Source organism: Micromonospora sediminimaris, from assembly GCF_016863575.1.
GTDB lineage: Bacteria > Actinomycetota > Actinomycetes > Mycobacteriales > Micromonosporaceae > Micromonospora > Micromonospora sediminimaris.
In genome coordinates, this window is sequence record NZ_BOPD01000039.1 from 1 (window position 1) to 55,313 (window position 55,313).

Annotated in this window: 54 protein-coding genes and 1 riboswitch; of the genes, 37 read left to right on the plus strand and 17 right to left on the minus strand. The window is 71.9% G+C overall.

Annotated elements, in window-relative coordinates:
• Positions 1 to 84 precede the first annotated feature (84 nt).
• Together Vse01_RS25390 and Vse01_RS25395 are read right to left on the minus strand one after the other, a co-directional pair.
• A complete protein-coding gene (locus Vse01_RS25390; protein WP_093404300.1) occupies positions 85 to 969 on the minus strand; it encodes a septum formation family protein in 885 nt (294 codons plus the stop codon).
• Between the two features lie 87 nt (positions 970 to 1,056).
• The gene (locus Vse01_RS25395; protein WP_093404297.1) at positions 1,057 to 1,944 is read right to left on the minus strand and encodes a septum formation family protein; all 888 of its coding nucleotides are present in this window, start codon (positions 1,942 to 1,944) and stop codon (positions 1,057 to 1,059) included.
• Between the two features lie 245 nt (positions 1,945 to 2,189).
• Here Vse01_RS25395 and rpe point away from each other — a divergent pair, with 245 nt between their 5' ends.
• The 6 genes from rpe (at position 2,190) to ribH (ending at position 7,686) form a co-directional block, all read left to right on the plus strand.
• Entirely contained in the window at positions 2,190 to 2,870 is a 681-nt protein-coding gene (gene rpe / locus Vse01_RS25400) for a ribulose-phosphate 3-epimerase (RefSeq protein ID WP_093404294.1), read from the plus strand.
• The gene (locus Vse01_RS25405; RefSeq protein ID WP_093404291.1) at positions 2,764 to 3,855 is read left to right on the plus strand and encodes a GGDEF domain-containing response regulator; all 1,092 of its coding nucleotides are present in this window, start codon (positions 2,764 to 2,766) and stop codon (positions 3,853 to 3,855) included. The genes rpe and Vse01_RS25405 overlap by 107 nt, the downstream gene beginning before the upstream one ends.
• A gap of 57 nt (positions 3,856 to 3,912) precedes the next feature.
• Positions 3,913 to 4,085, plus strand: a riboswitch (FMN riboswitch).
• Between the two features lie 151 nt (positions 4,086 to 4,236).
• Positions 4,237 to 5,298, plus strand: coding sequence for a bifunctional diaminohydroxyphosphoribosylaminopyrimidine deaminase/5-amino-6-(5-phosphoribosylamino)uracil reductase RibD (ribD, locus tag Vse01_RS25410; RefSeq protein WP_093404288.1), 1,062 nt, complete (start codon positions 4,237 to 4,239; stop codon positions 5,296 to 5,298).
• A gap of 2 nt (positions 5,299 to 5,300) precedes the next feature.
• A complete protein-coding gene (locus Vse01_RS25415; RefSeq protein ID WP_093404286.1) occupies positions 5,301 to 5,921 on the plus strand; it encodes a riboflavin synthase in 621 nt (206 codons plus the stop codon).
• Complete coding sequence (locus Vse01_RS25420; RefSeq protein ID WP_093404285.1) at positions 5,918 to 7,180, plus strand: bifunctional 3,4-dihydroxy-2-butanone-4-phosphate synthase/GTP cyclohydrolase II; 1,263 nt, start codon at positions 5,918 to 5,920, stop codon at positions 7,178 to 7,180. Before Vse01_RS25415 ends, Vse01_RS25420 begins: the two co-directional genes overlap by 4 nt.
• Positions 7,181 to 7,185: 5 nt before the next feature.
• Positions 7,186 to 7,686: a 6,7-dimethyl-8-ribityllumazine synthase gene (ribH, locus tag Vse01_RS25425; RefSeq protein ID WP_093404283.1), complete on the plus strand. Its 501-nt coding sequence runs from the start codon at positions 7,186 to 7,188 to the stop codon at positions 7,684 to 7,686.
• Positions 7,687 to 7,705: 19 nt separating this feature from the next.
• On the opposite strand, the gene Vse01_RS25430 is transcribed toward ribH, so the two are convergent.
• Both Vse01_RS25430 and Vse01_RS25435 read right to left on the minus strand, forming a co-directional pair.
• Positions 7,706 to 8,359: a hypothetical protein gene (locus Vse01_RS25430; RefSeq protein WP_093404282.1), complete on the minus strand. Its 654-nt coding sequence runs from the start codon at positions 8,357 to 8,359 to the stop codon at positions 7,706 to 7,708.
• 107 nt (positions 8,360 to 8,466) lie between these two features.
• The gene (locus Vse01_RS25435) at positions 8,467 to 9,327 is read right to left on the minus strand and encodes an ABC transporter substrate-binding protein (RefSeq protein WP_093404280.1); all 861 of its coding nucleotides are present in this window, start codon (positions 9,325 to 9,327) and stop codon (positions 8,467 to 8,469) included.
• 136 nt (positions 9,328 to 9,463) lie between these two features.
• On the opposite strand from Vse01_RS25435, the gene Vse01_RS25440 reads away from it, so the two are divergent.
• The 12 genes from Vse01_RS25440 to Vse01_RS25495 all read left to right on the plus strand — a co-directional run bounded on the left by Vse01_RS25440 (position 9,464) and on the right by Vse01_RS25495 (position 20,892).
• Positions 9,464 to 9,727 (plus strand): phosphoribosyl-ATP diphosphatase, encoded by a 264-nt coding sequence (locus Vse01_RS25440; protein ID WP_093404279.1) that lies wholly within the window; start codon positions 9,464 to 9,466, stop codon positions 9,725 to 9,727.
• Between the two features lie 45 nt (positions 9,728 to 9,772).
• On the plus strand, positions 9,773 to 10,618 hold the full coding sequence (gene hisG, locus Vse01_RS25445; RefSeq protein WP_093404277.1) for an ATP phosphoribosyltransferase: 846 nt from the start codon (positions 9,773 to 9,775) through the stop codon (positions 10,616 to 10,618).
• A 152-nt stretch (positions 10,619 to 10,770) separates the two neighbouring features.
• Positions 10,771 to 11,238: a PH domain-containing protein gene (locus Vse01_RS25450; protein ID WP_093404787.1), complete on the plus strand. Its 468-nt coding sequence runs from the start codon at positions 10,771 to 10,773 to the stop codon at positions 11,236 to 11,238.
• 301 nt (positions 11,239 to 11,539) lie between these two features.
• Positions 11,540 to 12,184: a translation initiation factor IF-3 gene (gene infC / locus Vse01_RS25455; RefSeq protein ID WP_093404276.1), complete on the plus strand. Its 645-nt coding sequence runs from the start codon at positions 11,540 to 11,542 to the stop codon at positions 12,182 to 12,184.
• Between the two features lie 20 nt (positions 12,185 to 12,204).
• Positions 12,205 to 12,399: a 50S ribosomal protein L35 gene (gene rpmI, locus Vse01_RS25460; protein WP_093404274.1), complete on the plus strand. Its 195-nt coding sequence runs from the start codon at positions 12,205 to 12,207 to the stop codon at positions 12,397 to 12,399.
• Between the two features lie 32 nt (positions 12,400 to 12,431).
• Entirely contained in the window at positions 12,432 to 12,824 is a 393-nt protein-coding gene (gene rplT, locus Vse01_RS25465) for a 50S ribosomal protein L20 (RefSeq protein ID WP_093404272.1), read from the plus strand.
• Positions 12,825 to 12,889: 65 nt separating this feature from the next.
• Positions 12,890 to 13,687, plus strand: coding sequence for a TrmH family RNA methyltransferase (locus tag Vse01_RS25470; protein ID WP_093404784.1), 798 nt, complete (start codon positions 12,890 to 12,892; stop codon positions 13,685 to 13,687).
• Positions 13,688 to 13,946: 259 nt separating this feature from the next.
• Entirely contained in the window at positions 13,947 to 15,014 is a 1,068-nt protein-coding gene (gene pheS / locus Vse01_RS25475; protein WP_093404270.1) for a phenylalanine--tRNA ligase subunit alpha, read from the plus strand.
• Positions 15,015 to 15,050: 36 nt separating this feature from the next.
• A complete protein-coding gene (pheT, locus tag Vse01_RS25480; protein WP_093404268.1) occupies positions 15,051 to 17,627 on the plus strand; it encodes a phenylalanine--tRNA ligase subunit beta in 2,577 nt (858 codons plus the stop codon).
• Positions 17,628 to 17,876: 249 nt separating this feature from the next.
• Positions 17,877 to 19,079, plus strand: coding sequence for a nucleotide sugar dehydrogenase (locus Vse01_RS25485; protein WP_093404266.1), 1,203 nt, complete (start codon positions 17,877 to 17,879; stop codon positions 19,077 to 19,079).
• On the plus strand, positions 19,079 to 19,858 hold the full coding sequence (locus tag Vse01_RS25490) for a glycosyltransferase family 2 protein (protein WP_093404782.1): 780 nt from the start codon (positions 19,079 to 19,081) through the stop codon (positions 19,856 to 19,858). The genes Vse01_RS25485 and Vse01_RS25490 overlap by 1 nt, the downstream gene beginning before the upstream one ends.
• Positions 19,859 to 19,866: 8 nt before the next feature.
• The gene (locus Vse01_RS25495; RefSeq protein WP_093404264.1) at positions 19,867 to 20,892 is read left to right on the plus strand and encodes an NAD-dependent epimerase/dehydratase family protein; all 1,026 of its coding nucleotides are present in this window, start codon (positions 19,867 to 19,869) and stop codon (positions 20,890 to 20,892) included.
• A 47-nt stretch (positions 20,893 to 20,939) separates the two neighbouring features.
• On the opposite strand, the gene Vse01_RS25500 is transcribed toward Vse01_RS25495, so the two are convergent.
• Complete coding sequence (locus tag Vse01_RS25500) at positions 20,940 to 21,824, minus strand: Crp/Fnr family transcriptional regulator (protein WP_232511237.1); 885 nt, start codon at positions 21,822 to 21,824, stop codon at positions 20,940 to 20,942.
• A gap of 169 nt (positions 21,825 to 21,993) precedes the next feature.
• Between Vse01_RS25500 and Vse01_RS25505 the strand changes: the two genes are divergently transcribed.
• From Vse01_RS25505 to argH, 10 genes are all read left to right on the plus strand, one after another.
• Positions 21,994 to 22,803 (plus strand): hypothetical protein, encoded by an 810-nt coding sequence (locus Vse01_RS25505; protein WP_093404262.1) that lies wholly within the window; start codon positions 21,994 to 21,996, stop codon positions 22,801 to 22,803.
• The gene (locus Vse01_RS25510) at positions 22,800 to 25,103 is read left to right on the plus strand and encodes a hypothetical protein (protein ID WP_139233139.1); all 2,304 of its coding nucleotides are present in this window, start codon (positions 22,800 to 22,802) and stop codon (positions 25,101 to 25,103) included. The genes Vse01_RS25505 and Vse01_RS25510 overlap by 4 nt, the downstream gene beginning before the upstream one ends.
• A complete protein-coding gene (locus tag Vse01_RS25515) occupies positions 25,100 to 25,909 on the plus strand; it encodes a hypothetical protein (RefSeq protein WP_232511236.1) in 810 nt (269 codons plus the stop codon). Before Vse01_RS25510 ends, Vse01_RS25515 begins: the two co-directional genes overlap by 4 nt.
• 131 nt (positions 25,910 to 26,040) lie before the next feature.
• Entirely contained in the window at positions 26,041 to 27,042 is a 1,002-nt protein-coding gene (gene argC / locus Vse01_RS25520; RefSeq protein WP_093404258.1) for an N-acetyl-gamma-glutamyl-phosphate reductase, read from the plus strand.
• Positions 27,039 to 28,205 carry a bifunctional glutamate N-acetyltransferase/amino-acid acetyltransferase ArgJ gene (argJ, locus tag Vse01_RS25525; protein WP_093404256.1) on the plus strand — a complete coding sequence of 389 codons (1,167 nt, stop codon included), beginning with the start codon at positions 27,039 to 27,041 and terminating at the stop codon, positions 28,203 to 28,205. The genes argC and argJ overlap by 4 nt, the downstream gene beginning before the upstream one ends.
• A 114-nt stretch (positions 28,206 to 28,319) precedes the next feature.
• Positions 28,320 to 29,207 carry an acetylglutamate kinase gene (argB, locus tag Vse01_RS25530; RefSeq protein ID WP_093404255.1) on the plus strand — a complete coding sequence of 296 codons (888 nt, stop codon included), beginning with the start codon at positions 28,320 to 28,322 and terminating at the stop codon, positions 29,205 to 29,207.
• Positions 29,204 to 30,529, plus strand: a complete 1,326-nt coding sequence (locus Vse01_RS25535) for an acetylornithine transaminase (RefSeq protein WP_232511235.1) — start codon at positions 29,204 to 29,206, stop codon at positions 30,527 to 30,529. The genes argB and Vse01_RS25535 overlap by 4 nt, the downstream gene beginning before the upstream one ends.
• Positions 30,526 to 31,455, plus strand: a complete 930-nt coding sequence (argF, locus tag Vse01_RS25540) for an ornithine carbamoyltransferase (protein WP_093404253.1) — start codon at positions 30,526 to 30,528, stop codon at positions 31,453 to 31,455. The genes Vse01_RS25535 and argF overlap by 4 nt, the downstream gene beginning before the upstream one ends.
• Positions 31,452 to 31,967 (plus strand): arginine repressor, encoded by a 516-nt coding sequence (locus Vse01_RS25545; RefSeq protein ID WP_093404252.1) that lies wholly within the window; start codon positions 31,452 to 31,454, stop codon positions 31,965 to 31,967. The genes argF and Vse01_RS25545 overlap by 4 nt, the downstream gene beginning before the upstream one ends.
• A 58-nt stretch (positions 31,968 to 32,025) precedes the next feature.
• Complete coding sequence (gene argH / locus Vse01_RS25550) at positions 32,026 to 33,489, plus strand: argininosuccinate lyase (protein WP_093404776.1); 1,464 nt, start codon at positions 32,026 to 32,028, stop codon at positions 33,487 to 33,489.
• Between the two features lie 143 nt (positions 33,490 to 33,632).
• Here the strand turns inward: argH and Vse01_RS25555 are convergent, their stop codons facing one another.
• The 3 genes from Vse01_RS25555 to Vse01_RS25565 are packed head-to-tail and all read right to left on the minus strand — an operon-like array spanning position 33,633 to position 35,853.
• Positions 33,633 to 34,355, minus strand: a complete 723-nt coding sequence (locus Vse01_RS25555; protein ID WP_093404250.1) for a hypothetical protein — start codon at positions 34,353 to 34,355, stop codon at positions 33,633 to 33,635.
• Positions 34,352 to 35,137: an ABC transporter permease gene (locus Vse01_RS25560; protein ID WP_093404249.1), complete on the minus strand. Its 786-nt coding sequence runs from the start codon at positions 35,135 to 35,137 to the stop codon at positions 34,352 to 34,354. Before Vse01_RS25560 ends, Vse01_RS25555 begins: the two co-directional genes overlap by 4 nt.
• Positions 35,134 to 35,853: an ABC transporter ATP-binding protein gene (locus tag Vse01_RS25565; RefSeq protein WP_232511234.1), complete on the minus strand. Its 720-nt coding sequence runs from the start codon at positions 35,851 to 35,853 to the stop codon at positions 35,134 to 35,136. The genes Vse01_RS25560 and Vse01_RS25565 overlap by 4 nt, the downstream gene beginning before the upstream one ends.
• Positions 35,854 to 35,977: 124 nt before the next feature.
• On the opposite strand from Vse01_RS25565, the gene Vse01_RS25570 reads away from it, so the two are divergent.
• The 5 genes from Vse01_RS25570 (at position 35,978) to Vse01_RS25590 (ending at position 40,156) form a co-directional block, all read left to right on the plus strand.
• The gene (locus Vse01_RS25570) at positions 35,978 to 36,838 is read left to right on the plus strand and encodes a sensor histidine kinase (protein ID WP_093404247.1); all 861 of its coding nucleotides are present in this window, start codon (positions 35,978 to 35,980) and stop codon (positions 36,836 to 36,838) included.
• Positions 36,835 to 37,527 carry a response regulator gene (locus Vse01_RS25575; RefSeq protein ID WP_093404245.1) on the plus strand — a complete coding sequence of 231 codons (693 nt, stop codon included), beginning with the start codon at positions 36,835 to 36,837 and terminating at the stop codon, positions 37,525 to 37,527. Before Vse01_RS25570 ends, Vse01_RS25575 begins: the two co-directional genes overlap by 4 nt.
• Positions 37,528 to 37,623: 96 nt before the next feature.
• Positions 37,624 to 38,229 carry a DNA-3-methyladenine glycosylase gene (locus Vse01_RS25580; protein ID WP_093404243.1) on the plus strand — a complete coding sequence of 202 codons (606 nt, stop codon included), beginning with the start codon at positions 37,624 to 37,626 and terminating at the stop codon, positions 38,227 to 38,229.
• Positions 38,230 to 38,396: 167 nt separating this feature from the next.
• Positions 38,397 to 39,536: an LLM class flavin-dependent oxidoreductase gene (locus tag Vse01_RS25585; protein WP_093404241.1), complete on the plus strand. Its 1,140-nt coding sequence runs from the start codon at positions 38,397 to 38,399 to the stop codon at positions 39,534 to 39,536.
• Positions 39,533 to 40,156, plus strand: a complete 624-nt coding sequence (locus Vse01_RS25590) for an FMN reductase (RefSeq protein WP_093404240.1) — start codon at positions 39,533 to 39,535, stop codon at positions 40,154 to 40,156. The genes Vse01_RS25585 and Vse01_RS25590 overlap by 4 nt, the downstream gene beginning before the upstream one ends.
• Before the next feature lie 48 nt (positions 40,157 to 40,204).
• On the opposite strand, the gene Vse01_RS25595 is transcribed toward Vse01_RS25590, so the two are convergent.
• The 5 genes from Vse01_RS25595 to ppdK form a co-directional block, all read right to left on the minus strand.
• A complete protein-coding gene (locus Vse01_RS25595) occupies positions 40,205 to 41,050 on the minus strand; it encodes a universal stress protein (protein ID WP_093404238.1) in 846 nt (281 codons plus the stop codon).
• A gap of 66 nt (positions 41,051 to 41,116) precedes the next feature.
• Entirely contained in the window at positions 41,117 to 42,013 is an 897-nt protein-coding gene (locus Vse01_RS25600) for a universal stress protein (protein WP_093404237.1), read from the minus strand.
• 23 nt (positions 42,014 to 42,036) lie between these two features.
• Positions 42,037 to 44,652: a cation-translocating P-type ATPase gene (locus tag Vse01_RS25605; protein WP_232511233.1), complete on the minus strand. Its 2,616-nt coding sequence runs from the start codon at positions 44,650 to 44,652 to the stop codon at positions 42,037 to 42,039.
• A 303-nt stretch (positions 44,653 to 44,955) separates the two neighbouring features.
• A complete protein-coding gene (locus Vse01_RS25610) occupies positions 44,956 to 45,396 on the minus strand; it encodes a hypothetical protein (protein ID WP_093404234.1) in 441 nt (146 codons plus the stop codon).
• 12 nt (positions 45,397 to 45,408) lie between these two features.
• On the minus strand, positions 45,409 to 48,069 hold the full coding sequence (gene ppdK, locus Vse01_RS25615; protein WP_093404232.1) for a pyruvate, phosphate dikinase: 2,661 nt from the start codon (positions 48,067 to 48,069) through the stop codon (positions 45,409 to 45,411).
• Positions 48,070 to 48,198: 129 nt separating this feature from the next.
• Between ppdK and Vse01_RS25620 the strand changes: the two genes are divergently transcribed.
• The 3 genes from Vse01_RS25620 (at position 48,199) to Vse01_RS25630 (ending at position 50,940) form a co-directional block, all read left to right on the plus strand.
• Positions 48,199 to 48,699: a GNAT family N-acetyltransferase gene (locus Vse01_RS25620; RefSeq protein ID WP_093404230.1), complete on the plus strand. Its 501-nt coding sequence runs from the start codon at positions 48,199 to 48,201 to the stop codon at positions 48,697 to 48,699.
• A 49-nt stretch (positions 48,700 to 48,748) separates the two neighbouring features.
• Positions 48,749 to 49,411, plus strand: coding sequence for a hypothetical protein (locus tag Vse01_RS25625; protein WP_093404229.1), 663 nt, complete (start codon positions 48,749 to 48,751; stop codon positions 49,409 to 49,411).
• Positions 49,412 to 49,506: 95 nt separating this feature from the next.
• Complete coding sequence (locus Vse01_RS25630) at positions 49,507 to 50,940, plus strand: hemolysin family protein (RefSeq protein WP_093404227.1); 1,434 nt, start codon at positions 49,507 to 49,509, stop codon at positions 50,938 to 50,940.
• Positions 50,941 to 50,995: 55 nt separating this feature from the next.
• Here the strand turns inward: Vse01_RS25630 and Vse01_RS25635 are convergent, their stop codons facing one another.
• The 4 genes from Vse01_RS25635 to Vse01_RS25650 form a co-directional block, all read right to left on the minus strand.
• Positions 50,996 to 51,325: a PRC-barrel domain-containing protein gene (locus Vse01_RS25635; RefSeq protein WP_093404226.1), complete on the minus strand. Its 330-nt coding sequence runs from the start codon at positions 51,323 to 51,325 to the stop codon at positions 50,996 to 50,998.
• On the minus strand, positions 51,312 to 51,692 hold the full coding sequence (locus Vse01_RS25640) for a hypothetical protein (protein ID WP_093404225.1): 381 nt from the start codon (positions 51,690 to 51,692) through the stop codon (positions 51,312 to 51,314). The genes Vse01_RS25635 and Vse01_RS25640 overlap by 14 nt, the downstream gene beginning before the upstream one ends.
• Complete coding sequence (locus tag Vse01_RS25645; protein WP_093404223.1) at positions 51,689 to 52,915, minus strand: NRAMP family divalent metal transporter; 1,227 nt, start codon at positions 52,913 to 52,915, stop codon at positions 51,689 to 51,691. The genes Vse01_RS25640 and Vse01_RS25645 overlap by 4 nt, the downstream gene beginning before the upstream one ends.
• A gap of 218 nt (positions 52,916 to 53,133) precedes the next feature.
• Positions 53,134 to 53,514 (minus strand): PaaI family thioesterase, encoded by a 381-nt coding sequence (locus Vse01_RS25650; RefSeq protein WP_170863436.1) that lies wholly within the window; start codon positions 53,512 to 53,514, stop codon positions 53,134 to 53,136.
• A gap of 107 nt (positions 53,515 to 53,621) precedes the next feature.
• On the opposite strand from Vse01_RS25650, the gene tyrS reads away from it, so the two are divergent.
• On the plus strand, positions 53,622 to 54,914 hold the full coding sequence (gene tyrS / locus Vse01_RS25655) for a tyrosine--tRNA ligase (protein WP_373870719.1): 1,293 nt from the start codon (positions 53,622 to 53,624) through the stop codon (positions 54,912 to 54,914).
• Positions 54,915 to 55,313 lie beyond the last annotated feature (399 nt).

Below are 55,313 nucleotides of genomic sequence, written 5' to 3' on the forward strand. Positions count from 1 at the left end.
CTGGGGCTGGGGCTGGGGCTGGGGCTGGGGCTGGGGCTGGGGCTGGGGCTGGGGCTGGGGCTGGGGCTGGGGCTGGGGCTGGGGTCAGTTGATGGGCAGGACCCGGGTGCCGGCGCCCTTCACCGATCGGGTCAGGGTGCGGTCGCTCATCCAGAGGAAGCATTGCACCGACCGGTTGCCGCTGCGCCACTCGCCCTCGGACGGGTGGTAGAAGATGGTGCCGACCCGGTACTGGAGGTTGCCGTCGTCCGGCAGCTTGGCGAAGCGGGCGACGGCGCTGCGGCATCCTCGATGGCTCCGCCCCGGGTTTTCCAGGAACTCCGACCAGCTGCTCTCCGGTGCCTGCCACAGACCCACGAACTCGGCCCGATGCTTCGCGGTGCACTTGACGGCGACCATCTCGGTCACCTCGTCGCCCTCGGTGCGGGCGTTGAAGCAGCTGTGCCGCAGCGACGACGAGCCGTCCAGCGCACCGGCCAGGCTGGCGGTACGTCGTACCGGTATCGGGGTGTCGAGCCCGCGCAGCTCGTGAACGTCGCAGCGGAACCACCGGGCGCCGCCGGTCCACGCCTGCGGCGAGGGTAGGACGACGGTGAGCCCGATCCGGGCGCCGCGCCAGTCGCCGCCCAGTGTCTCGCGGACCTCACGGTCGCATTCGCCGAACGCGGCGCGCATTCCCTTGCTGCCGGCCGTCGGCAGTCGGGCCCCGGTCGCTTCGGTGAGCGCTCCGACGTGCAGGGTTTCGGCCCGGTGCGGCTGCGCGCAGTCCACCGGTGCGTACGCGCTGAGGTAGCCGACCTCCTGCGGCTGCCCGTGGCAGGTGCCGGAGCCGGGCGTGAACACCGCCGGTGCGCTCATCGACGTCCAGTCGTCGACCAGGTCACCATCGGTGCCGGCCGGCCGGGTGCAGCCGGTCGCCGCCAGCGCCACCACGGTCGCCAGGGCGACTCCGGTCAGCCATCGTCGCATCCCCGTGGACCTCCCGCTCCCCGCTGTCGAAGCGGCAGCATACGGCACCGGGCTTCGGCGACCGTTCGAGCCGTTTCCGCACCGTACTCAGGTGACAGGCAGTCCCTGCGGGCCCACGCCGCGCATCGAGCCGGTGAGCTTGCGGTCGTCGCTCCACAGGATGCACCGCACCCCCCGGTCGCCCTCCTCCCATTCCCGCTGTGACGGCGGGTAGAAGATGGATCCGGCGCGGTAGGGTAGGTCGGCGTTGTTGGGCACGTCCGCGAAGGCGGCGATCAGCTCCATGCACCGCTTGTGGGCCTGGCCGGCCGAACGGACGAACTGCTCCCAGCTCATGTCCTGCTCGACGTAGACACCGACGAACTCGGCGCCGTGCGGCTCGGTGCACAGCACCGGGGCCATGTAGTTGAGGCTGTCGCCGATGAGCTTCGGGTCGAAGCAACGGTGCACCAGCGGTGAGTCGCCGATCAGTGCGCCGCGCAGGCTGCCGGTGCGGTTGACCGGCCGGGTGTTGTCGATGCTGTCGGTCTCGCTGAGGTCGCAGCGGAACCAGCGGGCGCCGCCGCGCCAGGCCGGTGCCGACGGCAGCGAGATGTTGAGCGTCAACCGGGCGGTGTGCCAGTCACCGCCGAGCACCAGGCGCGCCCGCTGGTCGCACTCCGCGCGGGCGGTACGCAGGGCTGCCGACCCCGGTTCCGGGCGTTCACCCTCGGCGGCTGCGTCGGTGAACGTGCCGACGTGGATTGCCTCGGCGAGATGGTTGCGAGCGCAGTCCACGGTCTCGTAGGTGCTCGCCTGGACCACCGCGGTGATCCGGGGCAGGCAGGCGTCGGTGGCCGGCACGAACATGGTCGGCGCCCGCAGTGTCTGCCAGTCGTCGGTGAGATCGCCGTCGGTTCCACCCGGCCGCACGCAGCCGCTGAGCACCATCGCAGCCACACTGGCCAGCGCCAGTGCCGCGAGCCACCGTCGCATCGTCCGCCCTTTCCGGGAGCTGCCGCCCGGCTGCCGGCTCCCGCGCCCACCGGCCTGCACGATACGTCACCGTCCCCGATGGAGTGTTGCCGCGAATCGGTCGTCTGGCCAGTGGAAGCTGAGCTTCATTCCGTTTCATCGGTTCGAAGGGGGTCATTCTGCACCATTGGTCACCTCCGGGTCACGGGGTGTCCCGGTTGCTGGCACGCTGCCGCGGCTGCTGGCCGCGTTCGTACACTGGCCCTGTGACCGTACCGCCGCCGATCGTCGCGCCCAGCATCCTCGCCGCCGATTTCTCCCGTCTCGCCGAGGAGGTCCGTGCCGTCGAGGACGCCGCGGACTGGTTGCACGTTGACGTCATGGACAACCACTTCGTGCCGAACCTGACCATCGGGCTACCCGTGGTGCAGAGCCTGCGGGCCGCCACCAAGCTGCCCTTCGACGTGCACCTGATGATCACCGACCCGAAGCGTTGGGCGCCCGGCTACGCCGACGCGGGGGCGTACAACGTCACGTTCCACGCCGAGGCCTGCGACGACCCGGTGGCGTTGGCCCGGGACCTGCGGGCGGCCGGTGCCAAGGCGGGGCTGGCGATCGACCGGGACACCCCGATCGAGCCGTACCTCGACCTGCTGCCCAGCTTCGACACGCTGCTGGTCATGACCATCAAGGCCGGGTTCGGCGGGCAGCGCTTCCTCCCGCAGTTGTTGGACAAGGTCCGCACCGCGCGTCGCCATGTCGACGCCGGCCACCTGGAGCTGCGCATCGAGGTCGACGGCGGGATCGCCGCCGACACCATCGAGCAGGCGGCTGCGGCGGGTGCCGACGCCTTCGTGGCCGGCACCGCCGTCTACGGCGCCGACGACCCGGCCGAGGCGGTACGCCGGCTGCGCGGGCTGGCCGAACGCGCGGCGGCCGGGGCCTGACGTGGACACCCCCGACGACGATCGCAAGGACGTGATCCTCGTCGTCGACGACGACGAGGACATCGCCCGCTTCGTCGAGTTCAACCTGCGTCTCCAGGGCTTCGACGTGATCCTCGCCGCCGACGGTCAGGAGGCGTTGGAGCTGATCGAACGCCAGCGGCCCGACCTGGCCGTGGTCGACCTGATGATGCCGCGGGTGGACGGGCTGGAACTGACCCGGCGACTGCGCGCCGACCCGATGACCGCCGCCCTGCCGGTGATCATGCTGACGGCCAAGGGGATGACCCAGGACAAGGTCCACGGGCTCAACGCCGGGGCCGACGACTATCTGGTCAAGCCCTTCGACAATGCCGAGCTGGTCGCCCGGGTCAGCTCGACGCTGCGGCGCAACAAGGAGTTCCGGGAGGTCTCCCCGCTGACCGGCCTGCCGGGCAACAGCCGGATCCGCCGGGAGATCGCCGACCGGGTCCGTGGCGGCGCGGACTACGCCGTCGGCTACATCGACATCGACCGGTTCAAGAGCGTCAACGACAGGTACGGGTTCGTCCGGGGCGACGGCTTCATCTCCGCGCTGGCCCGCAGCCTGCACCGGGCGGTCGTCGCGGTGGCCCTGCCGCCGGCCTTCCTCGGCCACGTCGGCGGTGACGACTTCGTCTTCGTGTGCACGCCCGAGCAGGTACGGCCACTGACCCTGCGGGTGTCGTCGGACTTCGAGAAGGCCGCGGACGCCCTCTACGATCCCACCGACCGGGAACGCGGCTACGTGGAGTTGAAGGACCGGCGGGGCAACATCCGTCGGGCGGCGCTGGTCACCCTCTCCATCGGGGTCGCCATCTCCGACGCCGACAAGCGCATCACCAACCCGCTGGAGGCGATGACCGTCGCCTCCGAGATGAAGACCGTGGCCAAGAGCCAACCCGGCTCGTACGTGGCGGTGGATCGCCGTCGCGGCGTCGCCGACCCCGGTAACCGTCATGTGAAGTAGCTCGCCCGGGTGGCCCGGTGCCCCGCCGGACGTGTAAGACTTTGCTCAGTACCCACCACGCGCTGGCGGGACTCGGTGTAATTCCGAACCGGCGGTGATCCACGGTCCGACCGTGGTAAGCCCGCGACCCGGGAGCGGTTCGTCCGCCCGGTGGACCTGGTGAGAATCCGGGGCCGACGGTTGGGGGCGGCTCGTCCGCGCCCAGACAGTCCGGATGGGAGACAGCGCGCGGGACGGAAGGGAGCCGTGTGGCTCGCCGGGCTCCGGCGTGCGCGCGTCCCGGCCGGGGCGGCTGTGCCGTACCCGGATTCCGCTGCCTGCCCGTGGCCACCCGGCCGACCTCCCCGCCCGCGCGTACGAGCGAGAGGGCAGCGGCAGGCGATGGCAAGCGTCTCCGTGGACGAGGCGATGCGTCGCGCGATCGAACTCGCGGCGCGCGGGCTCGGCACCACCAGTCCCAACCCGGTCGTCGGCTGCGTGCTGCTCGACGCCGACGGTGAGGTGGTGGGCGAGGGCTTCCACGCGTACGCCGGGGGACCGCACGCCGAGATCGTCGCGTTGGCCCAGGCCGGCCAGCGGGCCAAGGGCGGCACGGCGGTGGTCACCCTGGAACCCTGCGACCACGTCGGCCGCACCAGCCCCTGTAGCACCGCGCTGGTCCAGGCGGGGGTGGCCCGGGTCGTCATCGCGGTACCGGACCCCAATCCCGTCGCCACCGGCGGCGCCGCCACGTTGCGCGCCGCCGGGGTCCGGGTCGACCTGGGGGTACGCGAGGCCGAGGCGGAGAGCGGCAACGTGGCCTGGCTGACCGCCATGCGCCGGGGCTGGCCGTACGTGATCTGGAAGTACGCCGCGACCCTGGACGGCCGCTCCGCGGCGGCCGACGGCACCAGCATGTGGATCACGTCCGAGGCGGCCCGGATGGACGTGCACGCGCTGCGCGCCACCGTCGACGCGGTGGTCGTCGGGGTCGGCACGGTCCTCGCCGACGATCCCCGCCTCACCGTGCGCAACCTGCGCGACGGCAGCCTGGCCATCCGGCAGCCGCTGCGCGTGGTGGTCGACTCGGTCGGGCGTACCCCGGATGACGCCCGGGTCCGCGACGGCGCCGCCCGCACCTGGGTGGCCACCGCCGAGGAGGTGGGCACCGGCCCGGACGGTGGCGTCGACCTGCCGGCGCTGCTCGCCGCCCTGCACACCCGTGGGGTACGGGCCGTGCTGCTGGAGGGCGGGCCCCGGCTCGCCGGGGCGTTCCTCGCCGCCGGCCTGGTCGACCGGGTGGTCGGCTACCTCGCGCCCCGGCTGCTCGGGGCCGGGCCCGCCGCGCTTGTCGACGCGGGTGTGACCACCATCGCCGAGGCCATCGACCTGGAACTCACCGACGTTACGCAGGTCGGTCCCGACCTGCGGATCACCGCGCTGCCCCGGAAGAGGGAGGGCTAGGCATGTTCACCGGCATCGTCGAGGAACTGGGCGAGGTCGTCGGGGTGACCCCCACGGCGGAGGACTCGTCTCTGGTAGCGGTCCGTGGCCCACTGGTCACCTCCGACGCACGGCACGGCGACTCGATCGCGGTCAACGGGGTCTGCCTGACCGTCGTCGAGGTCGACGGCGGGGTGTTCACCGCCGACGTGATGGGCGAGACGCTGCGCCGCTCGGCGCTGGGCGCACTGCGTACCGGCGACCGGGTCAACCTGGAGCGGGCCGCCACGCTGGGCAGCCGCCTCGGCGGTCACCTGGTGCAGGGGCACGTCGACGGCGTGGGTGAGGTGCTTTCCCGCGAGCCGGCGCCGCGCTGGGAGACGGTCCGGTTCCGGTTGCCCGCCGCGCTGTCCCGGTACGTGGTGGAGAAGGGCTCGATCACCGTCGACGGGGTCTCGCTGACCGTGGCGGAGGTCGGTCCCGACTGGTTCGCCGTCGGCCTGATCCCCACCACCCTGTCGGCGACCACGCTCGGCACCCGGTCGGTTGGTGACCCGGTCAACCTGGAGATGGACGTGCTGGCCAAGTACGTCGAGCGGCTGCTGGCCGGCCGCGCGGCCGACGGAGCGGAGGTGCCGGCATGACCTTCGCCGACATCGAGCAGGCCCTGGTCGAGATCGCCGCCGGCCGTCCGGTCGTGGTGGTCGACGACGCCGACCGGGAGAACGAGGGCGACCTGATCTTCGCGGCCGAGCTGGCCACCCCGGAACTGCTGGCCTTCACGGTGCGGCACACCTCGGGCTTCATCTGCGTACCGCTCACCGAGAGCGAGTGCGACCGGCTCGACCTGCCGCCCATGCACCACACCAACCAGGACCGGCGGCAGACCGCGTACACGGTGACAGTCGACGCCCGGGAAGGGGTCACCACCGGCATCTCGGCGGCCGACCGGGCGCACACCATCCGGCTGCTCGCCGACCCGGCCACCAGCCCGACGGACCTGGCCCGCCCGGGGCACGTGGTGCCGCTGCGGGCCCGCCCGGGTGGGGTGCTGCGCCGCCCCGGGCACACCGAGGCGGCCGTGGACCTGACCCGGCTGGCCGGGCTGCGTCCGGCCGGGGTGCTCTGCGAGCTGGTCAACGACGACGGCACCATGATGCGGCTGCCGGACCTGGAGAAGTTCTGCGCCGAGCACTCGCTGACCCTGGTCACCATCGCGGATCTGATCGCCTACCGGCGGCGCACCGAGAAGCAGGTCGAGCTGGTCGCGGACGCCCGGATGCCCACCGAGCACGGGGTGTTCCGGGCGCTGGGTTACCGCAGCGAGTACGACTCGGCCGAGCACGTGGCGCTGGTGATGGGCGACATCGGCGACGGCCGTGACGTGCTGGTCCGGGTGCACTCGGAGTGCCTGACCGGCGACGTCTTCTCGTCGGTGCGCTGCGACTGCGGGCCGCAGCTCAACGCCGCCCTGGACCGGGTGGCCCGCGAGGGGCGGGGCGTGGTCCTCTACGTGCGCGGTCATGAGGGGCGTGGCATCGGGCTGCTGCACAAGCTCCAGGCGTACCAGTTGCAGGACCAGGGCCGCGACACGGTGGACGCGAACCTCGACCTCGGCCTGCCGGCCGACGCGCGTGACTACGGCACCGGCGCGCAGATCCTCTATGACCTCGGGGTCCGCTCGATGCGGTTGTTGACCAACAACCCGGCCAAGCGGGCGGGGCTGGAGGGCTACGGACTGACCGTCACCGGCCGCGAGGGGCTGCCGGTGCGCCCGCACCCGGAAAACGTACGTTACCTGCGGACCAAGCGGGACCGGATGGGTCACCTGCTCGACCAGCTTGACGAGGTGGCCGAAGCGCCGATGGGGCGTACGGTGCCGGGCAGAGAGATCGGAGCGTAGGAGAGATGGCGGGTTTCGGGGAGCCGGGTACGGCTCCGGTGGACGCGGCCGGGATGACCGTCGGTGTGGTCGCCGCGCGCTGGCACGGTGACCTGACCGACCACATGCTCGACCGGGCGGTCGCCGCCGCGCAGGCGTGCGGTGCGCGGGCGGTGGTGGCCCGGGTGGCCGGCTCGGTGGAGTTGCCCGTGGTGGCGCAGGCCCTGGCCCGACGCTGTGACGTGGTGGTCGCCCTCGGAGTGGTGGTACGCGGTGCCACCGCCCACTTCGACTACGTCTGCCGCTCGGTCACCGACGGCCTGACCCGGGTCGCCCTGGACGAGGGCAAGCCGGTCGCCCACGGCGTGCTCACCGTCGACACCATCGAGCAGGCCCGCGACCGTGCCGGCCTGCCCGACTCCGCCGAGGACAAGGGCTGGTCGTCGACGGTGGCCGCCCTCGACGCCGCCCTCGCCATCCGCCAGACCGCCGCCGCCGGCAACTACCCTGTCGGTTTCGGCGCCTGACGGTTGCGGCGTCGGCGGTTCAGCTCTCCTCCTCGTTCGGATCGAACTGTGCCTGGACGGCCTGCTCGACCGCCGCTGAGGACAGCGGGGTGACGGTCTGACCACTGATCGAGCAGCCGGCCCAGTAGCTGCCGGTGGCCTGCGAGCCCTGGATGCTCCAGTAGTCGCTGTCGCACCGGGCGACGTCCCGGTTCACGTCGTCCAGGTCGGCGTCACTGAGCAGCACGTGCGGGATGCCGGTCTTGCTGACGTACATGAAGTTCTTCGGCAGGTAGATCGTCACGTTGTCCACGCCGGCGGTGACCAGGTGGTTGGCCAGCGCGCTGATGTCGTGTCCGGTGTGGCAGACGAGGAACCACAGGGTGTGGCCGCTGATCCCGGCCGGGGTGAACTTCGCGGCCAGGTCCTGGGCGAACTCGTCCAGCCACCGTCCGCCGATCCACGGTGCCTCCTGCCCGGACCGGGGATCGATGTCGTAGCCGGAGTGGGCGAGGATCAGGACCGGCTCGCCGGGCTTGAGCGCCGGCTTCAGCGGGGTCTGCATCTCGGCGATCGTGCTGTTCAGCACGGCCCGGGTGACGTGCTGCGCCACCGCCTTGTTCGCCCGGAGGCGCTTGACGTCGGCCGCGAACTCGCGGCTGATCTTGCTCTTGCTCTCGATGATCCAGATCATGGGGTCTCCCGGCGACGAGGGGCTGTCGCCTCAGGATGCGTCCATCAGTCGGCGACCAGCATCGACCAGTCCTCTTCCGAACAGTCGGAAACCGGCTTCGACCGTGCTCACGTGAGTTCGGGCGCTCCCGCTTCCTGGGCGAGCCACCGCTCCTCCAACTGCTTGAGGACGCCCTCGGAGGCGAGCTGTCCGACCGTCGCGCTGACGCAACCGGTGAGTGGCGAGTCCTTCTCCAGCAGCAGTCCGAACGCCTCCGGGCTGCCCACCTGGGGTAGCTGTCCGACGATCACCGCGTCGTCGATCTCCGTCCCGGCGATTGTGAACGCGGTGGGCAGATCCACCACCAGGCCATCGATCCGCCCGCTCCGTAGCGCCTTGGTGGCCTCGTCGCGGGATTTGTAGGTCCGCGGTTCGGAGCTCGGCCGCACCAGATCGGTGATGGCCTGGTGGCCGGTCGTGCCGGCCTGGGCGCCGAGCCGGGCGTCACGCAGTTCGGCCAGCGCGGCCCCGCCGGCGATCTCGGCGGACTTCAGCGTGATCACCGCCTGCCGGACCAGGTGGTACGGCGCGGAGAAGTCGACCGCCTGCTTGCCCTCGTCGCTGATCGAGAACTGGTCGATGCCGAAGTCGAAGGTCTTCGGCCCGGGGGCGACAGCGGCCTCAGACCCCACCCGTGTCCAGGTGACGTCGTCGCGGGCGTAGCCGAGCTGTTCGGCCACCGCGTAGGCCACGGCGGACTCGAAACCCTGACCGTTGTCCGGCTTGTCGTCGACGAACCACGGCTGGCGGACCGCCGCACCGGTGGCGATGGTGAGCTTGCCCGCAGTCTCGGTGGGCAGGCTGTCCTTGGCGCACGGCATCGACACGGTCGGCATGGGCGCCGGCTGGGCCTGCGGCGTGCAGGCGCTGGCCGCGAGCAGGACGGCCGCTGCGGAGGCGAAGGCGAGGGTACGCGGGGTGGTGACCATGGCGGACAGCGTACGACCAACATAGGTGGGGATCGAAGGGTTGTCCCACCGTGCCGGTGTCGGATGCGTTCCGTCCACCGGTCACCACCGACCCGGCGCGCGGGTCGACCCTGGGCGACTGCGAGAATCCGTCTCCGTGAAGACGTTCGAGGAGTTGTTCGCGGAGTTGCAGGCCAAGGCCGCGGCCGGCACCCCCGGCTCGGGCACCGTCGCCGCACTGGAGCAGGGCGTGCACTTCATCGGCAAGAAGGTCGTCGAGGAGGCGGCCGAGTCGTGGATGGCCGCCGAGCACGAGGGGTCCGAGCGCACCGCCGAGGAGATCTCCCAGCTGCTCTACCAGGTCCAGGTGCTGATGCTCGCCACCGGTCTCGACCTGAAGGACGTCTACCGACATCTGTGAGTGCCCCCACCGTCGAACCGAAGCCGATCGAAGGAGCACTCCGTCATGCTGCGCGTCGCCGTACCCAACAAGGGCGCCCTGGCCGATTCCGCCGCCCAGATGCTGCGTGAGGCGGGCTACCGCCAGCGCACCGACACCAAGGACCTGGTCTGCCGCGACCAGGCCAACGACATCGAATTCTTCTACCTGCGGCCGAAGGACATCGCCACCTACGTCGGCTCCGGTGATCTGGACGTCGGCATCACCGGCCGGGACCTGCTGATCGACTCCGGTGCGCCGGCCGAGGAGGTCGTCGACCTGAACTTCGGCCGGGCCACCTTCCGCTTCGCGGCCCGGCCCGACGACGTCGACGACGTACGGGAGCTGGGCGGGCACCGGATCGCCACCGCGTACCCGGGGCTGGTCGAGCGGCACCTCGCCGAGCTGGGCGTCAAGGCCGACGTGATCCGCCTCGACGGTGCGGTGGAGAACGCCATCCGGCTGGGGGTCGCCGACGTGGTCGCCGACGTGGTCGAGACCGGGGCCACGCTGCGCCAGGCCGGTCTGGTGGTCTTCGGTGAGCCGCTGCTGCAATCCTCGGCGGTGCTGGTACGCCGCACCGGCGCGGCCGCCCACCCGCAGGCCGAGCAGCTGCTGCGCCGGCTGCACGGGGTGCTGGTGGCCCGCCGCTACGTGATGCTCGCCTACGACGTGCCGGCCGGGCTGTTGGATCGGGCCAGCTCGTTGACCCCGGGCATCGAGTCGCCGACGGTCTCCCCGCTGCACCGGGAGGGCTGGGTGGCGGTGCAGGCCATGGTGCTCCGCGACGACGTGCACCGGATCATGGACGAGCTTTACGAGCTGGGTGCCCGCGCGATCCTGGTCACCAACATCCACGCCTGCCGGTTGTGAGCCGCTGCTCCGATGGCCCATGAGGTCCACGTCAGTGTGGCGGCGGCCGGCCGGCCGGAAGCGGATGGCAGACTTGTGCCATGAGTGAGCGGCGGGACGTGACGCAGTCCAGCGCCGGCCCGGGCGAGCGCGAGCGGGCGACCGGCACCGAGTTGTTCCGGCTGCGCCCACGCCGGATCCGGCTGGTCTGCTGGGTTTCGGCGATCCTGCTGGTCGTGGTCTTCGCGCTGGTCGCCACCACGCTGACCGGCCCGACCGGCAACGGGTACGGCACCTTCCAGCGCGGTGACCAGTTCGCCATGATCGGGCTTGGGATCCTGTTCGCCCTGGGCACCCTGCTGTTCACCCGGCCTCGGGTCGAGGCGGACGCGCGGGGGGTGCGGGTGCGCAACATCATCGGCTCGTACGAACTGCCCTGGGAGGTCGTCCGGGGCGTCCGGTTCGACCGGGGCGCCCCCTGGGCGGCCCTGGAGCTGTACGACGACGACTTGCTGCCGGTGGTCGCCCTCCAGGCCGCAGACAAGCAGCTCGCCGTCGACGGGGTGCGCGCCCTGCGCCGACTGCACCGGGAGCACCTTGCCGCGCTCGCCGAGCGGGCAGCGGGCCAGCGCCCGGTTTGAGGGGCCGCTGGCCGAGGGTGTAGTGTTGTCAAGTCGACCAGGCTGTCCGCTCCGGCGGGTGGCCGTGAAAGCGGAGCGCCTGCTCCCACCCGAGTCGCCGCCTCTGGCGTCCGGGTCCGGTCACCGGTTCCGGGCACGTCCCGGCATCGGATGCGCGATCCTGTGATCGTGCCGACCGGTCGAGCAGGCCCTGGCATTCGCCGGGGCCTTCTACTTTCCGGGCCGGTTCCCACCGGGAGCCGCCGGGTCGGCCACGCATGAAGATCCGACTCGAGGAGGCCCCATCAGCGTCGAACCACGCGTGAACGATCAGATCCGGGCACGTGAGGTCCGACTGGTCGGCCCCGAGGGTGAGCAGGTGGGCATCGTCCCGCTGGAGCGCGCCCTTCAGCTGGCCGCGGACGTCGATCTGGACCTGGTCGAGGTTGCGCCGATGGCGCGCCCGCCGGTGTGCAAGCTCATGGACTTCGGCAAGTTCAAGTACGAGAGCGCACTGAAGGCGCGCGAAGCGCGGCGTAACCAGCAGCAGACCGTCATCAAGGAGATGAAGCTCCGGCCGAAGATCGATCCGCACGACTACGAGACCAAGAAGGGTCACGTGGTGCGGTTCCTCAAGGCCGGCGACAAGGTCAAGGTGACGATCATGTTCCGCGGTCGCGAGCAGAGCCGTCCGGAGCTGGGCTACCGGCTCCTGCGCCGGCTCGAGTCCGAGATCACGGAACTGGGATACGTGGAGTCCGCTCCGAAGCAGGACGGCCGAAACATGATCATGGTTCTCGCTCCGCACCGGGCCGTGAAGGCCTCCGCGGTCGCCGCCACGGCGTCCCGTGGCGGGCCTCGGGAGCGGACCGCGGAGGAGCCCGCCGCGACCGCCGAGCCTGCGGTGACAAGTGAGAGCGCAGCAGCCGGTGAGACCGGCACGACCGCTGACACCAGCGGTCAGTAACAGGGGAGAAGACGTTCCACATGCCGAAGATGAAGAGCCACACGGGGATGGGCAAGCGGGTCCGCGTGACCGGCAAAGGCAAGATCACGAAGCAGCAGGCCGGTCTGCGTCACAACCTGGAGAAGAAGCCCTCCACCCGCACCCGCCGGCTGACGGGCGTGGTCGAGGTGGCCAAGGCTGACGTCAAGCGCATCAAGAAGCTGCTCGGCCGCTGACGCGCGCCACCTGAATCCAAGAAGGAGTTGAGATGGCACGCGTCAAGCGGGCTGTTAACGCCCAGAAGAAGCGCCGTACCCTGCTGGAGACCGCGAGCGGATACCGCGGTCAGCGCTCCCGGCTGTACCGCAAGGCCAAGGAGCAGGTGCTGCACTCGATGCAGTACGCCTACCGGGACCGTCGCGACCGCAAGGGCGACTTCCGGCAGCTGTGGATCCAGCGGATCAACGCGGGTGCCCGCGCCAACGGGATGACCTACAACCGGCTGATCCAGGGCCTGCGCCTGGCCGGCATCGAGGTCGACCGCAAGATCCTGGCTGACCTGGCGGTCAACGACGCCGCCGCGTTCGCGGCGATCGTCGAGCTGGCCCGGGCTGCCGTGCAGGCCGAGGGCACCGGCGGCGCGCCCGCCCAGGCCGCCTGAGTCCCACCCAGCGCAGCGAGGCGTCCCTCGGCCACGGGGGACGCCTCGCGCGTATGGCGGAGAACATGCTTTTCACACCGCGTACGCCCCGGGTGGTGGCCGCACGCCGACTTCAGCGTCGCCGCGAACGCGACGCCGCGGGTCGGTTCCTCGCCGAGGGACCGCAGGCGGTCCGGGAGGCGCTGAGCCGACCCCGCACCGTGCTGGAACTGTTCGGCACCCCGGCCGCCCTCGACCGGTACGCCGACCTCGCGGCGACCGCCGCCGCCGACGACGTACCCGTCTCCGAGGTGACCGACGAGGCGCTCGCCGCGCTCGCCGAGACCGTCGCCCCGCAGGGACTGGTCGCCGTCTGCCGGCAGCTCGACGTGTCCCTGGCCGACGCGTTGTCCCACAGCCCCCGACTGGTGGCCGTGCTCGCCGGCATCCGTGACCCGGGCAACGCCGGCACGGTGCTGCGTACCGCCGACGCGGCCGGCGCTACCGCGGTGATCTTCGCGGGGGACGCCGTCGACCCGTACAACGGCAAGTGCGTCAGGTCGTCCGCGGGCAGCCTGTTCCACGTCGACGTGGTCCGGGAGCGCGACCCGCTCGCGACGGTCACCGCGGCGCGGGCCGCCGGGCTGACCGTGCTCGCCGCGACCGGCCACGGCGAATCTGATCTCGACGACCTGGTCGACGCCGGCCGGCTGGCCGCACCGACCGCCTGGCTGTTCGGCTCCGAGGCGCACGGCCTGCCCATCGAGCTGGCCGAGGCCGCCGACGCCCGGGTCCGGGTGCCGCTGCACGGGCGGGCCGAGAGCCTCAACCTGGCTGCGGCGGCGGCCGTCTGCCTGTACGCTTCGGCCAGAGCACAGCGCTGACCTGAGGTCACGCGCACATGACGGAGGAGATGCGGCCCCGATGATGAACGCACCACGGCGTTCGTTTAGCCAGCCCGCCGGTGTCGGCGGGCGGCGGGCCTGACCTGCTCTCCACGCGACTCCCACCGGCGGGCTGCGGCACAGCCGCGCGTCCGTAGACTCTGGTGCGGTCTCCAGAAACGTGCACCACCAACGTTCCTGGACACCGCATTAGCCGCCCGCGAGGGCCGGCGCCGTCGTGAGGGAGTGCCCGTACGCCATGACTTACCGCAACGATCCGTACGACCCGAAGCAGGTCGCCCTGCTCGACCCGGCCGCGCTGGCCGAGGCCGTGACCGAGGCCGAGAAGGCGTTCGCCGCCGCCGGTGACCCCGACGCGCTCGCCGCGGTGCGCCCGGCTCACCTGGGCGACCGGGCCCCGGTCTCGCTGGCCCGCCGCGAGATCGGCGCGCTGCCGCCGGCCGCCAAGGCCGACGCCGGCAAACGGGTCAACGAGGCCCGCCGCACCATCGAGCAGGCGTACGCCGCCCGTGCCGAGGTGCTGGAGCGTGAGCAGGCCGAGCGGGTCCTGGTCGCCGAACGAGTCGACGTGACGCTGCCGTACGACCGCCACCCGCGTGGCTCCCGGCACCCGATCACCCTGCTCATGGAGCAGATCAGCGACCTGTTCATCGGGATGGGCTACGAGGTGGCCGAGGGGCCCGAGGTCGAGCTGGAGTGGACCAACTTCGACGCGCTCAACATCCCCGCCGACCACCCCGCCCGCGGGCTGATGGACACCTTCCACATCGCACCGGAGGGTTCCGGACTGGTGCTGCGTACCCACACCTCGCCGGTGCAGGCGCGCACCATGCTCACCCGCACCCCACCGATCTACGTGGTCGTCCCCGGCCGGGTCTACCGCACCGACGAGTTGGACGCCACCCACTCCCCGGTCTTCTACCAGGTCGAGGGCCTGGTGGTGGACAAGGGCATCACGATGGCGCACCTGCGCGGCACGCTCGACCACTTCGCCCGGGCCATGTTCGGCGAGGGCGCGAAGACCCGGTTCCGGCCGCACTACTTCCCGTTCACCGAGCCGTCGGCCGAGTTCGACGTGTGGTTCCCGGAGCACCGCAAGGGCCCACAGTGGGTCGAGTGGGGCGGCTGCGGCATGGTCAACCCGCGGGTGTTGCGGGCGTGCGGCATCGACCCGGAGGTCTACTCCGGCTTCGCCTTCGGCATGGGCATCGACCGGACGGTGATGTTCCGGCACGGGGTGGGCGACATGCGGGACCTGGTCGAGGGCGACGTCCGGTTCACCCGGGCGTTCGGCCACGGGGCTTAGTGCGGGCGCGAGTTACGGAGACGGTGGTTACACATCATGCGAGTTTCTCTCAGTTGGCTGCGGGAGTACGTCGACGTTCCCGACCTGCCCGTTGACGAGCTGGAACGGGCCCTGGTCGACCTCGGCATCGAGGTCGAGTCCATCGTGGACCTCTCCGGCACGGTCACCGGGCAGCTGGTGGTCGGCGAGGTCCTGGAGGTCGAGGAGCTGACCGGCTTCAAGAAGCCGATCCGGTTCTGCCTGGTGAACGTGGGCACTGCCAACGGCACCGGTGAGCCGCAGGAGATCGTCTGCGGTGCCCGCAACTTCGCTCCGGGCGACCGGGTCGTGGTCATTCTGCCCGGCGGGGTGCTGCCGGGTGACTTCGCCGTCGGCGCCCGCCGGACGTACGGGCGCAACTCCAACGGGATGATCTGCTCGGCCCGGGAACTGGGCCTGGGCGACGACCACGACGGCATCCTGGTGCTGCCCGAGCACGTGGTCGCCGAGCCCGGCGACGACGCACGGCCGGTGATCGGCCTCAACGACATCATCGTCGAGGTGGAGATCACCCCGGACCGGGGCTACCAGATGTCACTGCGCGGGCTCGCCCGCGAACTGGCGCACGCTCTCGACCTCGACTACTCCGACCGGGGCCGGATGCCCGCGACGCCCGGCACGGCCGAGCCGGCGTACCCGGTCGAGGTGCGCGACCCGGTCGGCTGCGACCGGTTCGCGGCCCGGATGGTGCGCGGCGTCGACCCGGCGGCGCAGACCCCGGACTGGATGCGGCAGCGGCTGACCATCGCCGGCATCCGCAGCATCTCGTTGCCGGTCGACATCACCAACTACGTGATGCTCGAACTCGGCCAGCCGATGCACGCCTTCGACGCGGACCGGATCGCCGGCCCGCTGGTGGTGCGCCGGGCGGTACCGGGGGAGAAACTGACCACGCTCGACGGGGTGACCCGAGCCCTCGCCCCCGAGGACATGGTCATCTGCGACGCCGGGCTGCCGAACCCGCTCGCCGCCGAGGGCGACGGCATGCCGATCTCGCTCGCCGCCGTGATGGGCGGCGAGACCAGCGAGGTGCTGCCGGGCACCGTCAACGTGCTCTTCGAGGCCGCGCACTGGGACCCGGCGATGGTGGGCCGCACCGCCCGTCGGCACAAGCTGTTCAGCGAGGCGGCGAAGCGCTGGGAGCGAGGGGTGGATCCGGCGCTGCCGCTGGTCGCCCTGGATCGGGCGGTCGGGCTGCTCACGTCGTACGCGGGCGGCACCGCCAGCGACGAGGTGCTGGACATCAACCATGTCCGGCCGCGTACCCCGGTCACCCTGCCGGCCGACCTGCCTACCCGGCGGGTCGGGGTGGACTACCCGCCGGCCCGGGTGGCCGCCCTGCTGGAGCAGGTCGGCTGCACCGTGTCGCGCGGCGTCGACCGGCTGGCCGAGGACCCGGGTGAGGTGGCGGTGGCCGCCGGTGGCGGCGAGACGCTGAGCGTCACCCCGCCGACCTGGCGGCCCGACCTGACCGACCCGGCGGACCTGGTCGAGGAGGTGGTCCGCCTCGACGGGTACGACAAGGTGCCGTCGGTGCTGCCGACCGCGCCGCCCGGCCGGGGTCTGACCGGGCAGCAGCGACGCCACCGGGCGGTGTCCCGCTCCCTGGCCGAGCGTGGCTACGTCGAGGTCCTGGCGCACCCGTTCGTCGCCACGGAGCTGGCCGACCAGCTCGGCCTGCCTGCCGACGACCCGCGCCGCCGGGCGGTGCGGCTGGCCAACCCGCTGTCGGAGGAGGAGCCGCTGCTGCGCACCACGCTGCTCGGCCCGCTGCTCGGCATCGTCCGGCGCAACCTCGGCCGTGGTCTGCGGGACCTGTCCCTCTACGAGATCGGCACGGTCTTCCACCCCCGGCCGGACGCCGGCAGCCCGCCGGCGATGGGCGTGGACCGGCGTCCCACCGACGCGGAGTTCGCCGCCGCCGACGCGGTGGTTCCGCGCCAACCCCGGCACGTCGCCGTCGTGCTGACCGGTGACATCGAGCCGACCGGCTGGTGGGGCGGCGGCCGGGCGGCAGGTTGGGCGGACGCGGTCGAGGCGGGCCGCGCGGTGCTGGCCGCCGCCGGGGTACCCGACCGGCAGGTCGAGGTGCGGTCGGCCGAGTACGCCCCGTGGCATCCGGGCCGCTGCGCGGAACTGCTGGTCGACGGCACGGTGGTCGGTCACGCCGGTGAGCTGCACCCGCAGGTCGTCGCGACGCTGGAACTGCCGAGGCGGACCTGCGCCATGGAGCTGGACCTGGACGCCCTGCCGTCCGCCCCGCCGGTCGGCGCGCCGACGGTGTCGACGTTCCCGCCGGCGCTTATCGACGTGGCGCTGGTGGTGGCCGAGTCGGTTCCGGCGGCGCAGGTGCGCCAGGCGCTCGTCGAGGGGGCCGGCGAGTTGCTGGAGTCGGTCAGCCTGTTCGACGTGTACGCCTCGGAGCAGCTCGGCGCCGGCCGTAAGTCGCTGGCCTACAAGCTCACCTTCCGGGCACCGGACCGCACCCTGACGGTCGAGGAGGCGGTGGCCGCCCGTGACGCCGCCGTCGCCCGCGCCGCCGAACGCTGCGGCGCCAGCCTCCGCGGCGCCTGACAGGTCGGGAAGGGCCCCTTCGCTACGCCTCGTGCAGAGAAGGGGCCCATTCCCGACTCCGGTGGTGGGTGCGGGCACCGACGGCGTGTGCGATCGGTAACGGCGGCAAGGCGCTCGGTGTGGGATCGACCGAAAGGTCAACACCGATGGCTGTTTGGTTACCCGCGAGTTACCTCAGAGCGGTTAGCCTGCTTGGATTCCGAGTGCCGTCATCCGCATCACCCCCGCCACCCCCACGGGAGCCCCCTCATGTCCGATGATCCGCCCGCCTCGGTCGACGTCTGCATAGTCGGTGGTTGTGGCCGGGTGGGCCTGCCACTGGGCATCGCCTTCGCCGCCCGCGGGCTGTCCGTCGTGCTGTACGACATCAACGCCGAGGCCGTCGCGGGCGTCAACGCGGCCACCCTGCCCTTCGCCGAGCCCGGCGCGGCCGGTCCGCTGGCCGAGGCGGTGGCCGCCGGGCGGCTGCGCGCCACCACCGACCCCGCCGCCGTCGGGGCGTCGGAGCATCTGGTCGTGGTGGTCGGCACGCCTGTCGACGAGCACCTCAACCCGGATCTCGGTGCCGTGCCCCGCGCGCTCGAACGCTGCGCCGAGCATCTGCGCGACGGCCAGCTGATCGTGCTGCGCAGCACCGTCTACCCCGGGGTCACCGCACTGACCGAGAAGCTGCTGGCCGGCAAGGGGCTGCGCGCGGACGTGGCGTTCTGCCCGGAGCGGATCGCCGAGGGCCGGGCGATGACCGAGTTGTTCACCCTGCCGCAGATCGTCGCCGCACGAACCCCGGAGGCGCTGACCCGGGCGGAGAAGCTGTTCCGGCACCTGACCGACCAGATCGTCCCGCTCGAACCCGAGGAGGCCGAGCTGGCGAAGCTGTTCACAAACACCTGGCGGTACATCAAGTTCGCCACCGCGAACCAGTTCTGGATGATGGCCAACGACTTCGGGCTGGACTTCGCCCGGATCCGGCATGCGGTGGCGTACGACTACCCGCGCGCCGCCGATCTGCCGATGCCCGGTTTCGCCGCCGGACCGTGCCTGTTCAAGGACACCATGCAACTGGCCGCGTTCAACCGGAACAACTTCGTCCTGGGCCACTCCGCGATGCTGATCAACGAAGGGCTGCCGCTGTACCTGGTGTCCCGCCTGGAGGACCGGTTCGACCTGGCCACCTCGACGGTGGGCATCCTCGGCATGGCCTTCAAGGGCGGCAGCGACGACCCCCGGGAGAGCCTGGCGTACAAGCTACGCAAGATCCTGGCGTTGAAGACCCGGGAGACGCTCTGCACCGACCCGTACGTGGCGGACGAGCGTTTCGTCGATCTCGACGAGGTGTTGCGCCGAGCCGACCTGCTGGTCATCGCCGCACCGCACGAGCAGTACGCCCGCCTGGACACCGACAAACCGGTGATCGACATGTGGGGTCTCACCGGGCAGGGGGTGCGGGTGTGATGAATCCCCGGGTCTCGGTGATCGTGCCCGTCTACAACGAGGGCGAGGCGATCATCCGCTGCCTGGAGCGGATGTTGCGCGAACTGATGCTGCCCGCCGAGGTGCTGATCGTGCACGACATGCCCGAGGACACCACTGTCCCGTACGTCGAGCGGATCGCGCGTACCGACCCGAGGGTCCGGGCGGTGCTCAACACCTACGGCCGGGGCCCGGCCAACGCGATCCGGTTCGGCATCGACGCGGCCCTGGCGCCGGTCGCGGTGGTGACGATGGCCGACGGGTGCGACGATCCCCGCCAGATCGACGAGCTGGCCCGGTTGGTGGACCGGGGCGTGGTGGTCGCCGCGGCCTCCCGGTACATGCCGGGCGGTCAGCAGGTCGGCGGGCCGAGGCTGAAGCGAATGATGTCCCGCTGGGCGGGGCGCAGCCTCTACACCTTCGCCCGGGCGGGCACCCGGGACGCCACCAACAGCTTCAAGGCGTACGACACGGCGTTCGTCCGCGAGGTCGGCATCGAGTCGCGGACCGGCTTCGAGATCGGGCTGGAACTCACCGCGAAGGCCACCCGGCTGCGCCTGCCGGTCGCCGAGATCCCGACCATCTGGTTGGACCGTCCGCTCGGCGAGTCCCACTTCGACCTCGGCCGCTTCCTCCCCGGCTACCTGCGCTGGTACCTGTTCGCCTACGGTCGGCGGTTGAGCCGGGAGAAGTTGGCCGCCCGGGTGCGGACGGCGGCCGTGCCGACCCCGCGTGGCACCGAGTACGAGAAGACGGCATAGGAGCGTACGTGGCGAAGGTCCTGGTAACTGGTTCGGCCGGATTCATCGGCGGCTACCTCGTCGCGGAGCTGCTCGACCGTGGCCACGAGGTGGTGGGTGTCGACAACTTCTCGAAGTACGGTCCGGTCGCCCAGAGCCACGAGGGGCACCCGAGGTTCCGGTTCGTCGAGGGGGACGCCCGCGACACCGATCTGCTGACCGGGCTGCTCGACGGCTGCGACCACCTGGTCGCCGGCGCCGCCATGATCGGCGGGATCTCCTACTTCCACGCGTACGCCTACGACCTGCTCGCCACCAACGAGCGGATCATGGCGGCGACCTGCGACGCGGCGATTCAGGCGCACCGCGCCGGTCGCCTGTCGAAGGTCACCTACCTCTCCTCCTCGATGGTGTTCGAGTCCACCGAGCACTGGCCCAGCCGGGAGGGCGACGAGCGACGGATCCCGCCGCCGCTGTCCTCGTACGGCTTCCAGAAGCTGGCCGTGGAGTACTACGCCCGGGCGGCCTGGGACCAGTACCAGTTGCCCTACACGATCGTGCGGCCGTTCAACTGCGTCGGCGTGGGGGAGGGGCGGGCGCTGGGCCAGGCCGAGGTGCTCTCCGGCAACGTGAAGCTGGCCATGTCGCACGTGGTACCGGACCTGGTCCAGAAGATCGTCAAGGGGCAGGACCCGCTGCACATCCTCGGCGAGGGCGACCAGGTGCGGCACTACACCTACGGCGGTGACCTCGCCCGGGGGATCGCGCTCGCCATCGAGCACCCGGCGGCGCGCAACGAGGACTTCAACCTCTCCACCGCCGAGTCGACCACCGTCCTGGAGTTGGCCGAGCTGATCTGGCGCAAGATCAAGGGACCGGACGTGCCCTTCCGGCACGTCAGCGACGACCCCTTCCAGTACGACGTACAAAAACGCGTACCGGACACCACGAAGGCTCGCGAGGTGCTCGGCTTCACCGCCACCACGACCCTGGACGAGATGCTCGACGAGGTCATCCCCTGGGTGACCCACGCGGTCGCCGAGGGCCGCCTCTGACCCGGAAGCTGTCAGGGCCTGTCGCCGGGGGCCGGAACGGGACCTGGCTACCGCTCCTCGGCGTCCAGTTGCCCCACCGCCCGCAGTCGCGGCAGGTCGAGGACGGTCATCCGACGGTAGTCGGTGTCGACAAGGCCCTCGGTTCGCAGATCACGCAGGCTCTTCTGGATCGAGGTCTCGGAGGCGCCGCAGATCGTGGCGAGTTCCGGTTGGGTGAGCCGGACATCGATGACGACACCGTCGGGCGCCCGCTGGCCGTGGGTGCGGGACAGTTCCGCCACGACCCGTGCCACCCTGATCTTGACCGGGTACGAGGTGAAGTCGATCCGTCGCCGGTTCGACCAGCGCAGCCGGTCCGAGACCATGGCCGCGAGTTCGAGCGCCGCATCGGGGTTCCCGCGTAGGAAGGCTCGGAAGCGGTCACACGGGATCACGCTGTAGCGGGCCGGTCCGCACGCGGTGACCGTCGCCGACCTTGGCTGTTCGTTAAGCGCGGACATCTCACCGACGAGGTCACCCCCGACCCGGAGCGACAACAGCGCGGTTCGGCCGTCCGGCAGCGCGGCGGTGACCTTGGTCAGCCCCTGCTCGATCAGAACCAGGTGTGATTCCTGGCGTCCCTCGTGAATCAGGATCTGACCGGCCGGCACCTGACGGCGGACGCCGAGTTCCAACAACGCCGCCCGGACTGGGGGGCCCAGCCGCTGCAGGAATGTGCCGTAGGGCCACTGTGCGGTCTGAGGCGTTTCTCGCCGCATCAACGCTCCCACTTTTCTCCACCAACGAAAGCGATCGAAGCGTAACCGGTCTTTCGCGGTGCGCGACGCCTGACGGAACAGCGCCGCCGCGAGCAGGTAGGCGACCAGCAACCCGAGCGTCGGCCACGCCGCCAGCCCCGATCCCAGGAGCAGGTCGATCGGCAGGGTCCACATGGGCCAAGTCCATCCGTACGGAACCGCCGAGACACCCGCACAGGAGGGGATGACGGGTGGTCGACAAACGCGGCGATGCCGTCTTTCTACGGGATCTCCGAGCTTCGACGCGTCTTGGATGTCACCTGGTGCCCGGCTCTGACGGGCCATGGTGAGGAGGACCGACCACATGCGACATCCAGAGCGGCGCCTGCTGGTCTGCGTGGACATGGAGCGCTACAGCCGGCGTACCAACCTTCAGCAGTACGAGGCCCAGCACGACTTTCACCGCCTGCTGCGGGAGGCAGCCGGCGACGTGGGCATGGACCGGGTGGGCTGGACGACACAGCAGTCGGGTGACGGGGAACTGGCGATCCTGCCGCACGACATACCCGAAGCGAGGGTGATCGGCCGGTTCGTGCCGGAGCTGAATCGGCTGCTGCGGCGGTACAACGCCAGCCGGCTGCCGGCAGCCCGCATCCGGCTCAGGGTCGCGGTGCACCAGGGCATGGTGCACCTCGACGGTGCCAACGGATTTCCCGGGCAAGCGGTAGTGCTGGTCAGCAGGTTGTGCGACGCGGAGCCGGTCCGTCGGGCACTGGCCGCCTTCCCCGAGGCCGGGATCGCGCTCGTGGTGTCCGCAGACATCTACCGTGACGTTGTCACCGAGTATCCCGAGGAGCTCCGCCCGGACCGGTTCCGTCGGATCGACGTGGTCCACGCGAGCAAGGGATTTCAGGAACCGGCGTGGCTCTGCGTCGTCGACGAGGATCTGGCGTCCTGGGTGGACGGGTCCCCGGAGTCCAACCCGCCGGCCGGGGACACGTCGGATGTCTCTGCTCGCCGTTCACGCGCGATCCGGGATGGCGACATCCCCGCCCCGGGTGGGATCCGAACCGGCGACATCACCGTCGAGGGGCAGAACGCCATCGGCCCGGGTGCCACGGCGATCGGGTCGATCGGTCGTGACGCGAATCTCGGTGGAGGTACGGACCGGTGAGCGACCACCGTCCGGAGTCGGCGAGGTCCGCTTCCGAAGCCGTGCCGGCCGATGCCGGGCTGGAGCCACCGGGCGATCAGCCGCAGGAGAGCCGCCCCGGACTCGCGCCGGACAACGGCGCGACCGCTGCGGACCCGCCATCCACGGAGCGGGAGCCGGAGGATGTCGAGGACACCGACGAGACCGAGGAGCCGCTGGACTCCGCCGACGTGCTGCGCCGACTCGCCGGTCTGCTCGGCGACAGCGGGCGCATCGATGTTGGCGACATGCAGGTTCAGGGTCAGAACGCGACCGGTCATGGCGCGCTCGCCATCGGCACGGTCAACGTCACCGCCGCCGCAACCGCCGGGGGTGGTCGCGTCTGGGCGGAGACACTTAGCGAGTCGACCGTACGGGAGGTCGCCTTCGCGTACGCCACCGCCGCGAGCGATCAGCAGCTCGACCGGCAGTTGAAGCAACGCCACCTGGTGTGCCTGTCCGGTCCGACCGGCAGCGGCCGCTTCACCTCCGCGCTTGTCGCCTCGGCCCGCCGGCACGGCTTCGGCCGGGTAGGGGTTCTCGGCGTCGAGCAACTCGCCGACCTGCTCGGCACGAACTCCGGTCCCCGTAGCGGATGCGGCTACGTGCTACGGCTCAGCGACGAGACGGTGTGCTCGGTGGACGGGTACACCCTCGTCGCCCTGGCGGCGCGCGCCGAGACCCACGGGGTGACCCTGCTTCTCGTCGGTGACTTCTCGCGGCGGATCCAGGATCTCAGCGGCCATGTCGTCGAGCATCGACCGCCGCCTGCGGAGGAGGTGTTTCGCACTCGGCTGCGGCGTGAGTTGACGGTGCCGTGCGTCGGCTTCTGCGCGGACGGCTGTGCCGGCGGATGCGTCGAACGGTATGTCGACGAGGAGTGCGTCCGGCATCCCTTGCTGGCGACCTACCTCGGCGGGGAACCTCGACCACGCGAGGTCGTTGCGGTGGTGCAGGCGATCGCCCGCACGGCACCACGCGCCGCGGCGTTGACCGCCCGTCTGGCCGAATTGTTGCCCCGGCAGCTGCGCGAGCGCGCCGCGCGCATTCTCGACGCGGAGGACGGTGCCGGTGCCTCGGTGGGTTGGTCCCGCGACCAGGTACGGGCGTTCCGGCTCTCCTGCGCGGTCCTGGTCGGCCTCTCCGCCTCGGAGATCCGTCTCGCCGCCGACCGGCTCGTGGCCGCTGACGGGCTCGGGTACGCCGATCGGCTCGTGTCGGCCGACGCGCCGATGCCACCGGCGACGGTTCCGCTGCGCCTGCGCGGAACCACCGTCGATCAGCTGCTCGGCCAGACGCTGCGGGCGGCGGTGGTGGTACCGGCCGACGGGTGGGCCGTGGGTGCTGCCCATCTCCAGTTCGCCGCAGGCAGCGAGCAACTGCGCTCCGCCGTGCTCGACGTGGCCTGGACGGACTGGTATCCACCTCGGGTGTTGCTCGGCTGGCTCGCGGATCTGGTCCGGGCCGAACAGCCGGCCGTACGCCAGGCGGCGGCCGGGGCGGTCGGTTGGACGGCGAGCAGGGACGTGCAGGCGGCCCTGGACACGGTACGGGATCTGGCCCGGGAGCGGCGGGCCGGAGTTCGGCAGGCGGCCGCGATCGTGCTGGTGGCGATGGCGATGCAACCGCATCTGAGACAGCGGGTCAGGGCCGAGCTGGATCGCTGGGCAGCCGGGCCGGCCGGACATCTGCGGGACACCGTGGCCCGAGCCCACGAACTCGGGCTGGCCCGTCTCTGGCCTGACGCGGCGCTGGTGCAGCTACGCCTGGTCGCGTCGGCGCGCATGCAACGCTGGAACAACTCCGTGGTTCGGGGCCTGGTCGAGGTGTATCAGAGCGGGCACGCCACCGCCCTGGTGCCCGATCTGGTCGAGTGGACCCGGTCGCCCGACCGCGAGGTACAACTGCACGCCGCCCGAACGCTGCGGGTGCTGGCCGAACGGTGGGCCCGACCGCCGCGGGAACACTGGCCGGAACTACTGGACCTCGCCCGTACGGGGTTCATCACCGACGATGACCTGGCGACGCTCTGGGCGACAGCGCTGAGCCTGCCGGAAACGGCCTACCGGTCCTGGCGGACCCTCGGCTCCTGGCTCAGCCGGGCGGACGGCCAACCCGAGGTCGCTGGGCACGTGCTGGCGCTGCTGCGACTCGTGGTGGCGGGACGGATTCCGTTGCGTCGGCGACTCCACCACCAGCTACGGCACGTGTGGCGTCCGGTGATGCCCCGGAACGCTCTGCTTGCCGATGTCGGACAACTTATCGATGAGGACAACCGATGAGCACTCAACCCGCCGGGAACCCGCACGTCCACCCCTCGGTGCCGAGGCAGGCCGATCGCCGATGGTGGCACTCCATCTTTCCGCCGTCCCCTGCTCCGCTGCCGCCGGTACCCGTTCGGGTGAGCTTTCGGCAGGACGTACCGCAACCCCTTTTGGTGCCGGCCAAGGGTGACGCTTTCGACTTCCGCCTGCACGTCGTCTATCTCTGGACCGCGTCGAACATGGGGTTCGAGGAACTGCGCCTGCGCGCCGAGCGATTGTTGCCGTGGGCGGGTGGAATCGTCCGGGAACGGGCGGTGGACCTCGCCCGCGAGCACGAACCGCACCGCGCTCACGACCTGGAGCGGGCGCTGAACAACCTCCTGATGCACCAACGTTGGCCGCAGGACGCGAGCCTGCCGCAGTTCGGAGTTCATCTACGGGTCAGCCCCGACGAGCGGGTGCGGGAGCGGCTGCGCCCGTACTGGGAGGAGCGGATCGAGCTCGAGTGCCACCACGAACTACAGAAGATCCGTGCCTGGCAGGCCGACGACCTGACCCGCCGGTGGGCCGCGGTGTTGCAGAGCCTGGAGGACGACCCGGTCACCGGGCATGCGGCGCGGCTGGCGGGAGAGCAGTTCGCCGAGGTCTTCCAGCGGTACGTGGTAGAGCGCCGTGACACCGTCCCGGATCTGGTGAGTCTGCTGCGGGAGGCGGTGAAGGGCCACGGCGATCTCGGCCTTGGGCCGTCCGAGTACACGCAGGCGTGGGACGCCGCGCTGCGGACGTACGAGCGTCAGCACGGCCTGTCGGGGCGGACCAATTGATCGTGCGGTGGCCCTCCTTCGGCACCGGAGGGCCACCGCACCCTGCTTACATCACCATGCGCACGACTGTATGACCTTGCAGTAACTTCCTTTCGCCGCTATCCTCGCTGCATAGTCATGCGGAGGTAGGTATGGGGATTCGGTCTGCGGTCGCGGGGGCGAGTGGGTACGCCGGTGGTGAACTGCTCCGCCTGCTCGCCGGACATCCCGAGTTCGACCTGTTCGCCGCGACCGCGCACAGTCAGGCCGGGCAACGGCTCGACGCGGTCCACCCGCAGCTGACCGGGCTGGACGTGACCCTCGGTGCGACCGCGCCGGAGGTGCTGGCCGAGGCCGATCTCGTCTTCCTCGCCCTCCCGCACGGCGAGTCCGCCGCCCTCGCGGCGCAACTGCCCGCCGGGGTACGGATCGTCGATCTCGGTGCCGACCACCGGCTCGTGGACGCCGACGCCTGGGCCCGTTACTACGGCGGCCCGCACGCCGGTGCGTGGACCTACGGCCTGCCCGAGTTGCCGGGTCAGCGGGAGCGGATCGCCGCCGCGGAACGGGTGGCCAGCACCGGCTGCTACGCGGCGACGATCACCCTCGCGCTGGCCCCGCTGATCGCCGCCGGTGCCGCCCGACCCGACGACGTGGTGGTCGTCGCCGCGTCCGGCACCTCGGGCGCGGGCCGGGCCGCCAAGGCACACCTGCTCGCCAGCGAGGTGATGGGCGACCTGTCGCCCTACAAGGTGGGCGCGCACCAGCACGTACCCGAGATCAAGCAGGCCACCGGGGTGACCGGGCTGTCGTTCACGCCGGTGCTGGCACCGATGCCGCGCGGCATCCTGGCCACGGTCACCGTGCTGCCGACCGGCGGGACCGACCCGCGCGCGGTGCTGGCGCAGGCGTACGCGGACGAACCGTTCGTGCATCTGCTGCCCGAGGGGCGGTGGCCGCACACCGCCGCCACGCTGGGCGGCAACTCCTGTCATCTGCAGGCCACCGTCGATGTCGACTCCGGTCGGCTGATCGTGGTCGCCGCGCTGGACAACCTCGGCAAGGGTGCCGCAGGCCAGGCGGTGCAGAACGCCAATCTGATGTTCGGCCTGCCCGAGACCACGGGCCTGTCCGTCTGGGGGACCGCGCCGTGACCGTGACCACACCCCGGGGCTTCCGGGCGGCCGGGGTGGCCGCCGGCCTGAAGACCAGCGGCGAGCCGGATGTGGCGCTGGTGGTCAACGACGGACCCGACGCTGGTGTCGCCGGTGTTTTCACCGCCAACCGGGTCAAGGCCGCGCCGGTGCTCTGGACCCAGCAGGTCGTCCGGGGCGGCATCGTGCGGGCGGTGGTGCTCAACTCCGGCGGCGCGAACGCCTGCACCGGCCCGGCCGGCTTCCAGGACACCCACGCCACCGCCGAGCACACCGCTGCCTCGTTGGCCTCGGCCGACGTGCATCAGATCGGCGCGGGCGAGGTGGCGGTCTGCTCCACCGGCCTGATCGGCGAACGGCTGCCCATGGACCGGCTCCTGCCCGGGGTTGCCGCTGCTGTCGGGAGCCTGGGTGACAACGGTGGTGCCGCCGCTGAAGCGATCATGACGACGGACACCCGGCCGAAGACCACAGTCGTCTCCGGCGCCGGCTGGACCGTCGGCGGCATGGCCAAGGGCGCCGGCATGCTGGCCCCGGCGATGGCCACCATGCTCTGCGTCCTCACCACCGACGCGGTGGCCGGGCCGGAGGCGCTCGACGCCGCGCTGCGGGCGGCCACCCGGGTCACCTTCGACCGCGTCGACTCCGACGGCTGTATGTCGACGAACGACACGGTGCTGCTGCTGGCCAGCGGTGCCTCGGGCGTCGCGCCGAGCGAGACGGAGCTGGCCTCGGCGGTCACCGCCGCCTGTCACGACCTGGCTCAGCAGTTGCTCGCCGACGCCGAGGGCGCCACCAAGCAGGTCGCCATCGAGGTCGTCGGCAGCGCCGACGAGGACGACGCGGTCGAGGTGGGCCGGGCGGTGGCCCGCAACAACCTGGTGAAGACCGCGCTGTTCGGCAACGACCCGAACTGGGGTCGGATCCTGGCCGCCGTCGGCACCACGAGCGCCGCGTTCGAGCCGGACGCTGTGGACGTGGCGGTCAACGGCATCTGGGTCTGCCGGGGCGGCGCGGCGGCCGAGGACCGCTCGAAGGTCGACCTCTCCGGCCGGGACGTGACCATCCGGATCGACCTGCACGCCGGTACCACCGAGGCGACGGTGTGGACCAACGACCTGTCGCACGCCTACGTGCACGAGAACTCGGCCTACTCAACGTGAGCGCGAGGAATGCAGCGCAGCGGAGTCCCGCAGTCGCGAACGGAAGATCGGCTCGGTGAGCGCGAGGAATGCAGCGCAGCGGAGTCCCGCAGTCGTGAACGGAAGGTCGGTCCGGTGACCCTGAGCTCTGATCTGAGCCGTGCCCAGGCGAAGGCGGCCACGCTGATCGAGGCGCTGCCGTGGCTGGCCCGCTTCTCCGGGTCCACGGTCGTGATCAAGTACGGCGGCAACGCGATGGTCGACCCGGAGTTGCAGCGGGCCTTCGCCGCCGACATGGTGTTCCTTCGTTACGTCGGGCTGAAACCGGTGGTGGTGCACGGCGGCGGCCCGCAGATCTCGGCGATGCTCGGCCGGCTGGGCATCGACAGCGAGTTCCGGGGTGGCCTGCGGGTGACCACCCCGGAGGCGATGAACGTGGTCCGGATGGTGCTGGTCGGCCAGGTGGGCCGGGAACTGGTCGGTTTGATCAATGCGTACGGGCCGTTCGCGGTCGGTCTCTCCGGCGAGGACGCCGGGCTGTTCACGGCGGTGCGGCGGCCCGCGTACGTCGACGGGCAGCCGGTCGACGTCGGCCAGGTCGGCGACGTCGAGTCGGTGGACGTCTCGGCGGTGGACGACCTGATCGCCGCCGGCCGGATTCCGGTGATCTCCACGGTGGCGCCGGACGCGGACGGGGTGTTGCACAACCTGAACGCCGACACCGCCGCTGCCGCGCTCGCGGTAGCCCTGCGGGCGCGCAAGCTGGTGGTGCTCACCGACGTGCCCGGCCTGTACGCCGACTGGCCCGACAAGTCCAGCCTGGTCAGCGAGATCAGCACCGATGAGCTGGCGAAGCTGCTGCCGTCGCTGGAATCGGGCATGGTGCCGAAGATGGAGGCGTGCCTGCGGGCCGTCAACGGGGGAGTGCCGGCCGCGCACGTCGTGGACGGTCGGGTCGCCCATTCCACCCTGCTGGAAGTGTTCACCTCGGAAGGGTTCGGAACGATGGTGATTCCCTCATGAGTGCTCTGGTCAGCCGGTGGCGGCAGGCGATGATGGACAACTACGGCACGCCGCCGATGGCGCTGGTGACGGGCTCCGGCGCCGTCGTGGTCGACGAAGCCGGCCGGGAGTACGTCGATCTGCTCGGCGGCATCGCGGTCAATGTTCTCGGCCACGCCCACCCGGCGGTGGTGGCGGCCGTGTCGAAGCAGGTGGCGACGCTCGGCCACGTCTCCAATCTGTACATCTCCGAGCCGCCGGTCGCGCTGGCCGAGCTGCTGCTGGCGCTGGCCGGCCGGCCGGGGCGGGTGTTCTTCGCGAACTCCGGAGCCGAGGCCAACGAGGCGGCGTTCAAGCTTTCCCGCTGCACCGGCCGTACCCAGGTGGTGGCCACCGTCGGCGGCTTTCACGGCCGCACCATGGGCGCTCTCGCGTTGACCGGTCAACCGGCCAAGGCGGACCCGTTCCGTCCGCTGCCGGGCGAGGTCACCCATGTCCCGTACGGTGATGTCGCCGCCTTGGCCGCGGCGGTGACCGACGCCACGGCCATGGTGATCCTGGAGCCGATCCAGGGTGAGAACGGAGTGGTGGTCCCGCCCGCCGGTTACCTTGCCGAGGCCCGGCGGATCACTGCCCGGCACGGTGCCCTGCTGGTGCTCGACGAGGTGCAGACGGGCATCGGCCGGACCGGCCACTGGTTCGCCCACCAGGCCGACGGCGTCGAACCGGACGTGGTGACCCTGGCCAAGGGGCTCGGTGGCGGGCTGCCCATCGGCGCGACCCTGGCCTTCGGCCCGGCGGCCGACCTGCTCGTCCCTGGTTCGCACGGCAGCACCTTCGGCGGCAACCCGGTCAGTTGTGCCGCCGCCCTGGCGGTGATCTCCACCATCGCCAGTGAGGGGCTGCTCGACCACGTCAAGCGGATCGGTGAGCGGCTGCGTCGGGGGATCGAAGCTCTCGGCCATCCGCTGGTCGGCGGGGTACGCGGTGCGGGCTTGCTGCTCGGCGTCACCCTGACCGCACCGGCGTCCGCCGCCCTCGCCGGCGCGCTGCGCGAGGCCGGCTTCCTGGTCAACCCGATCCAGCCCGACGTGATCCGCCTGGCCCCGCCGTTGATCCTCACCGTCACTCAGGCCGACGCCTTCCTGGCGGCGCTGCCGACCGCCCTGAGCGCCGCCACGAGCGCGCCGGATCGTGGTGCCCAGGATGCGCCGTCCCGTAGCGTGATCCCGACCGCCGCCCCGGCGGTCGCTGCGGATCCGGTCACGGAGACGCCTTCCCAGGGGCGCTCTCGCACCGAGATCTCGACCGACCCGGTGACGCCGACGGAGGCTTCCGCATGATCCGGCACTTCCTGCGCGACGACGACCTGTCTCCGGCCGAGCAGTCCGCGGTGCTCGACCTGGCCGGCCGGATGAAGGCCGACCGCTTCGCGTTCGCGCCGTTGGCCGGGCCCCGCTCGGTGGCGGTGCTCTTCGACAAGCAGAGCCTGCGTACCCGGGTCTCCTTCGACGCCGGCATCGCCGAACTCGGTGGTCACCCCCTGGTGGTGGACACCCAGGTCACCCACTTCGGCCGGGGTGAGTCGCTCGCCGACGCCGGTCGGGTGCTGTCCCGCTACGTGGCCGCGATCGTGTTGCGTACCCACGGCGACGACCGGATCGCGGAGGTGGCCGCCGGCGCCACCGTGCCGGTGGTCAATGCGCTGACCGACGGGTTCCACCCCTGCCAGTTGCTCGCGGACCTGCTCACCATCCGTGAGTGGTGTGGCGGCACTGCGGGGCGGACGCTGGCCTACGTCGGGGACGCGGCGAACAACATGTCCCACTCGTACCTGCTGGCCGGCGCGACCGCCGGGATGCACGTGCGGGTCGCCGGCCCGGCCGGCTTCCAGCCGGACGCGGACGTGGTGGCCCGCGCCGAGGTGATCGCCGCCGGCACCGGCGGTTCGGTCCGGGTGCTCACCGACCCGGTCGCCGCCGTGCGGGACGCCGACGTGGTGGCCACCGACACCTGGACCTCGATGGGCCAGGAGGGTGACGGGTTGGACCGCAGCACCCCGTTCCTGCCGTACCAGGTCAACAAGGCGTTGCTCGGGCATGCCGCGCCGGAGGCCGTCGTGCTGCACTGCCTGCCGGCGCATCGCGGCGAGGAGATCACCGACGAGGTGCTCGACGGCCCGCGCAGCGCCGTCTTCGACCAGGCGGAGAATCGGCTGCACGCCCAGAAGGCGCTGCTGACCTTCCTGCTCCAAGGAGAGCCGACATGACGGCACCACTGACCCGGGGCGCTCGGCACGCCCGCATCGTCGAGCTGATCCGCGACAAGCCGATCCGGTCGCAGACCGAGCTGGCCGAGTTGCTCGGCGACGAGGGCGTGCAGGTCACCCAGGCCACCCTCTCCCGGGATCTGAAGGAACTCGGCGCGGTCACCGCCCGGGGCGGTGACGGCCGAGCCGTCTACGTGATCCCCGAGGACGGCCATCGCCCGCTGCGCGACGCCGAGGCGGCGCCGGCCCGTCTGGTGCGGCTGCTGCGCGAACTGCTCAACGAGGTCGACTCCAGCGGCAACATCGCGGTCCTGCGTACCCCACCGGGAGCCGCCCACTACCTGGCCAGCGCGTTGGATCGGGCGGGCCTGTCGGAGGTCGTCGGCACCATCGCCGGCGACGACACCATTTTCGTCGTGGCGCGCGCCGCTGACGGTGGCGCCGCGCTCGGTGAACGGCTCGCCGGCTGGGCCCGCCGGGACGACAGCGGCGAAGGGAGCGGTACGCAGTGAGCGAGGTCGTGTCGGACGTGGGTGCCCGGTGGGAAGGCGGCTGATCGTGGGGACCACAATTGACCGGGTGGATGACAAGAGCCTGACCGAGAACAGCGCAGCGGCCAACCGGACGAGCCTGTGGGGAGGGCGCTTCGCCGGTGGCCCGTCCGAAGCCCTGGCCCGCCTGTCGGTGAGCGTGCAGTTCGACTGGCGGCTGGCCCCGTACGACATCGCGGGTTCCCGGGCGCACGCCCGGGTGCTGGCCGGCGCCGGCCTGCTCGACCCGGAGGAACTGGGCCGCATCCTCGCCGCCCTCGACGACCTGGAGGCCGCCTGCGCCTCGGGCACGTTCCGTCCCACCGTCGACGACGAGGACGTGCACACCGCCCTGGAGCGCGGGCTGCTGGAGCGGCTCGGCAGCCTCGGTGGCAAGCTGCGTGCCGGCCGGTCCCGCAACGACCAGGTCGCCACCGACCTGCGGCTCTACCTGCGTGACCACGCGCGGGGCGTGGCCGCGCGGCTGGTGGAGTTGGCCGAGGCGCTCGTCGAGCAGGCCGGACGGCACGTCGACACCGCCGCACCCGGCATGACCCACCTGCAACACGCCCAGCCGGTCACCTTCGGCCACTGGCTGCTCGCCCACGTGCAGCCGCTGCTGCGGGACCTGGAACGGCTGCGCGACTGGGACCACCGGACCGCGGTCAGCCCGCTCGGCGCGGGGGCGCTGGCCGGTTCGGGGCTGCCGCTGGACCCGGGGGCGGTCTCGAAGGAGTTGGGTTTCCGGACGTCCTTCGCCAACTCGATGGACGCGGTCGCCGACCGGGACTTCGTCGCCGAGTTCCTCTTCGTCACCGCGATGATCGGGGTGCACCTGTCCCGGCTCGGTGAGGAGGTGGTGCTCTGGACGTCGCAGGAGTTCGGCTGGGTGGAGCTGGACGACGCCTTCGCCACCGGCTCGTCGATCATGCCGCAGAAGAAGAACGCGGACATCGCCGAGCTGGCCCGGGGCAAGTCCGGGCGGCTCGTCGGCGGGCTGGTCGCCGTGCTGACCATGCTCAAGGGCCTGCCGATGACGTACGACCGGGACATGCAGGAGGACAAGGAGCCGGCCTTCGACGCGGTCGACACCCTGGAACTGCTGCTGCCGGCGCTCGCCGGGATGATCTCCACCATGACGGTACGCGTCGACCGCCTGGTCGCCGCCGCGCCGGTGGGCTTCTCCCTCGCCACCGAGGTGGCCGACTGGCTGGTCCGCAAGGGCGTGCCGTTCCGCGACGCGCACGAGATCACCGGCAAGCTGGTGGCGCTCTGCGCGGCCCGGGACTGCGCTCTCGACGAGGTCTCCGACGCCGACCTGGCCACCGTCAGCGAGCACCTCGACCCGAGCGTCCGCGACGTGCTCTCGGTCCGGTCCGCCCTCGCCGCCCGGATCACCCCCGGCTCCACGGGTCCCGGCCCGGTGGCCGACCAACTAGCCACCGCCGCCGACCAACTGACCACCTGGCGCAACTGGACCGCCGAGTCAGTGGTCCCGCGCTGACCCGCACCCCTTCGCGGTTGCTCGTGCAGTTTCGGGGAAACTGTCGCCTCAGCGTGCCCGGAGGCGACGGTTTCCCCGAAACTGCTGCCTCGACGCGCCCGGCGGCGGGGCGGGGGAGGTAGGGGTGGAGAGGGTGATCGGCCTCAGGCGTCCCGGCGTCGGAAGGCAGTCACCGCCGCACTCCCGATGACGACGACCCAACCGAGCAGAACGAGCAGGCCGGTGGCGGGCGTCAGGACCCGTGCCGGGTCGGGAAGGTAGAGCAGGCCACCCGCCTGGTCCGGCAGGTAACGAGCGTGCGGGGTGACGGCGTCCAGCACCGGCGAGACGACCAGAACCAGGCTGAGCGTGACGACGAGAGCGGAAACGACGGCCCGCAGGAGCGCGGCAAAAGCCAGCCCGAGCAACCCGATGAGCGCGAGATGGACCGCCGCGCCGACGACTGTCCACGGGAAACCGTCGGTGACCACCGGGACGTCCCGCGTGGCCAGGGCGATTCGGGCCGTGAGCAACCCGACGGCGAGCGCCGCGACGACGGTTCCGGCAGCCCAGGCCAGGTAGGCGATGGTCTTGGCGGCCGGCACGGCCAGGCGGTCCGGCACGCACAGCAGGGTGGTGTGGATCTGCCCATCGGCGTATTCGGTTCCGACCGCGAGGACGCCGAGCGAGATGGTGCCGGCCTGGAGGTACGGCACCGCCTGGAGGACGACCGCGACCGGCTCGTTCGCCCCGACCGGCGAGGCGGCCAACGCCCCGCTGATGGCGACGGCTGCGCCGATCGTGCCGAAGACCGCGGCCAGCGCCGCAGGCAGGCCGAACAGCTTGGTCAACTCCGCGACGGTGGCGCGGGCGCAGGCGCGGATCACGCGTCCCGCCGCAGGAAGACCGCACCGGCCAGCGCGAGCAGCCCGGCCGTCCAGGTGGCCATGACCAGGCCGCCGGTGACCGGGGCGAGCGCGTCGTCGAACGCCAGCAGGTCGCCGGCGAACATGCTCATGCCCGCGAGATCGGGCAGGAACCTCGCGAGCGGGGTGAGGTGCGACAGCAGCACGGAGACCGAGACGAGGCTGCTGTTCACCACGAGCACGATGATCGGAACGATCCCGTTGCGGGTGAAGACCGTGACCGCGAGGGCGATCAACGCCGTGAGCAGCCAGTAGATCCCGGCACCGACAGCGCGGGACAGCACCCCTTCCGGGGCCGGCGGAGCGTCGGCGCCGACTATCCCGCTGGCCAGCGCCAGCGAGGCGGGAATCACCACCAGAGCCGCGACCGCGACCAGCAGGGCGACGGTGACGGCCTTGGCGGCCAGCACGCCGAGGCGGTTGGGGATGGCGGTGAGGGTCGTGGTGATCTGCCGACCGCCGCCGATCCTGGCACTGTTCGCGGTGTACTCGCCGCTGACGGCGACGACGCCGAGGACCACCGCGCCGACCGTGCCGATCGGCACCGCGGAGAAGACCGCATCGACAGGCGAGGTGTAGGCCGTCAGCTCGGACCGTCCGCTGCGCAGCGCGGCGCGGACGCCGATGGCGTTGATCAGAGTGATCGCGACCGGACCGAGCACCGTGACAGCCAGCGCGACCATGGTCGCCGGCAGCGTCGCCGTCTTCCGAATCTCGGCGGCGACCGCGTCGAAGAAGGTCATCGCCCACCTGCCGTCGGCCCGGTGAGGGCGAAGAAGGCATCCTCCAGTGTCGGATAGCCGGCCGTGACCTCGCGGATCGGACCGGCGGCGACAACCCGGCCGTGGGCGATGACGACCAGGTCGTCGGCGATCTCGTCCACCTCCCTCATCAGGTGGCTGGAGAGCAGCACGGTGCCACCGGCGTCCGCGTGCCCGCGCAGCAGAACGCGGATCCAGCGAATGCCCTCCGGATCGAGCCCGTTCACCGGCTCGTCGAGCACGAGTGCACGTGGTTCGCCGAGCAGCGCGGCGGCCAGCCCGAGCCGCTGGCACATGCCGAGCGAGAACCGGCCGACCCTGGTTCCTCCGGCGGCACCGAGCCCGACCTGATCGAGCACCTCGGCCACCCGTCGGATCGGGATGCCGTTGCTGCGCGCCATCCAGGTGAGGTGATTGCGCGCGGTTCGGGAGCGGTGTGCGCCGGAGCCCTCCAGCATCGACCCGACGGTGCGTAACGGCTGGCGCAGGCGCCGGTACGGTTGGTCGTCGACCAGGGCCGTGCCGGCATCCGCCCGGTCCAGGCCCAACAGGATGCGCAGGGTGGATGACTTGCCCGCACCGTTCGGCCCCAGCAGACCTGTCACCCGGCCCGGTGCGGCCCGGAAGGTGACATCGGTGAGGATCTCGCGGGAGCCGCGCCGCTTGACCAGACGCTCGACTGACAGCATGAGCACCATGTCAGCTCAGGGTGCCGGTCCGCGTCATCGGACCAGAGCCGGGACTTCCGCCGGCCCGCCCACCTCAGGTCGCTCCGACCCAGGTCCGATGTCAGGCCACGGTCCGGGTTCCTAGACTCGCGAGATGGCACCTGACGGGCGACCGACACGGCGCCCCTGGCTGTCCGCCGTCGCCGTATCGGTGCCGGTGGCTCTGCTCCTCTGCCTGATGACGGCGGGCACCGTGGGGCCGGCCGGGACGCTCCTGCTGACGGTGATCACCACGACCGCCGTCGCAGCGTTGCTCTGGGCGGTGATCGGCGCCCGTCAGGAGCGGCGGGTGTACGAGGACCGGCTGACCGCCTGGGCGGCTGAGCGGGCCGCGGCGGCGGAACGGTTGCGCATCGCCCGTGAGCTTCACGATCTCGTCTCGCATGGCCTGGGCCTGGTCACGGTGCGTGCCGCCACGGCCGCCCGAGTGACCGGGCCGACCGGTGCGGCCGAACGGGCGAACGCCCTGGCCGACATCGAACAGGTCGGTCGGGAGACCACGGCCGAACTGCGGCGGATGCTCGACGTGCTCCGCGCACCTGGCGCCGAGCCCGCTCCCCTGCGGCCGCCCGACACACTCGACGCCCTACCGGAGATCGTGCGCTCCACGACCGCCGCCGGGATCGCCGCCACCGTCGAGGTGCGGAAGGTCGGCGAGGTGCCACCTGGCGTGCAGCTCACCGTGTGCGCGATCGTCCGCGAGGGCCTGAGCAACACGGCCCGGCACGCCGGGCCGACCTGCGTGCACGTCACCGTGGATCGCGACGGCGAGGCGATCGTGGTGGAGGTACGGGACACCGGTCCCCGCCCCGGCTGGCGACCCCGCCCCGGGGCCGGCCACGGCCTGGACGGTCTGCGCGAGCGGGTGAGCATGCTCGATGGTGCCCTGCGCGCCGGCCCGTCCGGGCCGGGCTTCCAGCTCACGGCGCGCCTCCCGGCCCGGCGGTCCGGATGACAACTGAATCAGCGGGCCCATCCACAAGCATCGGGGTGCTCGTCGCGGACGACCAGCCGCTCCTGCGGCACAGCCTCGCCCTGCTCATCGACGGCACCCCGGGCCTCACCGTCGTCGGTCAGGCTGCCACCGGACACGAGGCCGTGTCGCTCACCCGTGAACGCCGCCCCGACGTCGTCCTGATGGACATCCGGATGCCCGACGGCGACGGCATCGAAGCGACCGGACGCATCACCGCCGCCACCGAACTGAGCGGTACCAGGGTCCTCGTGCTCAGCATGTTCGCGCTCGACGAGTACGTGGCTGCCGCGCTGCGCGCCGGGGCGCACGGCTTCCTGCTCAAGGACGCACACCCGGACCAACTCGTCGACGCCATCCGACGGACCCACGCGGGCGAGTCCCTTTTCGCGCCAAGCATTCTCACCCGCTTCGTCGCGCACTACCTCGACCGGCCCGGCCCACCCGAGGTCCGGAAGATCGACAGGCTCACCGGCCGCGAGACCGAGGTGCTGTCTCTCGTGGCTCGCGGCCTGTCCAACGACGAGATCGCCCGGACACTCACCATCTCGATCAAGACGGTCAAGACCCACGTCGGCAACCTGCTCACCAAGCTCGACGCCCGAGATCGAGCCCAGCTCGTCATCGCAGCCTACGAGAACGATCTCGTCGCACGTCGATCCTCTGCGTGATCTTCGCGTCCTGCCTGCCGGATGTTGCGGCCGTGGCCCTCGATCAGCATGGGGGCGCGGCTTGCCGGTCGGACCCGGGCCGGGTTACCTGGAGGCGTGGAGCATCCCTGGTCGAGTGCCCCGGCCGCCGACGTCGCGCAGACGGCGCGGCACCTGCTGGGCTGGGAGGTGTCGGCCAACGGGGTCCGGATCAGGCTGACCGAGGTCGAGGCGTACGCCGGCACCGGGGTGGATCCCGCCTCGCACGCGCATCGCGGACCGACGCCCCGGACGACTGTGATGTTCGGTCCCGCGGGCTACGCCTACACCTACTTCGTCTTCGGGATGCACTGGTGCCTCAACGTCGTCTGCGGGGACGAGGGGGAGGCGGCGGCGGTCCTGCTGCGTGCCGGCGAGGTGGTCGACGGTATGGACCTGGCCCGCAAGCGGCGTGGCGAGGTGGCCGACCGGGATCTCGCGCGCGGACCCGCACGGCTGGTGGTCGCGCTCGGCGTCGACGCGGCGGCGAACGGCACCTGCATGCTCGACGGGACCGGGCCGTTGCTGCTGTCGCCGCCGACCCGCCCGGTCGCCCCGTCGGCTGTCTCCGCCGGCCCACGCGTCGGCGTGGCCGCCGCACACGACGTGCCCTGGCGCTTCTGGATCACCGGCGACCCCACCGTCAGCCCGTACCGCCGGCACGTGCCGCGACGCCGAACCTGACCCCGTTGTCCGGTTTCGTCGACGGCGTCGCCGGTCGCGGCCGGGGATGGGGAGGACGTGACAGGGGACACTGGTGTGTGCGGGGCTCGCGGAATAGTTGACTCGTCAAATATGTTGTCGGGGGCGTCGGGCACCATGGCCCGGTCGGACGACACGAGGGAGCGGTCATGCAGTTCGGAGTCTTCACCGTCGGCGACGTCACGGTCGACCCGACAAACGGCCGGGAGCCCACCGAGGCCGAACGGATCAAGGCGATGGTGACCATCGCGCTGAAGGCCGAGGAGGTCGGCCTCGACGTCTTCGCCACCGGCGAGCACCACAACCCGCCGTTCGTGCCCTCGTCGCCCACCACCATGCTGGGCTGGATCGCCGCCCGCACCGAGCGGCTGCTCCTGTCCACCGCGACCACGCTGATCACCACCAACGACCCGGTGAAGATCGCCGAGGACTACGCGATGCTGCAACACCTCGCCGACGGCCGGGTCGACCTGATGATGGGCCGGGGCAACACCGGGCCGGTCTACCCCTGGTTCGGCCAGGACATCCGCAACGGCATCCCCCTCGCCATCGAGAACTACGACCTGCTGCGCCGGTTGTGGCGCGAGGACGTGGTCGACTGGAAGGGCAAGTTCCGCACCCCGTTGCAGTCGTTCACCTCGACGCCGCGCCCGCTCGACGGCGTACCCCCGTTCGTGTGGCACGGCTCCATCCGCAGTCCCGAGATCGCCGAGCAGGCCGCCTACTACGGCGACGGGTTCTTCGCCAACCACATCTTCTGGCCGGCCGAGCACACCCGGCGGATGGTCGGTCTCTACCGGCAGCGTTTCGAGCACTACGGCCACGGCTCGGCCGACCAGGCGATCGTGGGTCTCGGCGGCCAGGTGTTCATGCGGCGCAACTCCCAGGACGCGGTACGTGAGTTCCGCCCCTACTTCGACAACGCGCCGGTCTACGGCCACGGCCCCTCGCTGGAGGAGTTCACCGCGCAGACCCCGCTGACCGTGGGCAGCCCGCAGCAGGTCATCGACCGTACGCTCAGCTTCCGCGACTACGTGGGTGACTACCAGCGGCAGCTGTTCCTCGTCGACCACGCCGGGCTGCCGTTGAAGACCGTCCTGGAGCAGCTCGATCTGCTCGGCGAGGAGGTCGTGCCGGTGCTGCGCAAGGAGTTCGAGTCGCTGCGGCCGGCGCACGTGCCGCTGGCGCCGACCCACGCCTCGCTGCTGGCCGCCGCCGGGGGTGGCGGCGACAGCACCGTCCACGCCGTCGACGACGTCACCGGCCGGGCACCGGAGGGCGCCCGATGACCGTGCGTACCCTCGCCGTGGTCTCGGCCGGTCTCAGCCAGCCCTCATCCACCCGGCTGCTGGCCGACCAACTCGCCGCGGCCACCCGCGACGAGTTGGTCCGGCACGGCGAGCAGGTCGAGCTGCGCCCGGTCGAACTGCGCGAACACGCCCACGACATTGTCAACCATCTGCTCACCGGTTTCCCGTCGGAGCCGCTGCGGCAGGTACTGGACGAGGTCACCGGCGCCGACGGGCTGATCGCCGTCAGTCCGATCTTCAACGCCTCGTACAACGGTCTGTTCAAGTCGTTCTTCGACCTGGTCGACGCCGACGCGCTCGGCGGCCGTGCGGTGCTGGTCGGCGCGACCGGCGGCACCGCCCGGCACTCCCTGGCGCTGGAGCACGCGCTCCGTCCGATGTTCACCTACCTGCGGGCGGTGGTGACGCCGACCGCTGTCTTCGCCGCCCCGGAGGACTGGTCCGGCGGAGCCGTCGACGGTGCGCTGCGCGCCCGGATCGAGCGCGCCGGTCGGGAACTGGCCGAGCTGGTGCGGCACAGCGCCCCGTCCAGCGGACCCGTCGACCCGTTCGCCCTCACCACCAGCTTCGACCAACTGCTCAACGGCCGCGACGGCTGATCCCGCCGACCGGGCCGCCGACGTGACGGCGGCCCGGTCGAGCGGCGCTCACTGCTCCGGCTGGTACGGGTGGGCGATGAGCACCGGGCAGCGGGCGTGGTGCACAAGCGTCTGGCTGACCGAGCCGAGCAGCAACCCGGCGAAGCCACCCCGACCGCGCGATCCGGCCACCACGAGCGCCGCGTCCCCGGTCGCCTCGATCAGCGCCTGATCGGCCTTGGGCGCGACGATCACCCGCTCCTCCACGGTCAGCCCCGGGTGGCTGCCCTGCGCCGCCGCACCGGCGGTGGCGAGCAGGGCCGCCGCCGCCCCGTCGTCGTCGCCTTCGTCGGCGACGTGCATCAGCACCAGCGTCCCGCCGCGCCGGACGGCTTCCTCCGCGCCGTAACCGACGGCGAGTTCGGCCGACTCCGAACCATCCACACCGACAAGCACCGGACCCTCGGTCGGGATCGGACGGTCGGGCGGGCGGATCACCAGCACCGGGCAGTGCCCGTGCGCGGCGACCTGGGTGCCGACCGAGCCGAGCAGCAGCCCGGCGAAGCCGCCCAGACCCCGGCTGCCCACCACCACCAGCTCCGCCCGCCGGGACTCCTCGACCAGGGTCGCGCCCGGCCCGCCGGCCACCTGACGCACCTCGACCGTCAACCCCGGCCACCGGTCCACCAGTTCGGCGGCGGTCTGTTCGAGCATCTTGCGGCCGTCCTCCGACGCTGCCGGCACGCCCACCTCGTACGGGTTGATCGGCACGCCGTAGCCGAGCGGATGCAGGTAGCCGTGTACCAGGTGCAGCGGGCGGGACCGCCACACCGCCGCCTGCGCCGCGTGCTCCGCGGCCACCAGGCTCGGCGGTGATCCGTCCACCCCCACCACGACAGGTCGGTTCATCGTCACTCCATGAGTCGGTCAGGGCTCATTGTCGACGCGTCCCGCGGCCGGGACGCGTCGACACACCACCGGTCAGGTCCCCTCGACCGTACGCAGCCTCCGGACGATCGCCAGCGGGGAGTGGGCGTGGTGCAGCACGGCGTGGCTGACCGAGCCGAGCAGCAGCCCGCCCAGCGCCCCGCGCCCACGCGCGCCCACCACCACCAGTTGGGCGGTGCGGGACTCCTCGACCAGCGCCCGACCCGGGGAACCGCGCACCAACCGCCGCCGCACCGGCACCTCCGGATAGCGCTCGGACCAGCCGGCCACCGCCTCGGCGAGGAGGCGCTCCTCCTCGTCCCGGAAGGCGTCCAGGTCGTAGACCAGGGGCAGGATGTCACCGGGACCAGCCGGGGTCGGATAGAGCCAGGCGTGCACCGCAACCAGGTCGGTGCCGCGCCACGCCGCCTCCTCGAAGGCGAACCGGACGGCCTCCCGGGACAGCTCCGAACCGTCGACGCCGACCACCACCGGCCCATCCGCCCGCGATTCGCCGCGAACCACAAGCACCGGACCGTCCGCGTGGGCGCTGACCTGCACGGCCACCGAGCCGAGCAGCAGCCCGGCGAAGCCGCCCAGCCCTCGGTTGCCGAGGACGACCAACGCCGCGTCCCGGGCCTCGGCGAGCAGGACGGTGCTCGCCGCTCCGTCGACCACCTCACCGGTCACCGCCACCTCCGGGGCCACCTTGCCGGCCTCGGCGACGGCGTCGGCCAGGAACCGTTCGGCCTGGTTACGCAGCCCGCCGTCGGCCGGCGCACCCGGCGCGGGGCCCAGTGGCACCCGCATCAGTGGCCAGATGAACGCGTGCACGATCCGCAGCGGACGGTGTCGGTACGCCGCCTCCCGCGCGGCGGCGCGCACCGCGTGCAGGGCGATCTCGGAACCGTCCACGCCCACCACGACGGGGGCGCCGGAGTTGCTGGCCATCACGTCTCTCCTCACTTTGGCTGTCAGCCTGGCTCACCTGACGGCATCAGGGTAGGCAGGTCGGTTCTCGGTGCGCGCCGGGTCATCCGCAGCACCAGGCCGGGCAGAACACTCACCGCGCCGCAGGCCAGCAGCTCGGTGACGCCGAGGGCCTCGGTGCCGAGCAGTTCCCGCAGCGACGGCAGCAGCACTCCGGCCACCTGGAGCAGTGCGGAGGCGGCGACCGCGAGCGGCAGTGCCAGGTTGCTCCGCCGCTGTCCGCCCGGTCGTGGCGCGCGGACCGCCAGGGCCACGCCGAGCTGGGCCAGGCCGAGGACGATGAAGATCACCGACTGCCACGGCCGGTCCCAGTGGGCGGCGAGCACGCCGGCTCCCAGGGTCACCGCCGCGATCAGCGCGCCGCCGACCAGGATCTGCCGGCCCAGCCCCGCGCCGAGCACCGACTCCTGCGGTGAGCGTGGCACCCGACGCAGGGTGCCGGGTTCGGCCGGTTCGGCGCCCAGGGCAACCCCGGGCACCCCGTGGGTGAGCAGATTGATCCAGAGGATCTGGGCCGGCAGCAGCGGCACAGGCAGGCCGAACAGTGGCCCGAGCAGCATCACCGCGATCTCGGCCACCCCGCCGGAGAGGGCGTAGCGCAGGAACCGGCGGATGTTGTCGTAGATCCTGCGGCCCTCGCCGATCGCGGTGGCCACGGTGGACAGGTCGTCGTCGACCAGCACCAGGTCGGCCGCCTGCCGGGCCACCTCGGTGCCGCCGCCCATCGCCACCCCGATGTCGGCTCGGCGCAGCGCCGGTGCGTCGTTGACGCCGTCGCCGGTCATCGCCACCACATGCCCTCGGGACTGCAACCCGGCGATGATGTCGAGCTTCTGCTCCGGCTGGGTACGCGCGAACACCCGCGCCGCCGCCGGTGCCTCGGCGGGGTCACCGTCGTCGCCGCGTACCACCGGATCGCCGTCGGCCCACAGGCCCAGCTGACCGGCGATGGCCGCCGCGGTCGCCGGGTGGTCGCCGGTGACCAGCACGAGCCGCACACCGGCGTCGGCGAAGCCGTCGGCGATGTCCGGTGCTCCCGCGCGCAGCGGGTCGCCGACGGCGACCAGACCCACCGGACGCAGTCCCTCGGGGTGCGCGAGGTCGGCCGGTGGGGCGTCCACCAGGGCGGCGGCCACCGCCAGCACCCGCAGCCCGTCGCCGGCCAGCCGGTGCGCGGCGGCGGTCAGGCCGGCCAACTCGTCGGCGTCGGCGTCGAGCAGTGGCGTGGTGAGCACGTTCTCCGGGGCGCCCTTGCACACCACCAGGTAGCGACGGTCGCAGGAGCGGTGCACCGTGGTCATCCGGCGCAACTGCTGGTCGAAGGGGTGCTCCGCGACCCGGGGCCAGGCGTTGCGGGTGGTCTGCGGATCCAGGCCGCAGCGGGCCGCGAAGGCCACCAGGGCCGCCTCCAGCGGATCGCCCACCGCGCCCCAGCGGGGTCGCTCCTCGGTCGGCGGGGCGAGGGTCGCGTCGTTGCAGAGCAGCCCGGCCCGGGCCAGCCGGCGCAACTCGTCCGGCACCGCCACCGGCGCGCCGTCGCGGTGCACGGTGCCGTGCGGGGCGTACCCGCTGCCGGTGACACCGAACCGCTCGCCGTTGCCGGTGACCGCCGACTGCACGGCCATCCGTCCCTCGGTCAGGGTGCCGGTCTTGTCCGAGGCGATCACGGTGACCGAGCCGAGCGTCTCCACCGCGTGCAGCCGGCGGGGGATCGCCCGGGCCGCCGCCATCCGGCGGGCCCCCAGCGCCAGCGCCAGCGTCACCACCGCCGGCAGCGACTCCGGCACCGCGGCCACCACCAGGCTCACCGCGGTGACCGCCATGTCCACCAGGGGCCGACCGCTGAGCACACCGATGGCGAAGACCAGGCCGGACAACGCCACGGCGGCGAGACCGAGGATCCGGCCGAGCGCGGCGAGGCGGCGTTGCAGCGGCGTGGCCGCCGGCCGGGTGGTGGCCGCCAGGGTGGCGATCCGGCCCAGCGCGCTGGCCGCGCCGGTGCGTACCACGGTGCCGGCGGCCCGACCGGTCGTCACCACCGTGCCGGCGCTGGCCTCCTCGCCTGCCGCCCGGGACACCGGCACCGACTCGCCGGTCAACGCCGACTCGTCCAGGTGCAGCCGGCTCGCATCGTGCAGCAGCAGGTCGGCCGGCACCACGTCGCCGGATTCGACCCGGACCAGGTCACCCCGGACCAGCTCGGTGGCGGGCAGCACCGCGTCCCGACCGTCGCGGATCACCCGGGCGGTCGGCGCGGCGAGCTGGTCGAGCGCGGCGATGGCTCGGTCGGCGCGTACCTCCTGTACCACCCCGATGGCCGTGTTGACGGCGACCACGAGCAGGATCACCGCGGTGTCGGGGTAGTCCCGCAGCACCGTGGTGACCACGGCGGCGGCGAGCAGCAGCGCGACCAGGGGATCGGAGAGCTGGTGCACGACCCGGGCAGCCAGGTGCCGGCGGGGCGGTGTCGCGGCGGCGTTCGGTCCGTCGACCTGCAGCCGTCGGGCGGCCTCGGTCGAGCTGAGCCCGGTGTCGGGTGCCGCCGCGACGATGCTCTCCCTGCGTACGTCCCCGTCCGCGACCTGGACCTGTCCGGCCACCGTCCGCTCCGCCCTGTGCATCGGGCGTGCCCGGACGGCACGCCCCTTCGACACCAGCCTCGCCGAGACCGGCACCGCCCGGCAGGGGCGATCCGCCCGCCCGGCCCGGGACCAACGGCCCTGCCGGCCCGTCCCCACGCGGTGACGCCGGCACGCTGCTCGCCCGTCGGGGCCGGGCACCGACGTGCCGACCGACGTCGGTCATGATCCGGGCAACATCCGCGATGGTGCTGCCTCCGGCCGGCCGGAGGCAGCACCATCACCGAAAGTGCTCGCCGTGGCGTACCCGCCCGACGCTGCGGCTCAGCGCTCGGCGACCAGGCGGTGGGCCCGGAGCAGGCGGGCCCACCAGGGGCGGGCAGCCCGGGGAGCCGGGGCGCGTACCCCTCGGAAGCTGACCCAGCCGCCCGGGCCCATGGTCAGCCGTGCGACCGCGGGTGGCCGGCGCCGACCCAGCACCGTCACCCCGGCGGTGACCAGCCCGACGGCCAGCACCCCGGCGGTGGCGACCAGCAGCCGATCCGGGTCGGGCAGCGGCAGGTACCGCACGCGCCCGCCGGTCGCGACGAACACGCCGACCGGGCGTCCGTCGCGGGTCACCGGCAGCACAGCGGCCGGCGGCGTGCCAGGCAACTCCTGCACCGGCCCGACCGACAGCGGCGCTGCCGGCTGCGGCGCCGTTTCCGGGACCGGTCGGGGCGGGACCAGCGGCACCGGCCCGGTGGCATTGAAGATCGCAGTCATCTCGGGTACCTCCTATCGAGCGTCGGAGCCGGCGCAGTCGCGGGCCACCGCGGCCCGACCGGCGGCCAACCGGGCGATCGGCACCCGGTACGGCGAGCAGGAGACGTAGTCGAGTCCGGCGTCGGCGAAGAACTCCACCGACTCCGGGTCACCGCCGTGTTCGCCGCAGACCCCCACGGTCAGCCCGGGTCGCGCGGCCCGGCCCTCGGCCACCGCCAGGCGGACCAGCCGGCCCACCCCGGCGACGTCGACGGTCTCGAACGGCGACGTCTCGACGATGCCCCGCTCCAGGTAGTCACCGAGGAACGAGCCCTCCCCGTCGTCGCGGGAGAACGCCCAGGTGGTCTGGGTCAGGTCGTTGGTGCCGAGGGAGAAGAACTCCGCCTCGCCCGCGATCGCCCCGGCGGTCAGTGCCGCCCGCGGCGTCTCGACCATCGTGCCGACCGGGATCGGCGGCGCCCCCGGCACGGTGGCCAGCACGTCGGCCACCTCGGCCCGCACCGCGGCCAGCTCGTGCACGTCGACGACCAGCGGCACCATGATCTCCGGGCGCGGGTCGCCGCCCTCGGCCACCCGCCGTGCCGCCGCCTCCGCCACGGCCCGGACCTGCATCGCGAACAGGCCCGGCACCACCAGGCCCAACCGAACCCCGCGCAGGCCCAGCATCGGGTTGCTCTCCTGCATCCGGCGGACGGCGGCCAGCAGCACCGCGTCGCGGCCGGGGTCCTGCCCGAGCGCCTCCGCCCGGGCCACCCGCGCGGCCAACTCGGGCAACGGAGGCAGGAACTCGTGCAGCGGCGGGTCGAGCAGCCGGATGGTCACCGGCTGGCCGTCCATCGCCGCGAGGATCGCGACGAAGTCCTCCCGCTGCAACGGCAGCAGCTCCGCCAGCGCGGCGTGGACCTCGTTCAGCCCGTCGGCCAGGATCAACCGCTCCACCAGGGCGCGGCGGGCGCCCAGGAACATGTGCTCGGTACGGCACAACCCGACGCCGTCCGCGCCGAGCGTCCGCGCCCGCGACGCGTCGTCGGGGGTGTCGGCGTTGGCGCGTACGCCGAGCTGTCGCACCGAGTCGGCGTGCCGCAGCAGCCGGTCCACCGCCGAGACCAGCCGGTCGGACTGCGGCGCCAGGTCACCGGCGAGGTAGCGGGTCACCGGGGACGGACGGACCGGCACCTCGCCGAGGTAGATCCGGCCGCTGCTGCCGTCGATGGAGATGAGGTCACCGGCCCGGACCGTCCGGTCGCCGACGCGGAACTCGCCGCGCTCCGGGTCGATCTCCAGTGCCTCCGCCCCGCAGACGCAGGTGCGTCCCATGCCCCGGGCGACCACCGCCGCGTGCGAGGTCTTGCCGCCCCGGGCGGTGAGGATGCCGGCGGCGGCGATCATGCCGGGCAGGTCGTCGGGGTTGGTCTCGCGGCGGACCAGGATCACCGGCCCGTCCGCCGCGGTGGCGGCGGCGTTGTCGAAAACCACCCGTCCGGCGGCGGCTCCGGGCGAGGCGCCGACGCCGGTGGCCAACGGCTCCGGCGTGGCTTCCGGGTCGAAGGTGGGGAACATCAGCTGCGCGAGTTGCGCCCCGCTGACCCGGGTCAACGCCTCGTCCCAGCTGATCAGACCCTCGTCGGCCAGCTGCGCGGCGATCACGAACGCCGCCGCCGGGGTGCGCTTGCCGACCCGGGTCTGCAACATCCACAACCGGCCCCGCTCGATGGTGAACTCCACGTCGCACAGGTCCCGGTAGTGCCGCTCCAGTGTGGTCATGATCCCGGTCAGCCGGCGGTAGCTGGCCGGGTCGAGCCGGGACAGTTCGTCCAGCCCCACCGTGTTGCGGACCCCGGCCACCACGTCCTCGCCCTGGGCGTCGGACAGGTAGTCGCCGTACACGCCGGGCGCGCCGGTGGCCGGATCGCGGGTGAACGCCACCCCGGTACCCGAGTCCGGGCCCAGGTTGCCGAAGACCATCGCCATCACGTTGACCGCGGTGCCCAGGTCGTCGGGAATGTGTTCGCGGCGTCGGTAGAGCACCGCCCGGGAGGCGTTCCACGACTCGAAGACCGCCCGGATCGCCAGGTACAGCTGCTCGTGCGGGGCTTGTGGGAAGTCGTGACCGACCCGGTCGGCGAACACCTTCTTGTACGTCTCGACCAGCCCACGCAACTGCTCCGCCGTGGGGCCGTCCGGTCCGGCGGTGGCCCGCAACGCGTCCAGCTCTCGGTCGAACTCCTCGGCCGGCACACCGTGCACCGTCCGACCGAACATCTGGATCAACCGTCGGTACGAGTCCCAGGCGAACCGCTCGTCGCCGCTGATCCGGGCCAGCCCGGTCACGGTGGCGTCGTTGAGCCCGATGTCCAGGATGGTCTCCATCATCCCGGGCATCGAGTAGCGTCCGCCGGAACGGACGGCCAGCAGCAGCGGCTCAGCAGGGTCGCCGAGCCGCCGGCCCAGTCGCACCTCGACCTCTCGCAGGTGGGCGTTCACCTCGTCGAACAGTCCTTCCGGCACCTGCCGGTCGACGAGGTACGCCCGGCACGCGTCGGTGCTGACGGTGAAGCCGGGCGGCACCGGCAACCCGAGCCGGGTCATCTCGGCGAGGTTGGCGCCCTTGCCGCCGAGCAGGTCGGCCATGCCTCGACCGCCCTCGATGAAGTCGTACACGTACCTGGTCATGACCCGGCCTCCACTTCGCCGTCGATGCCTCTGCCTCGTTGGTAGCAACGCCGCCGCTGGTGGGGGCAGGGCCGAAAGCCGATCCGAACAGGGTCGCTGGTCCTCAACCGGGCCGCGTATGGTCGGCCGGTGACCGATGACCTGCGGCTACGCCCGGTACGCGAGGACGACCTGGTGGAGTTCTTCGTCCACCAGCTCGACCCGGAGGCCAACCGGATGGCCGCCTTCGGCGCCGAGGATCCGACGGACCGGCGGGCGTTCGCCGCGCACTGGGTCCGCATCCTCACCGGCCCGGAGAACCTGGCCCGCACGGTGACCGTCGACGACACGGTGGTGGGTCACGTGCTGGCCTTCCCCGTCGACGACGCGTTCGAGGTCAGCTACTGGATCGACCGGCCGCACTGGGGCCGTGGGTACGCCACCCGCGCCCTGACCGCGCTGCTGCGGGAGGTCACCCGCCGGCCGCTGTTCGCGCGGACGGCCACCGACAACGCCGCGTCGCTGACGGTGCTGCGCCGCTGCGGCTTCGTCGTCCGCAGCACCGAGCGGGCGTACGCACCGGGACGCGGCCACGAGGTCGACGAGTACGTCCTGGAACTGCCGCCGTCACCCGGCGCCGACCCGGCGTGATCCGCCCCCTGACACCGGGCCTGACCAGGGCGGCGACTACCCTCGCGGGGTGAACTGGCTGGAACTGGTCGGCTGGGCCGGCTCCGCGTTGCTGGTCTGGTCGCTGCTGCAGACGCGCATCCTGCGGCTGCGCGCCCTGAACCTGGTCGGTTGTGCCGTCCTGATCGGCTACAACGCCACGATCCGGGTCTGGCCCATGGTCGGGCTGAACGTGGTGCTGGCCGTGATCAACATCTGGTACCTGCGGCGGCTGCTCAGCACCCGCCACGACGAGCAGACCTACCAGGTCGTCGAGGTGGGGGCCGACGACGCGTTCCTGGCCCACACGCTGCGGGTGCACGCCGCCGACATCGCCCGGTTCAACCCGGGTTTCCGCCCGGACCGGCTGGCCGGCCGTGCGGCCTTTCTCGTCGTACGCGCGGACGAGGTCGTCGGTGTGGTGCTGGTACGCGACGCCGGCGACGGGGTGGCCCAGGTCGACCTGGACTACGTCACCCCGCCGTTTCGTGACTTCACCCCCGGCGAGTTCGTCTACCGGCGCAGCAGCCTCTTCACCGACCGTGGGTTCCGCCAGGTGGTGAGCCCGCCGGGCATGATCGCCCCGTACTACCACCGCCTCGGGTTCCGCCGGGCGGGGCAGTCGTACACCCTGGACCTGCCGGCACCGGCGCTGCCACCGCGCGATGATCCACCGCCCCCGACCGGGCGATGATTCGCCGCCGGGGCGAGTGGGCATAGGCACCGCTACGCCGGCGGGGCCACCACCGGCGGCGCCACGGCGCGCGGTCCAGCGAGGGAGAACCAGGCGTGCAGAGCTACTGGAGCCAGCTGGCCCTGGTCGCAGTCCTGATCGTGGTGAACGCGATCTTCGCCGGCAGCGAGCTGGCGCTGGTGTCGCTGCGCGACAGCCAGGTCCAACGGCTGGAGCGCACCGGGCGCACGGGCCGGGTACTGGCCCGGCTGGCCCGCGACCCCAACCGGTTTCTGGCCACCATCCAGATCGGCATCACCCTGGCCGGCTTTCTCGCCTCGGCAGCCGCCGCGGTGTCACTGGCCCGGCCGCTGGTCCCGCTGCTGGAGGGTGTCTTCGGCCGCGCCGCCGGCCCGGTGTCCGTGGTGCTTGTCACGTTGGTGTTGACCTTCGTCACCCTGGTCTTCGGTGAGCTGGCGCCGAAACGGATCGCCATGCAGGTTCCGGAGCGGTGGGCGCTGCTCGTAGCCCGCCCGCTCGACCTGCTCGCGGCCCTCACCCGGCCGGTGGTCTGGGTACTCGGTGCCACCAGCGACCTGGTGGTACGGCTGTTCGGCCTGGACCCGAAGCCCGAGCGGGACGAGATCAGCCCGGACGAGCTGCGGGACATCGTGTCCGGTCATCACGGCTTCACCAAGGAGCAGCAGACCATCATCGCCGGCGCGGTGGAGATCGCCGAGCGGCGGCTGCGGGCGGTGCTGGTGCCGAGGTTGCAGGTCTTCTGCCTGGACAGCGGCACCACGGCGGAGGCCGCCCGACTCGTGCTGGCCGCCTCCGGGCACTCCCGCGCGCCGGTGGTACGCCACGGCGGCCTGGACGATTCGGTGGGCGTCATCCACCTGCGGGATCTGGTCGGCGTCGGTGACGATCAGCCGGTCGACGAGTACGCCCGCCCGCCGCTGCTGCTGCCGGACTCGGTACCGGTGGTCGACGCGCTGCGCCGGTTCAAGGCCGAACGCCAGCACATGGCCCTGGTCGTCGACGAACGCGGTGCCGTCGAGGGCATCGTCACCCTGGAGGACATCCTCGAGGAGATCGTCGGGGAGATCTACGACGAGACCGACCGGGACGTCGGTGCGGTACGCACCGACGACGAGGGGGCGCTGCTGCTGCCGGGCACGTTTCCCGTCCACGATCTGCCCGACATCGGCGTGGAACTGCCCGGGCGTCCGGACGGCGACTACACCACCGTGGCCGGGCTGCTCCTGGCCGGTCTCGGCCGGATTCCCCGCGCCGGGGAGCATCTCACCGTCGACGCCTGGCGGCTGGAGGTGACGCTCGCCGACGACCGGGCGGTCTCCGGCCTTCGGTTGCGCCGCGCCACAGCGGCGGCCGAGGACCCGGACACCCCCGAGACAGCGACGCCCGCGGCCCCCGGCGCGGCCGAGGCAGCTACGCCTGCCACCCCCGACGAGCCCGAGTCGCAGACGGACGACAGATCGGGTACGCCGACCGACGGCTCTTCGGTGCTGGACGGCACCCGTCGTTGAGCGGGTCGCGCCTGGCCCGCCCGCGGTGACCGTCGTCGGGGCGGCACGGGCCTGCTCAGGCACGCTTCGAGTCAGCGCCCTCCGGCCCGCCCGAACCGCGCGGGCCGGGCAGCGGCGGGTCCAACCGCACCCGATCCATCGGCACCTGCCAGGTGCTCCGACCGAGCAGCCGGGCCAGCGCCCGGATCGCCCAGGGACCCGACGGATGCCGCTGCGGACCGATCAGCCGTCCACTCAACCGGCCGTACCAGTGCCGGGTGACGACCAGGTCGGTCAGCCGCAGCGGGCCGTCAGCGGGGCCGCGCAGCACGAGGTCCACGACCCGACCGAGACGGCGGCCCTGATGGTCGTACGCGGTCCGACCCAGCAGCTCACCCGCTCGCACGGCCGGCCCCCGGGATCCGATCGATCAGGTGTCGGCGCAACCACTCCTCCACCGGAGAGGTGGGCAGCTCGTCGGCCCGCACCCGCAGCCAGACCGCACTGTCCACCCGCGTGACCAGGGCGTACGGGATGCGCAACGGCGCCACCGGCCGATCCGTGACGAATCGTTCGGCGGTCAGCACCAGCATCCGGCCCAGCCGACCGCCGACCCGCTGCCCGAGCGCACCCGGGCCGGTGAGCAACGACCGCAGGTACGGCACGCCGTCCGCGCCGAGCCCGAACTCCACGTCGTCGACCTTGCCGACCAGCCGGCCGTCCCGGTCGACGAGTTGGCGATCGAGCAGTTCCTGGCTGACCTGGATTCTCACTGGCCCATCCTCGTACCGATCGCCAGCGGTACGGCGACGATCGAGGCGGCGAGGATTACCAGCAGCAGCACCGCGCCCAGCAGGTTGAGTGCCCGGCCGTTGACCCGGTCGCCCAGGTAGGTGCGGTCGTTGGCGACCACCAGGATCGGCAGGTAGGTCAGCGGCAGCGCCACCGCACTGATGATCAGCATGTATTCGGTGAGCGTCACCGGGTCGACAGTGGTGAGCAGCAGGAGCACGCCCAGCAGCACGCTGACCAGCAGCACCGTGTGGAATCGGGCCGCCTCGCGCGGGCTGACCCGTTTGCCCCACTGCCAACCGAAGTACTGCGCGGCGGCGTACGCGGCGGACAGGCCGGTCTCCAGCGCGGCGCCGAAGGTGACCGCGAAGAACGCCAGTGCCGCCACCGCCAGGCCAGCCGCGCCGAAGGCCAGCACCACCGGATGCGCGACCTGGTCGAGGCTGTCCACCGACAGGCCGGCGGGGCGCAGCACCACCGCCGCCGTGGCGATCAGCGACAGGGCGAGGAATCCGCCAATCGGGAAGCCGACCAGCACGCTGAAGCGGGCATCGGCCAGGTCGTCCGCGCTCCAGCGTTCCTCGACCCCGCCGGAGGAGAAGAAGAAGACCTCGTACGGGCTGACCGTCGAGGCGAACAGCGCCACCGCCACGAACCAGTACGCCCCCCACCCCTGACCCGAGTCGTCGGGTGTCACCGCGCTGCGCCCGAGCGCCGCCCAGTCGGTCGGCAGCCAGAACAGGGCGACGGCGAACACCACCAACGCGAGCCCGGCCAGCCCGAAGACCCGTTCCATCACCGGGAACCGCATGCGCCACAGCACCACCCAGACCGCGATCCCGGCGACAGGCACCCAGAGCAGGTACGGCACGCCGCTGGCCAGCCGCAACGCCAGCGCCACCCCGCCCAGCTCGGCGGCCAGGGTGATCACCGTGACCAGGTACGACGCCACCAGGTTGATCAGTGCCATCCGGGCACCGAGCCGTTCCCGGACCAGGTCGAACACCGCCCGGCCGGTCACCGCCGCGATCCGGCCGGCCATTTCCGCGTACGCGCAGATGGCGACCACCCCGAGCAGCAACACCCAGGCGTGCGCCATGCCGAAGCGAGCACCGGCCTGACCGGCGGCGACCAGGTCGCCGATGTCGACGAAACCACCGACCGCGGACAGGATGCCGAGCGTGGCGGCGAGGAGCTTCCTCACGTCGGCGGTGCGGGCTCGGTCATCGACGCGACGATAACGCCGCGAAAGCCGCTATCTACCCGAAACCGCCTTCAGTGCTGCTCAGGCATGGCGGCGACGATGAGCGGCGGTCGGGCCGCGCCCGGTTCCCGGGCCGACGGTGTGCTACCCGTTCGGCGAGCCCTGTCAGCCGGCCGCCCTCGTCGGTCCCGGCTCCGGTCAGTCAGTCCCGGCTCTTGTCAGTCGGCGGTCGGGTAGAGGTTCTGCAGGCGGACCTGGCCGCGGGCGACCAGCCGCCCGTCCGCGTCCGTGATCTCCACCTGCCACAGCTGTTGGCTCCGCCCCCGGTGCACCGGGGTGCCGACGGCAACCAGCTCACCCTCGTCCACGGCCCGTAGGAAGTCGGTCTGGTTGGACACCCCGACCACCCGCCCGCGCTCACCCAGCCAGACACCGGCACCCAGACTCGCCGCCGTCTCCACCACCGAACAGTGGACCCCGCCGTGCAGGATGCCGTACGGCTGGTGCAGCTCCGGGCGGACCCGCCAGCGGATCGTGACCCGGTCCCCGCTGATCTCGTCCAACTCCAGCCCGAGCAGGGCGAAGAAGCCACCCGACATGGTCGACACGTCCACGGCCACCTCCACGATCTTGGACTCGCCAGCCTAGTGCCGGTGCGTTCCGCCGGAACCCGGTAGGGCCGGACCGGCCTGATGGGGGACAATCGGTGACCGTGACCGACAGCACCCTCCCGCCGGTCCGGCGGGATTCCCTGACCGATGACCTGCGCTGGCGGGGTCTGCTCCAGGACTCCACCGACCCGGACGAGCTGCGCGCGCTGCTCGACGGCCCGGGAGCCGCCTTCTACGTGGGCTTCGACCCGACCGCGCCGAGCCTGCACGTCGGCCACCTGATGCAGGTCACCACCGCTCGTCGTCTCCAACTCGCCGGGCACCGGCCACTGCTGCTGGTCGGGGGCGCCACCGGGCAGATCGGTGATCCGAAGGAGAGCGCGGAACGGACCCTCAACCCGCCGGAGGTGGTGGCGAGCTGGGTGCAGCGGATCCGTGACCAGCTCGCGCCCTTCGTGTCGTACACCGGAGACCATGCCGCCCGCCTGGTCAACAACCTGGACTGGACCGGCGAGATGTCGGTGGTGGAGTTCCTGCGTGACGTGGGCAAGCACTTCCCGGTCAACCGGATGCTGGCTCGCGAGGTGGTGCGGGCCCGGTTGGAGAGCGGCATCAGCTTCACCGAGTTCAGTTACCAGCTGCTCCAGGCCAACGACTTCTTCGAGCTGCACCGGCGGCACGGCTGCCAGCTCCAGTTCGGTGGCTCCGACCAGTGGGGCAACATCACCGCCGGTGTCGACTACGTCCGGCGACGCGGGCTCGGGCCGGTCCAGGCGTTCACCACCCCGCTGGTGACCAGGTCGGACGGCTCGAAGTTCGGCAAGACCGAGGGTGGCGCGATCTGGCTCGATCCCGAGATGACCAGCCCGTACGCCTTCTACCAGTTCTGGATCAACGTCGACGATCGGGACGTGGGTCGTTACCTGCGCTACTTCAGCTTCCGCAGCCGCGAGGAACTGGAGGAGCTGGAGAAGGAGACCGCGGAGCGGCCGGCGTCCCGGGCCGCGCAGCGTGCCCTCGCCGAGGAACTGACCACCCTGGTGCACGGTGAGCGGGAGATGGCTCAGGTGGTCGCCGCCAGTCAGGCCCTGTTCGGCCGGGGATCGCTGGACGACCTGTCCGCGGTGACGCTGCGCGCCGCGCTCACCGAGGCCGGGCTGGTACGCCTCGACGACCTTCCCGAGGTGGCCGCCCTGTTCAAGGAGTCCGGCCTGGTGCCCAGCATGAAGGAAGCCCGGCGGGTGATCGCCGAGGGCGGTGCCTACGTGAACAACGTCCGCGTCGTCGCAGCGGACGCCGTGGTCTCGCCGGCGGATCTGCTGCATGGCAGGTACCTGGTGCTGCGTCGGGGGAAGCGGTCCTTCGCCGGGGTGGAGGTCGGCTCCTGACCACCGACCGACAGGTGTGACGCGGGACGCGCCCGGCGGATTTGACGATCAATCCGCCGGGCGCGTAACTTTCTCTCTGCCAGCGCGGAACGGACGAAACAGGGCGAAAGCCAAAGGCCGGAGCGCGGGTAGACCTTTCCGACCGGGTGGTTGATGTCCACCCTGTCGGAGCCGGGCGGTGCCCCAGATTCGTCGGGAGGCGGATTTGGCGGGGCGAAACCGACCGGGTATGGTTGACGACCGGCAGGGCCCCAGGCGCGCTAGCGGGAGACCGCAGCGGCTGGGCTGCCAAAACCACGATCGGAACGGCGGAAGCCGGCTTGATCGTGGTGCCCGGAGAAATGGGTTGAAGCGTGACAAAGCGGTGTGAGCCGGTTTGACACGGCAGAAACCACCGGA

Bases quoted from the DNA above. Each gene is read 5' to 3' on its own strand.
- ribH (WP_093404283.1), top strand. From the start codon at position 7,186: ATGGCGGGTTTCGGGGAGCCGGGTACGGCTCCGGTGGACGCGGCCGGG.
- Vse01_RS25560 (WP_093404249.1), bottom strand. From the start codon at position 35,137: ATGACCTTCTTCGACGCGGTCGCCGCCGAGATTCGGAAGACGGCGACG.
- Vse01_RS25575 (WP_093404245.1), top strand. From the start codon at position 36,835: ATGACAACTGAATCAGCGGGCCCATCCACAAGCATCGGGGTGCTCGTC.
- Vse01_RS25650 (WP_170863436.1), bottom strand. From the start codon at position 53,514: ATGTCGGGTGGCTTCTTCGCCCTGCTCGGGCTGGAGTTGGACGAGATC.
- Vse01_RS25610 (WP_093404234.1), bottom strand. From the start codon at position 45,396: ATGACTGCGATCTTCAATGCCACCGGGCCGGTGCCGCTGGTCCCGCCC.
- Vse01_RS25590 (WP_093404240.1), top strand. From the start codon at position 39,533: ATGACCGTGCGTACCCTCGCCGTGGTCTCGGCCGGTCTCAGCCAGCCC.
- rplT (WP_093404272.1), top strand. From the start codon at position 12,432: ATGGCACGCGTCAAGCGGGCTGTTAACGCCCAGAAGAAGCGCCGTACC.
- ppdK (WP_093404232.1), bottom strand. From the start codon at position 48,069: ATGACCAGGTACGTGTACGACTTCATCGAGGGCGGTCGAGGCATGGCC.
- Vse01_RS25470 (WP_093404784.1), top strand. From the start codon at position 12,890: ATGCTTTTCACACCGCGTACGCCCCGGGTGGTGGCCGCACGCCGACTT.
- Vse01_RS25505 (WP_093404262.1), top strand. From the start codon at position 21,994: ATGCGACATCCAGAGCGGCGCCTGCTGGTCTGCGTGGACATGGAGCGC.
- Vse01_RS25485 (WP_093404266.1), top strand. From the start codon at position 17,877: ATGTCCGATGATCCGCCCGCCTCGGTCGACGTCTGCATAGTCGGTGGT.
- rpmI (WP_093404274.1), top strand. From the start codon at position 12,205: ATGCCGAAGATGAAGAGCCACACGGGGATGGGCAAGCGGGTCCGCGTG.
- Vse01_RS25490 (WP_093404782.1), top strand. From the start codon at position 19,079: ATGAATCCCCGGGTCTCGGTGATCGTGCCCGTCTACAACGAGGGCGAG.
- hisG (WP_093404277.1), top strand. From the start codon at position 9,773: ATGCTGCGCGTCGCCGTACCCAACAAGGGCGCCCTGGCCGATTCCGCC.
- Vse01_RS25430 (WP_093404282.1), bottom strand. From the start codon at position 8,359: ATGATCTGGATCATCGAGAGCAAGAGCAAGATCAGCCGCGAGTTCGCG.
- pheT (WP_093404268.1), top strand. From the start codon at position 15,051: ATGCGAGTTTCTCTCAGTTGGCTGCGGGAGTACGTCGACGTTCCCGAC.
- Vse01_RS25435 (WP_093404280.1), bottom strand. From the start codon at position 9,327: ATGGTCACCACCCCGCGTACCCTCGCCTTCGCCTCCGCAGCGGCCGTC.
- Vse01_RS25515 (WP_232511236.1), top strand. From the start codon at position 25,100: ATGAGCACTCAACCCGCCGGGAACCCGCACGTCCACCCCTCGGTGCCG.
- Vse01_RS25600 (WP_093404237.1), bottom strand. From the start codon at position 42,013: ATGGCCAGCAACTCCGGCGCCCCCGTCGTGGTGGGCGTGGACGGTTCC.
- Vse01_RS25420 (WP_093404285.1), top strand. From the start codon at position 5,918: ATGACCTTCGCCGACATCGAGCAGGCCCTGGTCGAGATCGCCGCCGGC.
- Vse01_RS25390 (WP_093404300.1), bottom strand. From the start codon at position 969: ATGCGACGATGGCTGACCGGAGTCGCCCTGGCGACCGTGGTGGCGCTG.
- Vse01_RS25500 (WP_232511237.1), bottom strand. From the start codon at position 21,824: ATGTGGACCCTGCCGATCGACCTGCTCCTGGGATCGGGGCTGGCGGCG.
- Vse01_RS25395 (WP_093404297.1), bottom strand. From the start codon at position 1,944: ATGCGACGGTGGCTCGCGGCACTGGCGCTGGCCAGTGTGGCTGCGATG.
- pheS (WP_093404270.1), top strand. From the start codon at position 13,947: ATGACTTACCGCAACGATCCGTACGACCCGAAGCAGGTCGCCCTGCTC.
- Vse01_RS25535 (WP_232511235.1), top strand. From the start codon at position 29,204: ATGAGTGCTCTGGTCAGCCGGTGGCGGCAGGCGATGATGGACAACTAC.
- Vse01_RS25545 (WP_093404252.1), top strand. From the start codon at position 31,452: ATGACGGCACCACTGACCCGGGGCGCTCGGCACGCCCGCATCGTCGAG.
- Vse01_RS25570 (WP_093404247.1), top strand. From the start codon at position 35,978: ATGGCACCTGACGGGCGACCGACACGGCGCCCCTGGCTGTCCGCCGTC.
- Vse01_RS25565 (WP_232511234.1), bottom strand. From the start codon at position 35,853: ATGGTGCTCATGCTGTCAGTCGAGCGTCTGGTCAAGCGGCGCGGCTCC.
- argF (WP_093404253.1), top strand. From the start codon at position 30,526: ATGATCCGGCACTTCCTGCGCGACGACGACCTGTCTCCGGCCGAGCAG.
- ribD (WP_093404288.1), top strand. From the start codon at position 4,237: ATGGCAAGCGTCTCCGTGGACGAGGCGATGCGTCGCGCGATCGAACTC.
- argC (WP_093404258.1), top strand. From the start codon at position 26,041: ATGGGGATTCGGTCTGCGGTCGCGGGGGCGAGTGGGTACGCCGGTGGT.
- Vse01_RS25585 (WP_093404241.1), top strand. From the start codon at position 38,397: ATGCAGTTCGGAGTCTTCACCGTCGGCGACGTCACGGTCGACCCGACA.
- Vse01_RS25415 (WP_093404286.1), top strand. From the start codon at position 5,301: ATGTTCACCGGCATCGTCGAGGAACTGGGCGAGGTCGTCGGGGTGACC.